We start from the raw sequence: 57,671 nt of genomic DNA on the forward strand, positions 1-57,671 counted from the left end.
ACAATTACCCAAAGGGGTCAATATGCTCCAGAATGAATCAAAAATAAATGTCTAGGGGGTCAATATACGCCAGAATGTCACTAGAAAACAAGCCAATAATGTGCTTTTAGCATTCATTATTACCCTGAGTACAAGGGGTCAACATGCTCCAGAATATCCAATAGGGTGGGAGGAAAAAGAAGCGAAGCCCAGGAATATCGCACTAGACCGAATAGCAAGTTTCAGGAAAACGGCCGTTGAGTTTGGGTATTCAAAGAGTTTTGATTTTAAGGGACACTTTAACGATTTTGTGGGGGTCACAAAGCACGATACCAACCCCAAAGTAATCGTGCAATTGAAGCTGACGAGCCTCAATAGGGCACAATATCTTATCACTAAGCCCATACATCCCACCCAGACGCACAGTAAAGACCCTCAAGGCAACTATATCTTTGAATTGCACGTAATACCGAATCGGGAGCTAGAAGCCAAAATATTAGAATTCGGCCCAGACATGGAAGTTCTGGAGCCGATTTGGTTACGGGAGCAGGTTGCCGATAAGGTGAGATGTATGTGGGCGTTATATTCCGACTGATTTAGAGTAGTTTTTCTATTTCTGCTTTTATGTCGTCGTAAATGCCGTATTCGGATTTTAGGTCGAATATTTGGTCCAGATCTGAGAAAAGGTTTTTGGCGGTATAGCCTTGTTCGTTTTCATTTAAGGTGGCATTTATTTGTGCAATGGTTGCTGAGCCTAAATTGTGAGCAATTTTATTTCTGAGCTTAGACAAGTACTCTAATTTGTCACCAACTTTTAAGTATATGTCAAGAATATTATCCTTTATGTACAAATGGTTTGTTTTGACTAATTCTGGTAGTAAAACCTTATATGCAAACCTATTTGGGTTTCTACTATCTATGGGTTCCCCATTAGACATTAGGGCCTTCCTAATTTTAGGAACAAACTCAAAATTAACGTCATTTAATTTTCTTTGGAATTTGGTTTCACCGATCTCGTTAGATCGACTTAATAGATAATCCATCTTACCAAAAACTTTTTCTATTTCTATTTTAAATAGACATTCGTTAAGTGTGTATAATCGCCATAAAAATTCTGTGTAGGCTTTTTGCTTAAAGTTGATTTTTGCAGCAAGGTACAGGTCCTGTAGCTTCAAGTTTGGAGTCGCAATAATTGGCTTGAATTGTGAGCTGGCAATAACATTAGTGTTAATAGCCAGTTCATCATATTGCAAATTTAATCGCTTATGACCATATTGAGCCAAATGATAAATCTCCTTTGGTCTCGATATCTCTTTATCAATCATTCCAAAATCGTAGTCATTCAGATGCTTCACGATTTTTTGCTTATTGAGATCATTTAAAAAATGCTTTGTGAATTTCAGTTCCCTAGGTGCTTGACCCTCCGATTTCTGGAATAGCTTAACTTTATTTTTGAAGGCTTGTAGCAATTGTAGCGTTACTGCATGGTTAATTTGGTCTATACCACCTTGCGGAAGTAAAAATATTTGGTTTACATTTTGAATGTCAGTCAGGAATAAGTTTTGCTTAATTTCTTTAAAATGAGAATATTGGAAATCAATATTTACTACTTCTGTTTGAATCGAATACTCGTCGAAATGTACTTTTGAGAAATCAGGATCTTCTGATAAATAATGATTAAGGATATCTTTAAAATACAGAGTATCGTCTAAATAATTCTTCGGATTTCTAATCCTTCCAGCGTCCCAATCGATCTGCTGATCTGTGTAAATCATAAGAAAGTAGTCAATCTGATGATCTCTGTTGGTTTGCTTAATAAAATCTTTCGTTAATGGGAAATCAATTACGGATTTAAATAAATGATAATTGTCCCGAATAGTTTGCCCACCTTCTCTCGGGGAAAATGTATAAAACTCTGGGAAGTTGAAATTCTCAACAACTTTTAATCTTATATTTCCCTTTTCTATAAACTGGTCTTTACCTTCTTTGTGTATCACAAATCCATTTTCAATAAGGTGCTCTTTTTTAATCTGAACATCTCTGGTACCGAGTGTAATTATTAGGTAGTTTTTCATAAAATGTATTTTTTGTATGGTTAGCTGATTTTGCCAACCAATTATTTTAAATCAATTGATCAATTTCATTCACGGCATACACCGTGGCATCTGTTTGGTTCTGAGATTCGGTCCCACCATACACCAGAATGCTTTGTGCATCGGGGACGATTTTTTCGAAGTATTTGAGACCTTTAAAAAATCGGAATTAATGGTTTTCCCAGCTTTTATTTCTACGGCTTTTAAGTTCATGCCATCCTGGATGAGCAGATCCACTTCATTTTGGTTGCTATCTCGCCAATAATAAATCTGTGGGCGTTTCCCTTGGTTGTAATGCATTTTCATTACCTCTAATATTACATTACCTAGAGCATATGAGTCGGTAAAGAAGGATCGGAGTTCGTTTTATTTGAATTTCTTGTATTTTACCTCCTTAATCTTTCCGTCTTTCCCCATCCGATGAACACTTACTATTGCTACTTTTCCAACAGGCTCTGGGGAGAGATACCCAATCATCGGAATTTGCTCTTCCAGCTGCCCATTAACAAATATTTTCATGATATTAGGCTTGCCTGAAACAACGATTTCGGCATCTATTTCCGCACCTACTTTAAGCTTGCCCTCGAATAGATTTGGTTTCTTTGCTTCGCTTTCAGCGAGGCGGAGGGCTTCTGCAGCGGCTTTCGCCTCTGCTTCCAGGCGTATCATTTCTTCTTTCTTGAATATTTCCTTGGCGAGGCGCTCATTTTCTGCTTTCAATAAGTCTTCAAGAGAAACCATAGTTAGTTTGACAAAGCCCATCGGTAGGAACTTCCACTGACCATTGCTGTCTTTTTCAAATGCCAATTTTCGTGATTTGTATTTTTGTTTACCAATGTCATTCCGTTTACATAGTTTACTTTTTAAATCACGATCTGTCCAAACTCCAATGTTCTGGAAGTAAGCGGTATCGCTTTTATCATACTGCCAATCACCAGTTATGCTATGAAACCCCGATCCAGCTGCCATTCGTAAAATACATTCTTTCGACGTATCCAGGTTTTTAATTTTCTGTCTCATCTCCTTAAGATCTTCTAAGAGTCGTGCTGTATTTTCATCAAAAGTGTATTTTTCGAAAAACTTGATTTCCTTTCCGAGAAAATCCAGTGTATGCTCATTGATCATTTTACAAAATTTTGTAAAGGAAAATGAGGTAAGCCAAGGCGCTGTGTGACTTGGAGGAGTTTTTATTTGCGTGTTTCTCCTAGATCCCAAGTAAAGTTGCTCAATGCTTTTTTTCTTAAATGAGACAGTTAGACCTCCTTTTGATCCAACTATTAAACTTTCATACATAGTGGTAAATCCGGAGGAATTAAATACCAAATTAGTTTTATTAATCCCATGTTTCCAGCCACCTTCCCATATTTGGTCATTGTTCTTATGAAGGTTAAATATCTTCGTCGAAGTCAGGAAGGTGTCTTCAAAATGGACATCCGTAAATTGGAAGAAACGCATAACGGAATTCTCGAAATCACCCAATGTATTTTTTACAATACTACTATTACCAGATATATGATTTAGCTTTGAAAAATATTTTAACAATATAGAACTTACCGACCCTTTTAGTGAACTCCCGGGTATGTAAGGCCTGCCATCGAACCCACCGCAGGTATGGCGCCTTATGTCATTGGAGGGACCTGCTGTAGATGGAAATGACTTGATCGTTAATGGTTCAAGTTTCTTACCATCCAACAAAGGGCTCATTGAATTGCCATTCACAAGTACTCTACTCAACTTTTCTGGGGTAACATCCTTACTTAATTTTACGAAATCTAGTATCCAGATTCTGCTATCTCTTATTACAAAATCTATATCCTTTCGCCAATGATTTTCGCCTGCCCCTCCAATATGTGTTGGGGTAATGATTTCCACCTGGAAATTCTGAGTTATCGTGCTGTCATCTGGTTTGATCATCGTTTTACAGGTAAGAATAAAGCCTTGCCCACCCGCCAAACGGGGTTGGTTACTTTATGGGGCAAAATAGCATTATCGGGTTTTAAATCTACTGTATTACCTTTGGAAATGAATTTGCTGATAGGTATTTTAAATACGGAACCTTCAAGAAACATGTAAACAGAACGTTTACGATACGTATTGTGAGGGTCACTCATCCATCCACCGCGCTTTATAATTTCGTAGCGGACAGCTTCATCAGAAATCATCTCCTTTAAGTCTTCTTTTGTTTCAGGGCAGAACAATGACATATTTATTGCGAAATCCGAAAAGTCCGGAAGCTCAAGATTCAATGAGCCAAATGACACATTGAATTGCCCGTTACCAACAGCGCGGTCGGTCCCAATTCCATTTTCAGCTAAAAGACGAAGCGCCGCTTTTACCTGCTTCTGAGCTTCTTCATTCTCATAATGAACCAAACAGAATAGCCCTGAACCTCTGGTAAAAAACAGTCTTTCCGTGTAAAAAGGAACGGTGTCTTCTGAGTCATTTCTCGGACGCTTGATTCTGTTTTGAACGTCGGTGGTCAAGAAATTTTTATTAATTGGCTCGTTTGTCTGATAACTTCCATGAACTGAATCAACCGTGCTCGTCAATGGTGTTTGATTGAGATAATGTTGAAAATGCCAAGCATCAACAAATTTGATTTTCTTGTAAATCTTAGCATCATCACTCTGATCTTTTTTGTTATCGGTGTTGGCAGGGAAAAAGGGTTTAGCAAAGAAATGCACTTTCTGTTTTGAACTGGTATTGAGCGTATACGGAAATAAGCTACTTAAAGTATAAGCCGGATTCTTTAAAATCCATTCTTCCTTGCCTAGGATTGCCCAGGATTGCATAATAGCAGCATACATAGTATCAGAATGCAAGGTTCTTTCGCTAATTCCGTAGTCAGATCGGGCATTGCTAACATGAAGTGGTGCGGTAAATTCGAAATAAATGACATCGAAGGTATGTTTCATATCAGGCAGTTTGATTCAAATATTCTGAAGCTGTTTTTACTATTTCTCCAGTCTGCCTCCATTCTACCTGTCCATAGCCACGTGTGCCACTTCCACCCAAATAATCATTTTGGAGCAAAGCCAAACCAGAATTGAGCAAAGCCAAAAACTTAGCAGTGTTGTCTTTGGAATCTTCCATAACATTGACAACAAATTCAATTTTAAATACAGCACCAGCAGGAACCCGTTCGATTTGACGGGGATGGTCTGCCGTGCCGGTTAACCGATTGATGACGTTTTCGAATTTTACTTCTGTATATGGCATATCGGTAAATTCAGAATTATATAACTTATCCGCCGATTCGATCGTTAGAGGTGCATCCCGAACTAAAATCCTAGCTGGATTATCTTTTGATCCAAAAAGGTAAGCCAGCAATTTTCCATTTTCTGATTTATAGTCTGTAAAGCTCGTATCTGCATTTTCACCCATTGCCACTTCAAGCAAACTCCGTAGCTTTCCCTTTAATGAGCTTCCGGGTATGTACGGCTGGTTGTTATCCTTTCTACGAATAATAGGACTGTCCACGCCACCGATTTCTACATTTTCCTTGCTGTCGCCAATGTGCATTCCGGAGAGTAACTTAAGTTCACCGGAAATAATTATTTTTTTGAATAACTTCATTTTTTGAAAATTAAGATTTGAAATTTATTGACCACCCGCTGCCTTATGATAAGCAACTATTGACTCGAGTACATTGACAAAATTCTGAAAGCGTGTCTTGTCCTCATTTATTTCTCTAATCAGTGGGCTCAATAACTCATAAAACTCTTTGATCTTAGTTTTGTTAGTATTGGATTTCTTATCGTAATCGCGCCCTACAGCATACGCAAGCTTAGGCTCTAATAAGATTATTTCGCCCTTGGATTTCTCGAACCCTGCTTGTATTTGTTTGATTGAACCAAATATTTTTCTGATTTGCGATGTGGAGACTTGATTTTTAATATCGTTTGTAGCGAGGTATGTGCCCCATTCCTTTACAAGTGTTAAATCCTTAATCCCATCTGTTAAGACTGAAATTGATATGTTTTTTGGCATAATTTAATATGGTTTAGAGTTAAATTCTGTTGTCTTTTAATTCCAACTCCGCCCATCGGCAGGCAACTATAAAAGTATCAAAGCGAATATTGGTATAAGTCTTGTCCTTATAGTCAAATTGATTGGTCATTAAAACACTCTCAATGACTTTCAGTGAATGGTTCTTTTTGGATGTTTCTTTAGTTTCATATCGTTTAAGCGAGTATGCGGCATTCCATCTCCATGATAAGTCAAGCAGTTTTTTGCCATCCCTATCTGTTCTATTTGATATTTCATACCAGTCAAAGACTTTATGTAGAATACCTTTTGACAGAATGGGCCGATTACCTTTTAAATTCTCTATCCAGAAATTTTTGATTGCTTCAATCGCTTTGAACTCCTCCCATCCAAATGGAATACCAAACAGGCAGAGTGCATTTTTCTTGGTTCCATCAGGTCTTGTAAAATCTTTTGCATTTTCCTCCGCAATACCGGCATCATGGGCTCCCTTGGCAATTGGGAACTTAGGTGTAACAATACTAATACCCGCCGAAATAGTAATATCACTCCGTCCTGTAAACTTTTTGAATTCTACTTGAACCTCATTTGCAAATGAGATTATTGAGTCCCATCGCCCCACCGCAAATATGTCATCACCCCCTGAATAAATAATATTTATCCAATCTTTGTATTGATCTTTGCCTCTTATGGTGTTTAGATATCCGCTGAAAAACCAATCAAGTTGGCCTGACAACGTAGCATAGGCAGAAAAACTGGCGCCTGCCGGATTAAATCCTTTTATAAAAAGCTGCCCCAATCCATCTACATCCATTCGAAGAATAGCAATTCTGTTAAAATTTCCATGACTTTTCCCTTTAACAATAGGAGAGTTGTCACGGACATGGTCTTCTCGCTCAATCCCGGCCAATTGCTCAAAAGTTTTTGTATTACCTTTTGAATCCAAAGCCATTTCGCTTCCTCCATAAAACCGATAGGAATAGGAAGTTCTCAGTGCGGAAACAGGTTTCAGAAAGTCGATCTCCCCTTTTACGGTGAGGCAAACCTCTGCATTTTCTGTTGAGACGATTTTATTATCACCGATGATCCAGTAATCACGTCCATTTAAGGATCCGAATTTATTCTTGGGCAGATTTGGTTGTTCTGAACTACTAAAAACTATAAAGTGATTTTTTGACAGCGCTTCGCCAATTTTCTTTTGTTCAAGAATTTGTGGGGAGATTTTTACCTCATCGTCGATCTGGGTAATTCCCTTTTCTACTTCGTCTCCGGTTACTGAACATATTTCGGTTAAACCGCCCATACCAACTCCCTTATCATGAAAAAAGCTCTCAAAATCATCCTTTAACAGTTCCTTAAATTTCTGGTACTTCGTTTCAGCCGTTTTTTCACTAACAGATCGCCATAAATCACCTAGAAACACAGGCTTTTCTGAGCCTTTTATCCAAATAGTTGGAAGGGAATTGCCGTTGGAATTCATTTTCTTCAAATCTTTATCATAGGCAAACGCATCATACCCCATGCAGATGTAAATGTTTCCTTTATACTTCTCCCAGATAGCTTTCTTGATTTTTGTCTCAATATTCAACAAATCAGTTCTGACCTTCTTTGTATTTGGAAGTAGCATGAAAAATTTTCCACCACTACTGTAAATGACATGGCTCAAGGAGGTTTCTGTTTGATTGACAATTGTATAAGCTATTTCATCCAGCATCAATTGCAACGAAAACGAACGACCTTTTAGGCTTTTTCCGGCATATTTGGAGGAGATGTCATATATGAACTTTTGAATACCCGAGGTATCCACACTAAGAAGTAAAAGCGGTAAATGTCCGGTTTTCAGACTCAAACGTCTGTTGTAGACGAAGCAATCTGGATTCTCTATCTCATAATCATATAGTGATTGTGTGATAGCTGCAGTAATTTTCAAATGGTCAAAAAGACTGTTATCAGAAAAGTCCACGGTTGATGCCGGAATACACCAGCAATATTTTTTTAGCAAATAATGAAGGGACCTATTAAAAGCAGATAATGAATCAGTAGGTAACTTTTTAAATTCTGAGGAAAAGAGTGACCATAATACAGTGTACTCCTCCTGAGACACACCGTTTTCATATCTTTCTTCAGAAGGAAAGAGGGTATTTTTCAACGATAATTTTTCTAGGCCAAAGGCGGAGGCTTTAACTGGTTTTTGGGAAAGTTTTCGGTTTTTATCGTATACATTCAAGTTTCCGAAAATATTGATAAGTGGCTCTTCTTTGAATTTAAGCTTCCCTCTTTTAACATCATTTTCGAAATCCTTATCATCGGATCTATCAATGCCACTAGCCCACCAGTCGGCAAACTGTATGAGAGCTTGTAACTTGGACTCAGGTTTGTGATGATGAATTGAGAGATTCACCAAATTATCAACTGACTCTTTATCATAAATTCCAATTTTTTCAAATGTCTCTAAGTTCTCTTCAAAAAAGAGCTGAGTCCAAATAACGTGTTGGTATTTGAAGTAGCCTTCCTGAGAGGTTGGACAAATGTTTCCTGCGTTACCGATGATATATGGATACTTTTCTAAATATTTTGACGTATTGTAGGACACATCCGCCCGTTGCCAAAACTTTCCAATATCATGCAGCAAAGCTGCCAAATAAACCATATCGCGTTCTGCTGCCATTATCTCTTCTCTTTAATAGTGGATACCGTACCAAAGCCCAGGCTTACCCCTTTGCCTAGCCCAATAAAGTCGGGGAGGAAGACGTTGGTACGAAAATTAATGTCGAATGCCATAAGCTTTTGCGACTTGTAGGGGACTATTTTGGATTTGATTACCTCGTCGATCCGTAAATGAACGGTATGCTCTATAGCCCATTTCAAGCCTTTGGCCAACGAGATAATATTCGCCTTCAAAATGTTTTCAAGGAAGTCCACTTTTTCAAATTCGCTTCTAATATTCTTGTATTTTTCGTAATTCTCTTGACTGAGTGCTAGCCAGTTGTACATCCTATAGTTAAAGGTCTTCTCCCAAACTTGCATGGTGTACTGGTTCATTTGTAGGTTTTTGACCGTTAAGGTTACCGGCCTATCACCAATATGAATGGTAAGGTCGGAGTTTTGAAATAGATGATGTATCTCGTCTACTCCATAGTCTATACAAATGATAGCGGGGTTGCGCCCGATCCGTTTATACTGGATGACGGGGTAGCCATATAACAGCTCCCTGTCGTTGAGGTGGTTGTGGAAGTGAATGTTCTCCAATCCAGCTTTAGAAGCGACTGCCCCGCGGAAGGCAGGTAGTTCGTAGGCTTCAATTTCAGTATCAAACTGTATGCGTAAGAATCTAATTTTTTTCAATATTGTAGGCTAAGGTCAATGGCAAAAACCTAAAAATAAAACTATTTAGAGATTTTTCACGAACCGTTTAATAAATAGTCCTGGTTTTTCATCCTTCTATATTAACTTAAGTTACATACTGGATGAGGCCAATTAGGGGATTTTGATTCGAAACAATACGGCCTCTGCAATTATAAGTTGTTCATTTTCAATCCTATGGAATAGCCCAGTCGTACCCCGCCCGACCACCTGGCCCTCTGAGGAATTTTTATTACAATTCGGAAACTTTTTTTGTTTTCTGGATGGGAGAGGGGGGGCGCCCCTGTTTGGGTTTGGGATGATGGCATCAGGTTGGGCTTGTTGGTTGCCTTCCTGTCCTGGTAGGATGGGGGGGGCACCGCCGACCCCTGGGGAGGTCCTAGGCCCGTGTGGCGGCTCCTTTTATTCTGGATAGTCCCGCTGTTGGGTGGGCAGTTTACCTACAGCTTAATTCTATAATTTTCTTTGCCATTATTTAAGTATATTTTTTGCTTTATTTTTGAGAATAACCCCTTGTTTTTAAGCTGAAATGTTAAATTATGACCTGAGCATCATGTCGTGATGAATGCATCCAAAACGGCCGCAATCTTAAAGGAGGCTTTGCATAATTATATGGGTTGGGAGGTTTATACGCATCATGAACAGCTAATAAAATGAAAGAAGATACTTTAAACATGGTCTCCCTACAGGAGAAGTCATTGCGGTATAGAAGAAATATACTTAAGTATATCTACCATGCTAAAGCGGGGCATACGGGAGGGAGTTTGTCGATCGTCGATATCCTGAATGTGCTCTATAACGAGGGGATGAATATTACTCCTGAGAACTTTGACTCTAGGCTGCGCGGAAGGGGCATTGCGTGGAAGCGCTGAATGTAGGGCTGGCCGATAAGGGTTTTTTCCCAGAAGAGGACCTGCTCACCCTTTGTAAGTATGACTCCCCTTATATCGGTCACCCCACCAAATATGTGCATGGTATCGAACAAAACACCGGTGGCTTGGGGCATGGACTTTTGATGTGTGCGGGTATGGCTTTAGCCGCCAAAAAAGACCATTCTAATGTAAAGGTATATACCATCCTGGGAGATGGTGAGATGGCCGAAGGGTCTAACTGGGAAGCGTTGATGTTTGCCGCTCACTTTAAGTTGGATAACCTTTGCGCAGTATTGGATGATAACAAACTTCAAATTACTAGCTCCAATGCTGAAGTGATGGGCTTGGAGCCTATCGATAAAAAACTAGAGGCTTTTGGCTGGGCGGTCAAGCATGTAGATGGTCATAACCTGGAAGAGCTAACCGAAACCTTTAAAAGTATGCCTTTTGAAGTGGGAAAGCCCTCCTTTGTAATCGCACACACGACCAAAGGACAGGGGATTAGCTATATGGAAAATGTGCTCAAATGGCACCATGGAGTGCCCACAGCCGAGCAATACGACCTGGCTATGGCCGAACTGGTCTAGCACGTCACTTAATACAATTAATTCGAGGGCGTGCCAAAGGCTATAAAATCTTAAGGTGCCAGATGACGATAGGGGTAAAAGCTGCTAATTTTTGAATTGTATTATAATTATAATTAATTATAAAATCCTTTTTCAGTGCGCCTTTATGTTGGGCCTATCGAGCGAGCAGATAGCTTAATGCCTAGTGGCCTACATCCAGGAAAGGTTTATAGTTGGAGAGCCGTATCATTCGCTTTAACTACAACAAACGCGAGTAAGTCAAATTTAGAAATATTTTCAGAGACCTTGCAAAGTTGGCTGAAACAGATCCTGAAATAACCGTCGTTACCAGCGATTCGTGTGGGTCGGGAAAACTGGTGCCCTTGGGAGAGAATTTTCCCGATCAGATTGTTGAAATGGGTATTGCCGAACAAAACCTGGTGGCAGATGGAGCGTAGGGCTTCTATTGAAGGCATGATCTTTGGTACCACGCAAAATCATATTGTATGGGCTGCCCTTGAAAGTATTCCCTACCAAATCAAGGAGGTGATAGAGGCCATGTGCCAGGATATTGATGCTGACCTAAAGGGGATATCCGTGAATGGAGGCCTCACCAAAAATGGATTCGTCATCCGATTCTTAGTCGATTTACTAGGTTTAACCCTTAAAAAGCTAGAAAACCCAGACATTTCGGCCTTAGGAGCCGCTTATCTCTCCGGTTTAGAAAGCGGAGTCCTTAGAAGTATTGACCAAATAAAGCAGCTAAATGCTCAGAAAACGAGTGTCATTGTTCCTGATATGGCTAATGACGTGGTTGCTAAAAGATATGCGGGGTGGTTGGAGCGGATTTGCTGGTTTACCAAAATATCCCTGAAGTAGCTCTTACAGGAAACCACCATTCGGAGTTTTCGTTTTTCACCGTTCGAAAATGTTTCCGAATGTATACCCCGTTTTATGGCATTAATATTTAAGACCCCCAAAGTCCTTGTAAAATAGGATACCGAATGATATCAATTTCTTTGTAAAAATTTAGCGAGGAAGCTCCTTAACGGAACTTCCTCGTTCAATAGGGGAGGCCGCGACCCTTAGGGCTGCACCTCCACGATCACCCGTTTATAACGGGTGAGTGCCGGTTGGCCGCTATCGGTTACGGCGACTATAAAATGCATGGTTCCTTGTTGTCCCTTTTTTGGGGCCAGGAACGAAGCCTTGGCTTGGTCGGCATTTTCTATTTCTAAGGGGTTGCCGGTAAGGGTGGTAGAAAGGGTGAGGGTGCCTACCTCTCCATAATACATCCATTGGTAACTCAGAGCGTCTCCGTCCGGATCGGTGGAACCTTCGGCATTGAGGGTGATTTTGTCCCCCGCTTTGGCCTTGATATAGGCCGGCGACACGAGGCTGACCACGGGTGGGTGGTTGGCGGCTTCATAGGGCTTGATAGTCCAGTCCATACGGGCTTCAAAGTCATTTTGGTAGGCCTCTCTCCAGCGCCAAATCGTTTCCTGGTTTCCGGTATGCCAGCTGCTGTCCATCCCAAATACTTCGTCCTGGGCATTAGTCCATAATGGACGTGTTTCTGGTTCTAAAAACCATTTTTCGGTACGGGGTTGGTACAGTTCATAGCGCCCTCCCCAGCTGCCCCAGTTGGGGTGCTCGGAATTGCCCAGTCCATTATTGATCAAATACATAAAGCTGGGCGAGTCGCCTTCCATCAAGAACTTCATCCAGGGATACTGCGCCCCGAGTGGGCCTTTGTTGCGGATATGGGAATCCAGCCATGGGTTGTCGACAATGGGGAAGTTGCCACCAGCAAATCGCCCATGAAAGCGGTCGCCACTAATACCCGTCCAAGTGGCATGGTGGTAGCCATCCAAAGTGTGAAATCCCGGACTGGCGATATAAAACAGATCCTTAAAGGTCTTACGAATCCACGGGCCGGAGTCGTCTTGATCGGAGATGGTATAGACCCGTAGTTTGGAAACGAACTTTTGTAATTCATTACTGCTGCGGGTGGCCTTTACCTTCCATAGCGCCTGTGCCAGACAGTTGGGGCCTCCCCAGGCCAACACCCATACCGGGCGGTTGTCGGAACGGTCTACCGATTTGATGATCTGTTCGGAACCCTCAGAGTCCATGCCTTTCCCTACGGCATGCATGCCGTAGTCGGCCTTTCCTTCTTTGATCAGCGGTATTAGTTTGTCGACGGTGGGATAGCCTATTTCGTGTTTTTCAAGATTGGGTTGCACCTGTCCATAAGTCTCCACGATTTCTTTAATTCGCCAGGTTGCTAATTCTTTTTTTTGATGCACGGAGGTCGTGGCTATCAATCCTTCTATGTCGAAATGGTTGGCATAGGTCAAGAAACGGACCAAAGACATGGCGTCGTCGGGTTCGTTTTCAATGTCGGTCAATACGATCACCCTTGGCTTGGTATCGGTATGTTGAGCGTTCAAAAATGCCCCTTGCAGGACCAGGAAAAGGATGCAAATGTTCTGTTTAATTTTCATTGATTTACATTTTTAAGTATCATGTTACTATGTTATTTAGCCCCTAGTTGGTCAACGTCATGAATGCCGATTTAAATGGACAGGATACATGAATTCTTATTTGAAAATTACGGCGGTCACGCTAACTTCCTTGCCAATTTCTGTTTGTATTTTCAGGCCAGCATCAATTTTAATTTTACCGGATTCACTACCCCCTACGGCGATGGTCCCTAAGGTGGTGGAGTCGATGGTGACGTCCTTTATTTTAAGTTTTTTGCCGTTATAAATATCCATGGCTGGTGCCTTTTTGGTGGCCATCTTAACATCTTTGATACTTACCCCCGTGGCATCTATGATCGTAAAGCCCTGGTCTGCTTCGATCAGTAGGTTGTCCAATTCAATATTTTTAAGGTTCATTTCCGGCAAACCCTGGAGAAAAACCGCTTCATGCGCCCCTTTAATCTCGATGGGCTTGATAGATATATTCTTGAATTGTGGGGTTTCTTCAGTCACCGGCTCAAGCTTCGATACCGCTGTAGTATTTCCCTTGGCCAAGGTTTCGGCGGCAGACTTTCCTCCGTAATACAAAATGAAGGAGATGGCTTGTGAAGGGATATTGACCATTTAAATATTGGATATATATATATTCTCTACCATACCGCCGCGTCCACGGGTGCTTTTGAATCGTAGACCTACATCGGTGCCCATAAAGGTATTACTAGAGACGTGCATATTCCCGACTCCCCCTGACATTTCACTTCCCATCGTAACGCCACCATGGCCATGGTATACGATGTTATTTCTAATGATTAGGTTTTCGCAAGGTACTCCCCGGTCTCTTCTGCCCTGGTCTTTGCCCGATTTTATACAAATGGCATCGTCGCCCACATCGAAGCTCGAGTTTTCAATGATCACATTCTTACAGGACTCCACATCCAGCCCATCGCCATTTAGCGAATACCAGGGGTTTCTAACGATGATGTTCCTGACGATAAGCTCTTCGACCATTAATGGATGTAGACACCAAGCTGGGGAATTTTGGAAAACGGGGCCACCAAACTTCACTCTTTTGGAGTTTTGGATGCTCACCATCGCGGGCCGAAGGAAATCTCGTATCGCTAAGAACTCCGCTTTGGTTTTTAATTCCAGTCGCACATTTTGGTCAGCGACATTCGCTCCATCCTTATACTGTTGAGAGGGGAACCAGTTTCCGTTTTTCTCATCTACAACGCCGCCCGAGGCCACGAGTTTTTTCCATTCATGATCCGTAAGCTTGCTCTTTTTTACCATTCTCCACGCGTCGCCAGAGCCATCCCATAGACCCGAAGCCGTAAAGGCGATATTTTCGAGGTCTTTACCATAAATCGGAGAAATACAGCGCCAAATATTAAGTCCTTCAAAGCTCGTCTCAATAATAGGGTAAAGGTCTTTATCGGCAGAAAAACGGATCAGGTTACCTGCTGAGGCATACATTTCGATATTGCTTTTTAGTATAATAGGGCCCCTGAGCCAAATGCCGGCAGGGATAATGACCTTTCCCCCGCCTTTTTTAGATACCGCATCTATGGCATCGGCTATGGCCTTGGTGTTCAAAAAATCTCCGCCACTTTTCGCTCCAAAATCTTTAATATTCACCGTGTTGTTAGGGATGATGGGTTCTTTGACCCGGTCCATTTGAAATTCTATTCCCGGGTACAGCTTGGACTTAGCGTTGGGCTGGGCCACAAGCACGTTGGCGAACAGGATAGCGAGTACGGTGTTGGTAAAGGTGAATGGTTTCTTTCTCATTTTAAAGGATATTTTAACTAGATATATAATCAAAGGTGTTTCTTTTGCCATTCAGGAAAGGCTTGCAATGCCCCGGCAGGCCGGGAAGTATACCAGCTATATCCATAAAATCCTACGAACGAATACCCACGACCTAATGCCAATATTTCGGGAGCATCCACGCTGTATTGGAGCACCTTGGGTTATGTGGACGGCTCTTATCTGCGCGTTAGGAACCTTTCCCTGGGTTATACTTTCCCGAACATGAAGAAGTCTTATTTTAGCAATATTCGGTTTTACGCGACAGGGTCTAATCTTTGGACCTGGACCAAAAGTTCTAAGTTGAAGGAATAGGACCCCGAAAGAGGGGGAGGAGAGAGTAGCCCCATGCTGAAAAATGTAGTGGTCGGTCTTAACCTTGGATTTTAATCATATTAAAGATTAGTAAGATGAAAAAGATAGCATTATTTATCATATTTCTGGCCGTGGTCGTTACGTCCTGTAAGGATTCGATTACCGAGTACAATCCGAGTTGGTTGACGGCCCTATATGGCGGCGTCAATTTATGCAACGCGGGTATCAATCAAATAGCCAGTGTAAACTTTACTCCGGCCCTGAGGGCACAAAGGGAAGCAGAGCTTCGTTTCTTACGTGCGTTTTATTATTGGCATATTGTTGAAACCTGGGGTGGGGTACATTTTACTCTGGAAGAGACCAAGGGGATTTCAACAACGGCCAACAAGACTCCGGTGGAGACCTTTTATAAGCAGATATTCGCAGATTTGCAATTTGCAACCAAGAACCTCGCAAATACGACCACCAATTATGAGCGGGTAACGCGGCCGGCTGCTATGGCGTTTTTGGCCAGGAAGTACCTGACCAGAGGGATGTATGCAGAAGCGAACAATATGGCTAACGCGGTATTGAATGGCAACTTTGGCTACCAACTTGAAGCCAATTATGCAGATCTTTGGAAAATGAGTAATAACCAAAACAAGGAGATACTGTATGCGGTTAACTATTCGGCAAATCTTACTTTAAACGATCTATACAATTCCACCACCAACGTAACGGGCCATGGTAGAGGGAGTAATAATGGTCATTTACACTTCTTGATGAAGTATGATAACCTACCCGGGATGCTAAGAGATACGGCCCTTTAATCGCTATATGCCCACTCGTTTCCTGCTAGACCTTTATAGTGAGACGGATGCACGCTACGAAGGGTCGTTTATGGAGGTATGGTTGGCTAACTCAGGCACCAGACCTACAGGAATGAAACTCGGGGACACGGCCGTGATTGCGACCAGAAAGACAGTGGCAAAGCCCGCAGGAGCACTATATACGCTGGTCGATCGGAAAGCCATTTATAATGAGGACGGGACTACCAAGAATACCTTGGTGTACCCCACCTTAACCAAACATATGGACAATACCCGGTCGAGTGCCAACGAAGCCCAGAGCGCTAGGGATGCCTATGTGATTCGATTGGCAGAAGTTTATCTGATAGCAGCGGAAGCACAATTGAAACTCGGGAAACTCGACTCGGCCGCTGTCAATATCAATATAGTTCGGAATGGAGCGGCAAAACCTGGTAAAGTGGCCAATATGCTTATAACGCCAAGTCAGGTGACGGTGGACTTTATCTTGGACGAACGAGCCAGGGAATTTGCTGGTGAGCAAATGCGTTGGTTCGATTTGAAACGAACAGGAAAACTCGTGGAAAGAGTAAAGGCGCATAACCCCAATGCCACAGATATTCAGCCCTTCCATGTGCTACGACCCATTCCGAGGGCCCAGCTCGATGCCGTGACAAATCGGGTGGAATTTGCCCAAAATGAAGGATATCAATAGTTAATCGAAAATATATTGTAAAAAATGGCCGTTTCAGGGATATGGAACGGCCATTTTTTTAATTCAAAAATATTTTCGGGCTCTCCAGCTTAAATTTATAACCGTGAATTGGGCGCGTGCTCCTAGGATTCGAAATAATTTTCTGGGTATAGTTTATTTCCATATTTTTCAGCAATTGCACCTAAAGTAGCCTTTTTGGTCACTGCGGAATCATCGATGTTTTTGGTTAAATAATCGGATGCTTCCAAAAAGCAATCGTCTAAACCAGCGGGCATCACCGTACATAATAGTTTAGCCGGTACATCGGTTTTGTTTTTAAAACAATGCACTAGCCCCCCTTTTGGAATATTAACCAGAGCGCCCTTTTGGGCAATATAACTCCCTGCATCGGATTGAAATGTAATTTCGCCTTCTAAAACATAAAAGGATTCGACGATGTTTTCGTGTGCATGCGGATTTGCCCCTGCACCTGAAGGGACCGTCATTTCTATAACGGCAAATTCTCCGGAAGTTTGTTTTCCTGAAACTACAATTCGGTAATTGCCGCCTGCCATAGAAAGTTTCTGTCCGTCATTGGGGCCTAGGGTTACTATCGATTTCATATATTGCGATATGTTTTATGAATGGTGGGAGGGCACTAAAATTCAAATACGATCTTAGATTTTGCTTTCCTAGATTCGACCATCGACAAGGCTTCCTGGGCCCGTGATAGATCATATATCCATGGTTTTTTGACCTTTATCTTGCCTTGTTCCAGCCATCCGATTACCTCACTGAATTTATTAGGCTCCATTCTGGTGAGGGTCATTTTTCCAGTAAGACCATATTTTTCTAAAGCCGAAGGATTAGGTGGTTGGGTCGTGGAGACGATTACTCCCCCTTTTTTGACGATGGAATACGATTTGGCAAGGGTTTCACCTCCTACCAAATCCAAAACGACATCTAAATCGTGTAGAACCGAAGAGAAGTCGGCTTTGGTATAGTCTATTACTTGGTCTATTCCCAAGGCTAATAGTTCCTGGAGGTTTTCTCCAGTAGCAGTTCCTATTACGGAAAGCCCCGAGTTCTTGGCGATTTGAACGGCCATCTGGCCCACCGCTCCACCAGCGCCATGAATCAATATTTTCTGACCGTTTTTGATAGCAGCGTCTTCGACCAGCGCCGTATAGGCCGTGCCCAGAGAAAAGGGGATAATGGAAGCGTCTGTAAAGCTGATCGACTTGGGTTTGGGCGTTACTTCATTTTCATTTACCGCCACATAGGCCGCATAGGTTCCGCCTTGCATAAAATTGGGCATGAGCATTACTTCATCTCCGGGTTTATAAAGGGTTACCGCCTCGCCTACCTCCGTGACAATACCGGCGCCCTCCCAGCCAAGGGTAAAAGGGAAGGTCTTGGTCAGTTGTCCGGCCAAAAAGCCGGAGCGGATTTTGTAGTCTACAGGATTGACCGACGAGGCCTTTATTTGTACCACAACTTGATGGGGTTGAGCCTTTGGAATGGCTATGTCGACCTGCTCTAATACGGAATTGTCGCCGTACTGTTTAATCTGGATTGCTTTCATATTTTGATCAATTTCGTTTAACGAATTTATTTATATTTGCCTTGATAATAGGGTAATCTTAAATTTTGGGCATAGGCAAATTATTTAGACTTATGGGAAATAAAGGAATGAGGAAACTTAAAGACTACAACCCTGGAAACTGTCCGGTCGTTTACTCCCTCAATAAAATTGGCAATAGGTGGAAGCTGTTGGTCATACATTATATCAAACAAGGTCATAACCGGTACAGCACGCTTCAAAAGGTAATCCCTGATATTAGCCGGCAGACGTTGACCAACCAGCTTAGGGAATTGGAGGCCGATGGGATTCTGGAGCGCAAGGTCTTTCCGCAAATCCCTCCGAAGGTAGAATATCAGCTCACCGAACTTGGGTTCAGCCTACAACCCATTATTAACGAAATGAGCAAATGGGGCTTGCGGCATGTTCGACCAGATTCGGATATGCCAAAAGGGTAAGTCGTAAAAGGCTTGAGGTGTGCTTGGCCAAAAAAATACTTTTTTCATCTCTTTCAATCGTATAATCGTAGCTTTGCGGTTTCAAAAAATGAGAAGATGATTACAATTGAAAATTTGGCCGTTGAATTTAGCGGTTCTGTCCTGTTTAGCGACGTATCCTTTGTTATTAATCCGACCGACAAAATTGCCCTGATGGGTAAAAACGGAGCGGGGAAGTCCACCATGATGAAAATCATCGCTGGTGAACAGAAAGCCAATCGTGGCCATGTAAGAGCGCCGAAGGACGCCGTTATTGCCTATTTGCCGCAACACTTACTCACTGAGGATAACTGTACCGTTTTTGAAGAGGCGGCCAAAGCTTTCAAGCAGGTTTTTGAAATGCGTTCCGAAATGGAGAAGCTAAACCTAGCCCTCGAAACCCGTACCGATTACGATAGTGATGAATACATGGCCATCATCGAAACGGTTACCGAGCTAGGAGAAAAATATTATCAACTCGAAGAGGTCAATTATGACGCGGAGGTAGAGAAAGCCCTCAAGGGATTGGGTTTTAGGCCCGAAGATTTTCAGAGGCAAACCAAGGAGTTCAGTGGTGGCTGGCGTATGCGTATTGAGCTTGCCAAGATATTATTGCAAAAGCCTGACCTAATTTTGCTCGATGAGCCTACCAACCATATAGATATTGAATCGGTGATGTGGTTGGAGGACTTTTTGGTGAATAAAGCCAATGCGGTGATGGTGATTTCCCACGACCGGGCCTTCATCGATAATATTACCAACCGGACGATAGAAGTAACCATGGGACGGATTTATGACTATAAAGCCAACTATTCCCATTATCTGCAATTGCGAGAGGAACGCCGGGCCCATCAGGTGAAGGCCTATCAGGAGCAGCAGAAATTGATTGCCGATAATATGCAATTTATTGAGCGCTTCCGCGGTACCTATTCCAAGACCAATCAGGTTTCTTCCCGTGAGCGAATGTTGGAGAAACTGGAGATTATCGAAATTGATGAAATTGATAACTCTTCCCTAAAACTTCGGTTCCCTCCTTCACCTCGGTCTGGCGACTATCCCGTTACGGTGAAAGATGTGTCGAAATCCTATGGAGATCAGGTGGTGTTTAAAAATGCCAGTATGTCCATTTCTAGAGGAGAAAAGGTGTCTTTTGTAGGTCGAAATGGGGAGGGGAAATCTACGATGATCAAGGCGATCATGGGCCAAATAGACGTGGAAGGTACCTGCCAATTAGGGCATAATAGCAAGGTGGGGTATTTTGCCCAAAACCAAGCATCACTATTGGATCCCAATCTGACGATTTTCCAGACCGTCGACGAGGTGGCTGAGGGGGATGTAAGGACCCAAATAAAAAATATATTGGGAGCCTTTATGTTTCAAGGGGAAGACATCGACAAAAAAGTAAGTGTATTGTCGGGTGGTGAAAAAACGCGCCTTGCCATGGTGAAGTTGCTCCTGGAACCTGTCAACCTATTAATTCTTGATGAACCTACCAACCACCTAGATTTGAGGTCCAAGGACGTGTTGAAAGAGGCGCTTAAGAATTTTGACGGTACCTTGGTGCTGGTATCTCATGATCGCGATTTTTTACAAGGACTTTCGCAAAAAGTCTTTGAATTCAAAGACAAACGCGTCATCGAGCATTTTGAAACTATTGATGCCTTTTTGGAGCGTAATCGAATTAAGAGTATAGCAGACCTCCAATTGGCGAAGTAAATGTGGTCCCGAACTATTCGGCAGCTATCGGTAGATAAGGGGGGAGAGGAGCCACGATGGACAGTCGGTGGCCCCTCTTACCAAGGCCTAGGGCATTTAACCTGCAAAAACTGCATGAGCGCCCAGAAAGGTAGTAGACCAGAAATTGTTTAATATGCCGGGATCTACAATTATCAAACAGTTTTTTCTATTTTTACGGACGTACGATTTAATTGATATATGGCATCCGGTATTTTTGCAATTTTAGATGATATAGCCGCTTTGATGGACGACGTCGCGGTGGCGAGTAAGATTGCTACTCAAAAAACAGCAGGTATCCTGGGCGACGACCTGGCTGTTAATGCAGAGAAAGCGACAGGTTTTCTTTCCTCTCGGGAGATTCCCGTGTTATGGTCTATCACCAAGGGATCGCTGATCAACAAGCTGATCATCCTGCCCGTAGCCCTGGCTCTGAACACCTTTTTTCCGGTGGCTATCAAATTTATTCTGATCCTGGGTGGGTTTTATCTGGCCTACGAGGGGGTTGAGAAAATCATAGAGTATTTGTTTCACCGGAACAAAAAGGGGCATGAGGTAATCGAGGAGACGATTCAGGATCAGGGTGAGGCCGAAAGAGTAAAAATCAAATCGGCTATTACCACCGATTTTATATTGTCCGTAGAGATCGTCATTATTGCTTTGGGAACTGTGCTGGACCAAAGTCTGCAGATTCAGATTGCCACGGTGTCGGTTGTGGCTCTATTGGCTACGATTGGGGTCTACGGAATAGTCGCCCTTATCGTCCGAATGGATGATACAGGCTTCAAGCTCATCAAACGGTATGGGGACACCGGATTCATGGGGGGCATCGGGAATGTACTCGTGAAGGCTTTGCCCATCATTATTAAGGTGCTAGGATTCGTGGGTACTATTGCCCTGGTTTTGGTTTCGGGCGGTATATTTGCACATAATATCGATTATTTCCATCATATTTTACCAGAGGTCCCTTCTGTGTTAAAAGAGTCGGCGATTGGTCTGGTTGCTGGATTGATCGTGGTTGGGGTGATCACTTTATACAAAAAGGTTTTCGTAAAAGTTAAAGAGGAAAAAGCCTAATTTCCCGGTTTGTGCTTTTTTGCACCCTCCATAAGGGGCTAGTGATATCGATAAGCGTGTTTGGCGATTAACGGTAAGTAGAGTCGATTTCTAACCTCCCATTTCCTTTCTGTCAAACTTATCAGACTCATGAAATGGGAGGTTAAATGATACAGGGAGTGCTGTCGTTTTTACGCTCAGGCAGCCAGCTTGTTTTAGGTTTTATTGGAAAGTGGCCGTATATCCGCCTGTCTTGCCTTTGAATCCATTTATAAATTTATTTCCTCCAGCCGGGCCTACATGATAGTGATAACCGCGGACTTTATCATAATGTCCTCTTAGCTCATCTAAGCCAACCGGTTCTTGGTCCTTCTCGTCTAGTAGTTCAAATAGACCATACCCGTCCATGGCATACCCGATCATGGCAGCGTGTACATCCTTTTGTTTTATTTTTTTGGTGTTACCCGTTGCGGCATGATAGTGATAGCCGGCATGCGGGTTGATATGACCGCCGCTGTCGTCGAGAGGAGCAAGGGTATAATGTTTCAATATGTCGGCTGTAGGCGCGGGCGGGTCAAAATTGACACCGTTGAAAGCGATTCCTATGATGGAGGCTCCGCCTCCGCCTCCAGGAGGTCCTCCCTGGCCCCGCCTCGGCCGATCGCCTCTTACTGCGTGAGCAGCTGAAGGCCGATGATTATTTTGGTCGGTTGGAGGGGGAGCCGCCATGGGGGTGATGGGTATATAAAAAACTTGTTTGATGCTTTCGGTATAGGAAGGCAGACACTGCACGCAATAATTATAGTAAGCCGGATCCACATCAGGGCGAGCTGCGGCCTCACAGGCCTCTTTGCTATCCGTAATATTAATGGTACCGTCTTCCTGATATAACTTCCATTTGGCATCTTTATAAAATGTAGAAAGGTTTTTAATGAAGGCCCCATCGACATCGTAAATTTTACCACCTTCCATCCATATCCCACCCTTGTCAGCACCATCGTCTAGGTGTGTGGGGCACCATGGGCCCATTTGATGGTCGGTAGGGGTGGAGTTAGTCACTATTTTGTAACACAGGGCCGTAGTCCCGTCAGAAAGTTGATACTCCACTTTAGTGATCGGTTCCAGAAGGCCTTCTTCTATAAAGTACTCTGGATTGACAGGTATAATCTGGTCCTCCGAATCTGAGTTATAGTTGTTGGTACTGCTGCACATCAGCGTAGATACCATCATCAAGGCAGATAAATAGGTTAAAGCACTTTTTGCATGTTTCTCATTCATAGGTCTTTGTGGCTAGTTTTAGATCGGTTTGGCGAGGTAGGAGCTTTCGAAATATTTAATAATATAAGAAGAAATGTGAAAATACACTATTAATTTTCTTATTCAGATTGAAGGACTCCGAGTTGATGAGCAGGCTTTATTCTATCGGCGTGTCTATCGCTGCTGGAGTTGGTAGGCGCAGGGGTTAGGTTATCCTGGAAGAAAAGTTAAAAAATCAATCGAAAATTCGAATAGTCCCCTAAGGAGATTGTTGCCATGGCGGTCTTTCTAGCATCAGGGCGTAGCTCCCTCACCATATGCCAAGGGCTATATCGATGGTGGATATGAACATTTAGACCGATCACTTACATTAAAATTACCCAGAAATGAACTCAGTACCAGTCATTCCAAAGTCCCTCACCCTCGCTTTTATCCTGACTACCTCCCTTTTTTTTCTATGGGGTTTCCCCAATGACCTTACCAATCCGATGGTGGAGGTCTTCAAGAATGTACTCGATATTTCTAATGTAAAAGCCTCCTATGTACAGTTGGCTTTTTATGGTGGGTATGGGACGATGGCTATCCCAGCCGCCTTGTATATCCGAAAATACAGTTATAAGTCGGGAATTGTGCTCGGGCTTTTCCTTTTCGCTATTGGCTCCTTTATGATGTTTCCTGCGGCCCAATTGATCAGCTACGACCTATTTTTGATCTCTTTTTATGTCCTAACCTTCGGGTTGGCATTTTTGGAGACGACCGCCAATCCTATGATCCTGGCGATGGGCGATCCATCTACGGCCACTCAGCGGCTCAATCTCGCCCAAGCATTTAACCCTATCGGAGCCTTGGCGGGACAAGTAGTGGCACGTGTGTTTGTAGTGGACCGTCTCGAAACGGAGATAGGGGCTGGGGCTACTACGGCCATGGATATGGTAGACAAGCAGGCGATCATTGCCCATGATTTAAATGTAGTGAGTGCGCCCTATCTTATTCTAGGGGGTGTCGTTTTGGTCGTTTTAGTGACGTTTTTAATGACAGATATTAAGATTAAAAAATCGACCGACGTTAGCCTCGATCTAAAGACTACGATGAACTATCTGTTCAATAACAAAAATTACTATGAAGGGGTCATCGCGCAGTTCTTTTATGTGGCTTGCCAAATCATGGTTTGGACATTTATTTACCAGTATGTTACGGCGATCAATGCCGATAGACCGGCCGACGACCAATTGAATGCCATGGCCTATGTAGTGGCCTCGACGGTCTGCTTTTTGCTCGCACGGTGGGTATGTACCTTTATGATTCGCTATATCTCGTCCTCAAAGCTAATGTACTACTTTGCCTTGCTGGGTATATTATTTTTGATTGGGGCCATAGTAATAGATGGAATGGTTGGATTATATTGCTTGGTAGGCGTTTCTTTCGCCATGTCCCTGATGTTTCCTACCATTTATGGTATTGCCCTGTCGGGTATGGGCGATGAGGCCAAAATTGGTTCAGCAGGACTTATATTGGCTATCGTTGGGGGGGCGCTGATGCCTCCCTTGCAGGCAAGAATTATTGACCTGGGAGGAACGGGTCTTAACGATATTAGCTATTTTGGTTTTATTCCAGAGATTCGGTTTTCTTTTGTCTTGCCCCTGCTATGTATGCTGGTAGTAGCAATATATGCTAAGCGCTCAGAAAATAGAAAAGCACTTTAAGAATTGCTGGTCTAAGCGTCTATCTAATGAAGCGAGGCCCCATTTGTGAGTATCTTCGTAGTTCGAAGACACCCTCATGATTGGGGCCTTTCTCATGCTACCTTCTTACACATGTTTAGGCCAGAATATGCACCACCCATTTGCCAGCCATCAATACTTCCATACAGCAAATCCTTCTTGCTAACAACAAGCAAGTAGGTTGCGATGATAAAAAGGAATAAGCAGTTTAAATTCGATTGTATACGTCCAGATTTTTTAAAATGCGCTTCGCCGAATCTGATGCAACAAGCAACCCGCCGGTAAGCATAATAATATCTTTGAGGACCAATCTTCCTGCACCCGACAAATAAGGAAATCCGTGTTCCATACCTCCCAAATCAGGTACATACGCTTCTGGTGTTGTAATGAGAAAAGAAAGTGTGACGAGAGACATCCCAAAAGTGAGAATACCGCCTGCCAAACCTATTTTTGGGACCCAGATTCCGAGTAATGTCAGTAAACCGATGGCAACAATTGCGATGCCCAATCCGTAGGCAAAAGTGTATGTTCCATTTTCTTTATGCCATCTGATATTTCCGGGAACCACATCGCCTTCTTTATTTATATGCCCTTTGTATTCTTCAGGATGGCTATAGAAAAAACGCATTACAGGGCTATTTGCCACAAACGGAACGATTCCGTCCGCTTCGTATTGAAAGGCTTTTAAGCCACCAATCCAAGTCATCACGATGAAGATGGCAATTCTAACGAGGTTGATAAATACTCTTTGGCTGTCGGCTAGAATTTGGATAAGATTATTCATTGTTTAAATTTTAATTCTTAATATCTTAAACGGCTTTCTAAACTTTTCTTTACCCTCGTGAAACCAAGGCATTAACTGAATTTGTGAATTTGAAATATATAGATATCCATCTTCAGAAATACTGTAACTGTCTGGCCATATCAGTTGTTCATCGTCCTTTACAATCGTTTGCATTTTCAAATCCGGAGTGATTTTCACAATTGAATTGTGCTCTAAATCGCCCAAATAGAGGTTTCCTTTGTTATCGAAAATCATTCCATCTGTAGTGATGAATTTTCCTAAATCTTCTACACTTTTGTTTAAAATAGTTTCAGTTGTCTTAAAATCTCGCAACAAATCGGTTTTAATTCTGTACAAACGGTTATCTGTAAGTGGTTTGTAATATAGATATTGATTATCCGGCGTCAGTGCAATACCATCTGAATTTACTTTCAGCAATGAACCATCGCCTTTTTTAAGTTCCGTTCCCAAAGGAGAAAAGTGATAATTTGGGTCAGCTTTTACGGAAGTAGCATTACCTAAAACCAATCGTGAAGTTCCTGAATTGATATTCAAAACCACGATACCACCGGTATTGGAATTAGTGAGGTAAGCAAAGCCATTATCATTGTCAACCCGGATATCGTTGATATAAACATCTTCATTTACCACATTTTCAGGAAATCGGTAAACTTTTTCAATTTCATTATTGGATAAATTGATTTTCAGCACTTTACTGCTGTTTTGATACACTTTCCCAAGTCCGATTCCAGCGGCATCCACCACCCAAAGAAATCCTTTTTCATCGGTCACCACGGCTTGAACGCATACAAATTTATTTTGTCCGTCTTCACCTTTTTTAAAGCTGTTCCACTTTGCATCGGGATAAGGAACCGATTTTCCGTTTTTCACTTCAACCACAGAATAAGAATGTGTGTCCAGCCAATAAGGATAATTAACAAATATTCGGTTGCCTTCTGCCACAGCAACACCCGTTAATTGATAAGTGCTGTCTGCAAAAACTTCTTCTAACTGTGGTGTTTGGCCAGCAGCAATCTCTACTGCCCTCACTGTCTCCTTGAGTTTGGTTGACGAACCATTGTTACAGGCTGATAACATTGCGCTGGAAATTGCAATAGCCATTAAATAAGTTGATTTCATAATTTTTTATTTTGATTTAAAGCGTTATTACTATTTTACCCACCGTTCTACCTGTTTCTTGTTCCAGGTGTGCTTCCCTCATTTGTCCGAAGGGAAATGTTTTTGAAACGTGAGGCTTTACAGCACCACTTTGCAATAAAGAAGCAATCTGTTTCATGTCTTCACCACTGGATTGTACCAGAATGAAATAAGCTTTCATACCTTTAGATTTTGCCTTTGATGTCACTACTTCATTTAAACCTGTCGGAATACTGATGATGCAACCGCCTTCTTTTGTCACTTCTAGGGAATGATCGATATTGTCTCCACCAATCGTATCCAAAACAAAATCGAATTTTTGTCGGGCATTTGTCCAGTCGACACCTTGATAGTCAATATGTGCGTCGGCACCCAATCCCAATACAAAATCTTTATTTTTCAGAGAAGATGTTCCCGTCACCTTCGCTCCCAAGTATTTGGCAATCTGTACCGCAATATGTCCTACACCACCTGAGGCGGCGTGAACCAAAACATTTTGCCCGGCTTGAATATTCGCATTGTGAACCAAAGCCTGATAGGCTACAAGTGCAACCAGAGTGGTGGCAGCAGCATCTATAAAAGAAATATTTTTCGGTTTTAATGTTAGTTGATCGGCCGGAGCTGCGATATATTCTGCGTATGCTTTTCCGTGCCCGGGAAAATTCACCATTCCGAAAACCTCATCTCCCACTTTAAAATCTGAGCATTTTGTTTCTTCCACAATTCCTGAAATATCCCATCCCAAAATCAGTGGATTCTCAGTTTTGATTCTTCCGTAAACGCCTTTTCCAGAGCGGCTTTTAGTATCTACAGGATTGATACTGATGGCTTTTACTTTTATTAAAACTTCCCCTTCCTCAATAGTTGATTTTGCCAATTCTACGTATTCCAAATTTTCTACGTTTCCGGCTTCTTTTAATATGATCACTTTCATAATCTTATTTTTACATGTCATTTATTTGTTTAAATTTTTCCTTAGTTATTTGCCGCTATAGCGGTGATTTTCATTTTGTAAACCGCTACTGGCAACTTTACTTTTTCCCTTCTGAAATGCGACCATACGATTTGATTGACCTGTCGGTGTCCACAGATGTCCACTGTCGTCAATCTATAAAGCGTCAGCCCACAGCAATCTTTTGTCTTTAATGACCAGGCTTTCCTTATCTGTTGGTGATATTTTGATGATTTTACTATTATTGACATCGCTTACATAGGTATTTCCGTCAGTGTCAATTGCCGTTGCTCCTGTTAATGGGGTTTTGTAGAATAACTCCACTTTCGATGTCAAATCTTTTCAGTTACATTTTCGTCAGTCTGGTATTTTGTTTCTACTCTCCAAGTCGGTCCACTTTCAGACTGGAAATACAGCCATTTTCCATCGGGAGAAATCTCCAATTGGCCTGTGTGGATTCTCACTTTATTCTCTTTTTTATCTTTCCTAATTTTACCTAGTGGTTTTATAGGTCGTTGAAGGATCAATTTCTAAAAACTTTCCTCCTTTTGTCTGTAGTTTTATCCAGAATAATTAATGCTGGTTCATGCGCATCAGTCAGATAAATGGTATTTCCCGAAATTCTTAATTCATCCATAAAAATGGAAGGTTGTGTAATTCCCGAAATTGGAATTTTATGTTGAATGGTATTGGTTTTAATATCAATGGAAACCAGTTTTAATATATTTCCTGATATTGGGTTTTGCCCCATCGCAGGAGTTCTAGTATCCCCATTACAAAGCAGACCATTTACGATGCTTTTGGAATTCGTCCGAACAATTTTTTTCGTTTATCGCTACACTAGGTTGCCAATTGTTCCAATCTTCAGTCGGGTAGGGAATAATACTTCGGTCTTTTAAAACTTGGCTCACACTTATTCCTTTACGAACTTTTATTTTTGGGAAGATGACGAATATTCTACCGTCAGTACTTGTGGTTACACCATTCCAAACCAAATTTGAAGTTGCTATCTGCTGCAATTGTGCCTTGATAAAACCGCCGATAAGGAGCAGTGATAATAGGCTTAATGTAATTTTTAACTTTATTTGATTCCACAAAATTACCTTCAAGCATACCCTGATAAATAGTACATATCACGAAATAAATAGAACATATTTACAGAGATGAAAAAAATCCTCCACTTGGGAGGATTTAGCTTTAAACGGTATAGAAAGCTTTCGGGATATAACGATAACCTTTTTCATCCTTTTCGATGAAACCTAAACCGGGAAAGGGTAAATGGTTTCCAAAAAGAAGTTGCTTCGTCGATGCTAATTTTTCAAGAAGATCTTTACGGGTTTTAATACCTAATTCTAAATCAGAATCGATTTGATTACCCCATTCAGGATGCTCGACCAATAATATATGCTGAAACGTATCCGCTATATGTACTAACTCTTCTCCCTCTGATGAAATGGTAATAATTGAATGACCTGGCGTGTGTCCTGGCGCATTTTCCAATTTCAAAAACCCAAATAATTCCGCGTCATCACCGTAAAACTGAATATCAGAATCAATTAATGAAAGATGGTGTTTGGCAAACTGAATTTCAAAATCGGCTGTTGCATCTTGTGTCCCCTTGGAAAAATCAGGCTTTTCCGTTGTCCAGAAATCATTTTCTTTTTTTGAAAGAAAAATTTTTGCATTGGAAAATGCTAATGAATCATCTTCGTTTACAATTCCGCCAATGTGATCGGGATGAGCGTGAGTAAGTACAATGTCTGTAATGTCTTCAGGTTGAATTCCGGCCGAAATCAGATTTTCTACTAATTTTCCACTGTTGGGGCCGAGTTTTTGTCCGCATCCGGTATCAACTAAAATAGTTTTATCTTCTGTTATTATAACAAGAACATTTCCTGCTAAAGTCAGTTTGTCGGGAGCAAGAAAATGTTGGCTCAGAAAATTTTCAATGTCTGATGAGTTGATATTCGGAGCAAACATCGGCTGGATATTTTCTATCACAGACTCTCCATCTGTAAAAACAAAAACCTGTAATCTCCCTAGTGGAAACGTAAAGTATCCTGAATTTTTAATGTTGTTAATTGTATTCATTTTTTGATAATTTTGTTAGAACAAAATTAAAGTAAGTAACTATCCAAAATATATTACTATCTTTTTTGATAGCGCTATTATTTAGGATATTAAATAAAATAATATGGCTAAGGTTTCTGGAAATATTGAGAAAAAAGACTGTCAGGAAATTATGCTTCCGATCCAGGATGCACTGGAAATTCTGAAAGGGAAATGGAAACTTCCGATTATCGTTTCTTTATCTTTTGGAAGTAAAAGATTTAAAGAAATTTCGAGAGAAATCTCTGGAATTACCGACCGTGTTTTATCCAAGGAATTAAAAGAACTGGAAATCAATTTTCTGATTACCAGAACCGTGCATGACACATTTCCACCAACAGTAGAATACGAAATTACAGAACACGGCTTGTCTCTGGAAAAAGTCATTATGGCGATGAAGGATTGGGGGCTGGAACACAGGAAAAAAGTCATAGCAAGTTAATCCTTAGTATGATTTTGAAAATTGTCCTGCTGTTTTAATTTCAATTCATAGGCAATTTCCTGAATTCCATAGGTTTCATTCCTGTTTGTTTCTTAAATAATCTTGTGAAGTAAGATGCGTTTTCAAATCCTAATTCGTACGCGATTTCAGCAACTCCTTTTTGACCCAATCTTAACAGATTTTTCGCTTCAGAAATCATAAAAATATGAATGAGTTCCATTGCGGTTTTTCCTGTTTCCTGTTTTAATAAGTCACTTAGGTATCTTGGGGAAACAAAAAGTTGATCGGCTAAAAAAGCAACATTCGGGAGTCCATTTTTCTCCAAAAAGCCCTCATCCAAATATTTTTTCAACGCGTCATTGAATTTTGAAGCTGTCTTTCCGGTCACTTGCGCTCTTTCGATAAACTGTCTTCTGTAATATCGCTGTGCATATTTTAAAATCGATGAAATATGGCTTAAGATAATCTCACGACTGTATTCATCAGGATTATTAAAATATTCTTCCTGAATTTTCGAGTGAAGTTCTAGGATAATCTGTTCTTCTTTTGGAGAAAGATGCAAAGCTTCCGTCACGTCATAATCGAAGAAACTGTATTTTTCAATATCCTTGAAAAGCCCGTGACCGTTCAAGTAATCTTCGTGGATCAACAGCATATACCCTTTTTCTTCGAACTGAAGGTCTTTCAGTTCTATAATTTGACGTGGTTTTGCAAAAAACAAACAACCATTGTCGTGGTCGTATTGCGTACGACCATACATAAAAACACCCGATTTTATTTTTTTGAAAGCTATTACATAACAATCTGTTGTGAACTCACGGTTACCCAAAGTACAGGCCGACTGGCATCCTATCATACTGAAAAGCGGATGTTCAGGAGCATTCCAATGATTCCCTAAATGCAGTTCGGTAAGGGTTTTATAATGTATCATCACTATTAAATTTGAATTACTAATTTACTGGTTTTTAATGACCATGAGCCGAAATACTCACTTCTTTCCACTCTTGAATATCAGTTAATCTTTTGAGGTAAGCCTCATTGATGGTGTGATAGGCTATCTTTCCCAACAATAACCTTTGCGGAGGATTTTGATTATCGATTAATTCCAAAATAGGTTTTACAGTTGCTTCCGGTTTTCCCCAAGTGTCTGGATTTTCTCCACTTTCATTAAAGGCAGCACGAACAGGGTTGTAGTCTTCAATATCAGATGTTGTCTGCACGGCTGAAGCTCCTGCCCAGTCGGTTGCAAATCCATTAGGCTCGATTAAAGAAGTTTTAATTCCTAAATGCGCTGTTTCAGAACCGATGGTTTCAATTAAACCTTCCACCGCAAATTTTGAAGCGTTATACAATCCTAAAAGTGGTAGGGTTGTTAATCCCAAAAAGCTCGAAATTTGAATAATATGTCCACTTCCTTGTTTTCTCATCACAGGTAAAACGGCCTGTGCCACCCAAAGCGAACCGAAGAAATTGGTTTCCATCTGTTCCCTTGCCTGTTGCTCGGTTGTTTCTTCGGTTGTTCCGAATAAACCATAACCTGCATTATTAATCAAGACATCAATTCTTCCGAAATGCTTTACTATTTGTTGGGTTACTTCAAAAACTTCTGCACGGTTGTTGACATCTAATATTATGGGAAGAATTTGGTCACCGTATTTATCTTTCAAATTCTCCAAAGCAGCAATATTTCGTGCTGTTGCCGCTACTTTGTCTCCTCTTTTCAAAAGTGCTTCAGCCCATAATCTTCCAAATCCTTTTGATGCTCCTGTGATAAAAACTATTTTGTTCATTGTTTTAATCTTTTTTGTGTGATTTATTGAAGCAAAGTTATTATCAAACCCCATGGAACAGGTAGCTCATTTTAGCTAAAAAATAGCACATAAATACGTTTCGGAAAAAGTTCTAATAAAAAACCTCCCAAAAATACATCCGAGAGGCTTTCACTTTACCTACATACTCGTAATTAAAAATCTTCCTAAATAGCCTGGGCCAAAGGGAAATCAATTGGAATCTGAGTGTTGGCAAATACATAGTTGGTAAAGCTCCTTAACGCCACCAAAGCCGTCAACTCAATCAAAGCCTTTTCGTCATATCCAGCCTTATAGAAATTAGCTAAAGCTACGTTTCCTGCATTTCCTTTATGGTCTGCGATAGAATGAGCTAATTTAATCGCAGCGTCTAATTTTACCTCCGAAAAACTTCCTTTTCTGATTTCCAGCGTTTCTTCTTCTGTAAAACCTCTCATTTGTGCTAAAGTTGTATGCGCTGCCAAACAGTAATCACATTCATTGACTTGCGAAACGATAAGATTGATGGCTTCTCTTTCTTTTGCCGTGAAGGATGAGTCGCGCCCCAAAGTTGCCTCGGTTTCCAACATCGATTGTAAGGCGGATGATGAATAGCCTATGGTTGCATACAAGTTGGGGATTTTTCCCATTTTTTTCTCTACGGCCTGTAAGATGTTCTGTGTAGCAACACTTAATTTTCCTTTTTCAGGTACTATAATTGTTTTCATTTTATAGGATGTAAGATTGTTTCATTCTGTTGATACAAAGTTAAATGGGCTTTTGGCTTAAAGTATAGCTCATTTCAGCGTAAGAATAGCACAGAAATACGTAGGTCTTTATATGTTTTCCTTTCTGTAGGAAGAAGGAGTTTTGCCTTTATATTTTTTAAAAATGTGGTTTAGATGGCTTTGGTCCGTAAAACCCAAATTCCAAAGCAGTTTTATTAATACCATATCAGTGAGCATTAATCGGCTTTCAATGAGTTTTAACTTGTAAAGTATTATGTATTATTGCAGGCTTTCTCCAGAGTGTTTTTTAAAATATGCTCTCCTATATTTAGAAGAAAGTTGAAACTGCTCCGATAATTGATTGACTTTTAATTTTGTGTCCAGCTATTTGTCAAGCTAGTACCACACCCGAAATTTACCATTGAAAACGTCCATTTCCTGCAAGGTAAGGTTGCGGGCAGCGTAACTAATTATGGTGTTGATTAACTATTGGATAATTTGTTCATTGTGGGGTGAAATACCTGCCTTTTCATGACTCGAAAGTAGCTTTCTGCCATTTGGCGCTTACCCGAATATTCTTGATCAATTCAATTAATATCATTTTGTGCTTGTTAAAACTACAAACAGCTCCAAGCAGTTAAGAACAATAGTATATGCTCCATAAAAGATGTTTACTTATATGAAGAAGCATGACAGCGTAAGTTTTAAGCGTAGAGACGAGATTACAAGAAGGGCTTTGGAAGATAAAACGACCATAAGGGCGTAAACAATACAACCGCCAGTAATTCACATAATCAGAGAAATGTATAAGACATTCCCTAAAATCGAAAACTAGGTTCTCTTAGCTTATCGGATTTTTGCATTAGAAATTTTAAATATGTTTATTATGAAAAATACAGTATTCATCACCGGTGCTTCATCCGGATTGGGAAAAGCAACCGCAAAATTATTTCAGCAAAACGGATGGAATATAATCGCTGCAATGCGTGCACCGGAAAACGAAACAGAACTCTATCTTCTTGAAAATGTGCTATTGGTTCAACTTGATGTGACTAATCCATTGCAAATTAAGGAGGCGATTGCGAAAGGGACAGAAAAATTCGGTTCGCTTGATGTTCTAATTAATAGCGCAGGCTACGGATTGATGGGTGTTTTTGAATCTTCAAGCCCAGAACAGATTCAGAAACAGTTTGACGTTAATGTTTTTGGTTTGATGAATGTGACAAAAGCTGTTTTACCGATAATGAGAGCTCAGAAAAAAGGAACAATCATTAATATCTCTTCGTTTGGAGGAGTTACAGCAGGTCCATTTGCTAGTTTATACAACAGCTCGAAATTTGCGGTAGAAGGATTTTCAGAAGCTTTACATTTTGAAGTTTCTGTGTTTGGTATTAATGTGAAAATTGTTGAACCCGGAAGTATTGCAACCAATTTCAGGAATAGCCTTGAAATGATAAAAAATGAGATTGAAGATTATAACGTAGCGCTATCGGCTTTCATTCCAAAATTTACCAAACGTACAGAGCATCTGCCAAAAGCGAACGCGGAACAAGTTGCAGAAACCATTTTGGTCGCTGCAACGGATCAATTTTCCAAATTAAGATATGTGATTGGCGAAGACGCTCATTTATATATCGATTTGAAAAACAAAAATTCTGAAGAAGATTTTCTAAGACTAATGCTAGAATAATTAGCAGAAACTTATAATTCTAAAAATCCGAAAAATGCCAGAAACTTTTATTTCTATCAGATCTGTTGCAGACCTTCATCGATTTTACAATTACGGAAGTCCGAAACACCCTTTGATTACGGTGATTGATTTGAAAAATGTTAGCCGTTGCGAAGTAAATTTTGCAGACTATCTCTACAGTCTTGATTTGTACACCATTGTTTACAAAAAATTTAAAGGAAGTTTAAAATATGGACGTTCAGGTTATGATTTTCAGGAAGGAACTCTGATGTTTACGGCTCCGAACCAGGTTATGAGTCCGAGCGCAGATACAGTGATTGAGGAAGGTTGGTTTCTGGCATTTCAACCCGATTTTATTTTCGGTTCAGATTTAGGTAAAAAAATTCATAATTACAACTTCTTTCTATATGAAAGCAATGAGGCGCTTCACATTTCTGAAGATGAAAAAGAAATGCTTGATGAGGTCATAGTAAGAATTAAAAAAGAATATTCTCAGAATATCGACCGCCACACCCAAGGCTTGATTTTAAACCAGATTGAAATGCTACTAAACTATGCTGACCGATTTTATGATCGGCAATTTTTTACCCGAAACAAACCTGGAAATGACATTACGCATCGATTTGAAACGCTATTGAATGATTACTTCAACGATGAAGAGTTAATAGAAAAGGGAATTCCCGAAGTAAAATATTTTGCATTAAAACTTAATCTATCCTCAAACTATTTATCGGATCTGCTTGCTAAATTCACCGGTAAATCAACTATAGAACACATTCATCTGAAATTGATCGACAAAGCAAAAAATATCCTTTTGGGAACCACAAAATCGGTGAGTGAAATTGCTTACGATCTCGGTTTTGAACATCCTTCTCATTTTACAAAAGTTTTCAAGACCAAGACCGGAGTTTCTCCTTTACATTTTCGCAGACAAAGAGATTTACGAAAATGATGCCTGCTGATTTAATGCATGATCTGTAATCCTGGATAATTTAATAACTGCTTTCCTAAAAAACAAGATAGCAATGAAGAGTAGCGATATTATTAAAGCATTTACTGAAGTCAATGTCTGAATATCTTTAATTTCAAAAAGATTAATTAATCCATAACCAACAATTGAGCTGACCACATACACGCCACCGCCCGTCAAACCACTTGCGACACCTGCATTCGTCGTAAATCGTTGTAAATTGTAGACGTAAACATTGTTGAAAATGAATCCTGAAATGAGATGTAATGTTAATGTAAAGCCTAATAGATACAATACTCCATCAAATTTAGAAGTTATAGCCAACATTATTAAAACAATAATCAACATTAAAATAATCGTAGTTACTATTTTAGTAAAAAGCCCTTTTCTAATTAATAATTTCGAAATAATTCCTCCACTCATTAAAGCGATTCCCGAACCTAGTGAACTGTATCCTGTTACAACTGGTGAAAACCCATACACTTTTTCAATGATGAATGGACTTATCATTCCATAGATTACCAAAAGTGAATAGCTTAAACCGATGATGATTAAGCCCAAATAAAAATCAGGGGTACCCAGCATCTTTCTGTAAATTGCTAGAATTTCATTTCTTTTAAATACCTGAAAATTGCGTAGAGATTCTCCAGTAAACTGGAGTTCGAAAATCAAAATAATGATGGCTAGTATCCCTAACAGATAAAAATTGGACTGCCATCCTAATATTACCTGTAAATAGCCGCCGATAAGCGGTGCAACAATGGGTGCAGTCGCCCAAACAATCGAAAAAAGGCTGGTATAATGTTTCAGCTTTTCGCCTTTAAACATATCGACGAAAAAAGCTCTTTTCCCGACGATAATTAGTGAAACAGAGATTCCCTGGACAATTCTCATCAAATAGATTACATCAATCTGTGGAGCTAGGGCAATAGTGAAACTTGCCAAAGAAAAGGTAATTAATGCAAAAATACTGATTCTGTATCTGCCAAAACTATCGAGTATAATTCCGATAAAAAGTTGGCTGAATCCAGAACTTACCATAAATAAAAGCAGTGAAATCTGTACTTTTTCAACTGGAACACTTAAATCTTCTGCCATTGCCGGAAGTGAGGGAATGTAAATATCCGTAGTTAAGCCTCCCAGCGGGATGAGTATAAAAGCCAGTAATGTACTGATATATAAATATTTTTCGTCTTGGAATTTCATATTGAAAGGATTTTAAAAAAGAATGCCTTGCTCTTTTTTATAAGCAAGGCTTGAAAAAATTAATGACCGTGTGCTGCTTCAGAAACTTCTTTCCAGTCGTTCCAGGTTTTTATTTTTTCGGCATAAATTCGTTCGGTTTTTTTCAATCCAACTTTTCCTAAGAATAGGCGAAGTGGAGGATTTTCGCTGTCGATTAACTTTATAATCGCAGGAACTGTGGCTTCAGGTTTTCCGTAGTCTTCCGGAAGTAAACCTTCTGCTTGTCCTAAGCTCGATTTTAAACCATCATAAGCGGCGATTGGATCTCCGTGAACTGCAGAACTACCTCCAAAATCTGTAGTGTAGCCATTGGGCTCAATCAATGTAACATTAATTCCAAACTCTTTTACTTCCATGGCCAAAGCTTCACTGAAACCTTCCACAGCAAATTTAGTAGCATTGTAAATTCCTAAAGTTGGCAAACTCCAAACCCCTAAAACACTTGATAACTGAATTATGTGACCGCTTTGCTGCGCTCTAAATATTGGCAAAGCTGCCTGAGTTACCCAAAGCGTTCCGTAAACATTGGCTTCAAAAACATCTTTAGTTACTTTTTCACCCACTTCTTCTACCGCTCCGAAAACGCCATAACCCGCATTATTAATCACTACATCCAGACTTCCGAATTGGTTATTAGCTTTATTTACCGCTTCAAAAACTGCCGTTCTATCAGTAATATCTAAAGAGATTGGAAGAAAAGTTTCGGGATATTGAGTTGCCAAGTCTTTATAAGCTTCAATATTTCTTGATGTAGCGGCTACTCTGTCGCCTCTTTTAAGGAATGCTTCTGTCCAAAGTTTTCCAAATCCTCTTGATGCACCTGTGATAAAAATTGTCTTATTCATTTTCTTGATATTTAAATGTAATGTTTTTAAATTTTAATAAGACAAAGGTATTTGACAGCAGTGCCAAGCTTGTAATCCATTTCAGAGGAAGAATAGCACAGAATTACGTATTGGAATTTAATTTTAAATTTGTAGCCATAAAAGGTAAAGAATGAGCATTATTTCCGTTTTCGAATCGCATCACAAAAAATTAGGGTTACAATCTTTCAATTCCGGCACGCTAGATGTTGTGAATGGGGAGGCCTATCGTCATTATATCAAAGTTTTATTTGTGCCAGCTCGTTATATTTTGACGGTAGATTTCAATGTTTATGAAACTGAAAAGCCGACTCTGTTCTTCATTAATACCAATCAACATCTTGATATTCAGTCTGGAAGTAATGATGATGCTTTTTTGATTTACTATAATAGGGATTTTTACTGCATTCAGATTCACGATGAAGAAGTGGCCTGTGACGGACTTTTATTCAATAATATATTTGAAATTCCAAAGGTAGATCTGTTAGAAGACGAACCGAAAACGATATCACAATTATTTAATCAAATTAATGATGAGCTTAATTTTCAAGACCGTTCGTCTGAGGAAATGATTAGAACGTATCTAAAGCAAATCATTATTCGTGCTACAAGACAGTGGAAAAGGCAAAATCTGCAAACTGAAAGGCTCAATCTCATCAGTGCTGAACAGGATTTTTTCCGAAATTTCAGCCGTTTGGTAGATATTCATTACAAGGAAAAACACAGCGTCGCCGATTATGCAGACCTTCTGAATCTGGCTCCCAAAACGCTTTCCAATAAATTTCATAAACTCAATCTTGAAAATCCGAATGAGATGATTAAGAACAGAATCATTCTGGAAGCCAAACGATTATTGCTCTACACCGAATTGAGTATTAAAGAAATTTCATACCAATTGGGTTATGAAGACCCAGCTTATTTTAATCGAATGTTTGCCCAAAAAACGGGAAAAACGCCAGCGGTTTTCAGGAAAGAAATTAAGGCTTGATTTAGCTCTCATAGCTATCTTATTGACATTCTCATATTTTCTTAAAATTGAATTCCTACGGAGTCCGATTTGCTTTTTACTACACAGATGTTGCTCCTAACGGAGCATTTTTTTAATTCAGCAGATCCATTTTATACCTCTCAAAATTAAGCTTTTTAAGAAGGCTGATTTTTGTTAAAAATTAAGCTTGAACTTAACAAAAGAACACATCAAGGGGAAAAAAGTACAATTGTTATCGACTTTTTAGTCTTTCTTCACAATACTCAGGCGCCATACCTTTGTCCCATCAAAAAACAACAAACAAAATATATACTATGAAACGTAATGCAACTGCCGTTTGGAACGGCACCATCAAAGAAGGAAATGGTCACTTAACTACTCAAAGTTCTGTTTTAAATCAAACACCATATTCATTCAACAGTCGTTTTGCAAACGGAATTGGGACTAACCCAGAAGAACTTCTGGCAGCCGCTCACGCAGGATGTTTTACAATGAAACTGAGTCTAGATTTGACACAAGCCGGTTACCAACCAGAAAATCTGGAAACAAAATCTGTCATTACCCTTGACAACGGAAAAATCACAAAATCGGAATTGACCTTGAACGCAAAAGTGGACGAAATCTCAACGGAAGAATTTGAAAAATTCGCTAGAGAAGCAGAAAAAAACTGTCCTGTAAGTTCAGGTTTCAACTTCGAAATCATCTTAAATATCAATCTTCAAAAATAACTACCATGAAAAATATCTTTTTAAAAGCAGTAACATTAGTTTTATTCGTTAACTTCAATTCTAACATGATGGCGCAGTCTAATCCAGCATCTCAAGACCCAAATATCGGCAGAGAAACAAGAGAATTCTTAAAAGTATTAAATAGTGGCGACGGAAAACCATTGGAAACCTTAGCTCCAAAAGACGCAAGATTGGTTTTGATAAATGCTCAAAAATCCGTACACTTCGACTATACCAATATCGAAGAATCTGAAAAAACTATTATCCAAGACGGACAAACCGTAAAAATCCATATTATTAAACCAAAAGGGGCAAAAGAGGCACTTCCTGTGTTCATGTTCTTTCACGGAGGTGGTTGGGTTTTAGGAGACTATCCTACTCATAAAAGACTGGTCCGTGATTTGGTTGTAAACAGTGGAGCTGTAGCAGTTTTCCCGGATTACACACCATCTCCAGAAGCGAGATTTCCGGTTGCCATCTATCAAGCGTATGCAGCTACAAAATGGGTTTCAGAACACGGAAAAGAAATTGGTGTTGACAGCAGCAGACTTGCCGTTGCAGGAAACAGTGTAGGTGGAAATATGGCAGCCGTTGTAGCATTGATGGCGAAAGACCAAAACGGACCTAAACTAAAACAACAAGTGCTTTTGTGGCCGGTTACAGACTCAGACTTCAGCAGAGGTTCTTACACTAAATATGCTCAGGAAAGATTCTTAACAACACCATTAATGAAATGGATGTGGGATAATTATCTTCCTGATTTACAAGAAAGAAACAATAAATACGCTTCTCCGTTAAAAGCATCTTTGGAAGAATTGAAAGGTTTACCGCCGGCATTGGTTCAGGTTGCAGAGAATGATATTTTACACGATGAAGGCCTAGCTTACGGAAGAAAATTAGACGATGCAGGCGTTCCGACTACTATCACGGAATACAAAGGTTTCATACACGATTATGGAATGCTAAATCCGCTAGCTCATATCCCTGCCGTGCAAAAGTCTGTTTTGGATGCGGCGGCTGCATTGAGAGGATCGTTATTTGGAAAATAATTCTATATTCAGTTTTACAATAAATCCTACCAATTATTTTGGTCAGGATTTATTGTATTTTGTGCATTCTTTAAATTGTGACGATCCGTTAAATGCTTGCAATAATATTATTTGGATTGTATCCATAATGCCTTTTAAAAGCATAAGAGAAATGAGATAAATCCTCAAAGCCTAAATCAATATAAATTTCCGAAGGCGACTTCTTTTGTTCCCTTAGCAGATAATGAGCTTCTTCCAGACGTTTTTGCAAAATCCATTTATGGGGCGACGTATGAAAAACCTTCTCAAAATCACGTTTAAATGTCGTTAAACTTCTCCCGGTGAGATATGCAAAACGCTCTAGATTGACGTTGTGCATATAATTTTTAATCATAAAAGATTCCAAATCAATTTTAAACGGCTCAAAAAAATCGAAGAGAATATTTTTGAGTCTAGGCTGCATATTTATTAAGATAAATAGCAGCTCCTTAATTTTTAGGGCAATGAAATCTTGGGTCAATAGTTTCTGATTTTCAAGAATGGTCTTTAATGATGTGATATAATTTTGAAGCACGTCGTTGACTTCAATGGCGATTATTGGCAAAGAGATTTCGGATCGAACGGATGATAAATGATATTCCTTCGCCATCGTTCTCAGAATGTCATCCCGTAGAAAAATATTCAGGCTTTCGTATATCTTATTTTCAGCAGGTCGTTTTGTGAATTTTACCAACTGATTTTTTCGCAGTAAATGAAAATCACCTTCTTTGGCAATCCATTTTCTATGCCCGTCAGATAGGTCAAAACTTCCTGAAATCTGAAAAGTCAAGACGTGTTGAGGTACGAAATTTTCACCTTTTCGACTCAGCTCTTGATAGCAAGAATAGACAATGTCTGATTTTTCCATTTCAATGTATTGTTAACAGATAAAGCGTCATTATTGAACAACGCTTTAAAAAAATGTAAGTATTATTGCAGAACAGCTTTCGGTTCCAAGTAAGCTTCCAATCCATACACGCCATATTCACGGCCAATGCCAGACTGTTTAAATCCTCCAAACGGAACCATTGGATCGTGGCTAAATCCATTGATACAAACTCTTCCAGCATCAATCTGTGAAGCTACTTTTTGAGCTCTTTTCACATCAGAAGAACTGACATATGCCGCCAACCCATAAGGTGTATCGTTGGCAATTTCTATTGCTTCCTCTTCTGTTTTGTAAGGAATAATGGATAAAACCGGGCCAAAAATTTCTTCCTGCGCAATCGTCATATCATTTTTTACATTGGTAAAAATAGTCGCTTTTACAAAGTTTCCATCTTCTAGTCTATCAGGTTTTCCTGCTCCGCCAACCAGTAAAGTGGCGCCTTCTTCCAATCCAATTTTGATATAGTTTTGAACCTTTTCAAATTGTTTTACACTTACCATTGGGCCAACATTGGTGTATTCATTTTGAGGAAACCCCACTACGACCTGTTCTGCAGTTGCTCTGGCAATTTCATTTATTTTTTCCAATTGGCTTTCAGGAACCAAAAGCCTTGTTGGCGCAATACAGGCTTGTCCGCTATTCATATAGGCACCGAACACCGCTATCGGGATAACTTCTTCTAGATTGGCATCGTCTAAAATGATATTTGGGGATTTTCCGCCGAGTTCCAGCGTTACACGTTTCATGGTATCCACCGCTGTTTTAGCAATTAATTTTCCCACCACTGTCGACCCTGTGAAGGAAATTTTGGCTACACTAGGATTAATGGTCAATTCGGTACCAACGACGTTCCCCAATCCGGTTACAAAATTAATGACTCCTTTTGGTAACTTGGCTTCGTGAAAAGCTTCCATCAGCATCTGAGTTTGAAGTGCGCTCATTTCACTTGGTTTGATGACCACTGTACAACCTGCCGAAATTGCTGTAGCCACCTTACTGCAAACCGATGCGTTGCTGGCGTTCCAAGGTGTGATAATCCCCACAACACCAACGGGTTGTAAAAACACTTTTGATGAATTGATAGTCTCTTCGAAACTAAAATCTTTAATGGAGTCAATCATCGAATCAAACCACTGACCTGTAAATTCGTTGCTCATCGAAGAGAATTTAAAAGTACCACCATATTCTTCCACCATCAGATCAGTAAACTCTTTTTTTCTTTTTTCGACTTCCAATTTTAGTTTTTCTAGGTGGGAAATTCGTTCCTCAACCGTAGTTTTCGAAAAAGTTTTAAAAGCCGCTCTTGCTGCTGCGATGGCATTTCGGGTATCAACTTCGTCGGCAAGAGTTATTTCTCCTATTTTTTGGTTATTAGACGGATTAATGATGTCTAATGTTTCCTTTCCGTGTGGCGTTACAAATTCGCCATTGATGTAAATTTTGTCTACTGTTCTCATTTCTAAAAATTTATATTACAAAATTAGAACAGAAAACAACGATTAGCTTTGTTAAAAAGCTCATTTTTACTTTGTAAAAAAGTCCATTTTAATAATAGCGGACTTTTATTTTAGGATTATACTTAAACAACAAAATGAAATAGGGGAATTTTATTTAAAATTATTGCATTTTGCTGTATCAATACATTAACACGCTCAATCATTTAAATTCTTATCAGTTAGATATTAAATGCGATAGGTTCGGGTCATTCTTAAGATGCTCCATTTCCGTTTTCATAACCTGAATTATATTCAGTTTAATCTGACGATAAGTGCTTTCAATTTGCTGCTTCCTTTTATCCTCGCCCGGTTCATTTACAAAAGATAAAATATGAGGTATTTGTAGATAGGCTTTGCTTTTTACTGCTACCTTTTGATTATCCACCACAATTTCAACGTGAAAGATTAGCTAATCGATACGCTCATCAAAGTTGTCCGATAAAGAACCGACAAATATACCCTGTGTAAGCGCTGAAATTTACGAAGCCGGAATTAGGCTATAGAGCTGTGTATTTAAAAGTAGATTTAACATTGCGAATAAGCGTCAAACTTTGGCATTTCTGCACTACTTTCCCAAAACGTTCCGAAAGGCTTTTTGCAGTTTCTCCAGCCACTTGCCCACTGATAATATTACGCACCTTATACGGAATTACCTTACTCTCTTTGTCGCCCTAGGCCCTCGTTAATAGCCAAGAATTCCTGAAAGCCTAAACAAACTGCTGCCTTATGACTTTTCGCTGTTGCAATCAAATTATCTAATTTTCTGAAATAGATTGTCGGCAACTTATCTATTATCGAATTCTTTAATTTTTCCTAATGAGCTTTAGAGCCTGTTTCTAGGTTAAAATGCCAGCAAAGCGTGTTTTTTATGAACATCGATCCCAACATAAAGTCGATCACCGGTAAAATCCGCCAGATCGGTCTGATTTTTGGTCACTTGACTTTCCAAAAGTCGCGAGGTTGTGTGGCCATAAGACCGTGACATAATATCTTTCAGAAATCAAATTTAAAAAACCTCGGGGCGTATTCTTATTATAAACATACAGGCTTAAATTTTAAAGATAGAAATTGTTTGTGGCCTATTTTTTGTGCGCAACAGGGCAAATTTTGCAGGGATATCTTAAGTTATCGAGCGACGAATCGTTACAAAAAATTTAACGCAGCGGCCGGCGCTCGTTTGTAGCCAAAAAATAGCATAAATAATCGATTGGTTAATTTTTAAATAGGGTCTAAGCGTCTATCTAATGAAGCGAGGCCCCATTTGTGAGTACCTTCGTAGTTCGAAGACACCCTCATGATTGGGGCCTTTCTCATGCTACCTTCTTACACATGTTTAGGCCGATGTAGGGTATCCTTCCTTTCGTTTTAAAGTAATGTCAATTAGTATGATTCGACGATAGGAGAAGCACTAAGGGATTTTCTTGCTTTTTAGGTCTATGGTAAGGGGGACATTCATTAGTGTGAAGCTTTAGTCGAATCGAAGGATGTTTGTATTTTATAAAAATATAGTATAATTGATATTTAAAGTAGTGTGTGGTATTGATCGTACAGAACGTGATGGGACTTTTCAAAACGTTGGCAAAGCAATGTCATGCAGAGCCCGTCGAAGCATAGTCCATACAAGCTAATGTTAAGCAATGTTAAGCCCTTCGACGGGCCCTGGGTGACAGTTATGATTTTCAAAGCATTGCCAAAACAATGTCATGCAGAGCCCGTCGAAGCATAGTCCATACAAGCTAATGTTAAGCAATGTTAAGCCCTTCGACGGGCCCTGGGTGACAGTTGTGATTTTTAAAGCGTTGCCACAACAATGTCATGCAGAGCCTGTCGAAGCATAGTCCATACAAGCTAATGTTAAGCAAGGTTTGGCCCTTCGACGGGCCCTTCGACGGGCCCTGGGTGACAGTGGTGAATTTTTGAAACAACGCCAAAGCAATGTCATGCAGAGTCCGTCGAAGCATAGTCCATACAGTACAATGTTAAGCAAGGTTTGGCCCTTCGACGGGCCCTTCGACGGGCTCAGGGTGACAGTGGTGAATTTTTGAAACAACGCCAAAACAATGTCATGCAGAGCCCGTCGAAGCATAGTCCATACAGTGCAATGTTAAACAATGTTAAGCCGTTCGACGGGGGTTTTAAATAGTTAAAGGTTTAAAAGACCAGTACTGCCTTCTGAGGGTTGATTTTATTTCACAAATAAACAGTATAATTGAGGTTTAAAATAGCGTGTAACATTGTGAATCTTATATGATAAAAACTCAAAAATATAATTCGACTGGCATCCTTTCCTTAATGGTGGGGGTGGTGTTGTGTTTGACACAGGGTGCCGTTATAGCACAGACACTCGAAAGACCCAATATCGTGATGGTGCTGGCCGATGATATGCGCTGGGATTACCTGGCCGCAATGAAGGCCAACAACCTCGTAAAAACGCCGAATCTGGATGCACTAGCCGCCGAGGGGACGCTTTTTAGCAATGCCTTTGTCACTTCGGCCATTTGCACGCCCAGTAGAACTTCCATATTAACGGGCATGTACGAACGAAAGCATGGGGTTACTTTTGGCTCCAAATCGGTAATGACCGAGGAAGCCTTCGCCAATACTTATCCGATGCTCCTTCGAAAGAACGGTTATTACACGGGATGGGTAGGGAAAAACCATACGCCCATAGGTAAAACTGAAAAAGGAGTAGGGTACAAAAGTGGGGTGATGGATGCCTCTTTCGACTACTGGCAGGCAGGGCATGGCCATCTTACTTTTTATCCTAAGAAAAACCATTCGATATTTAAAAATGCCGAAGCCAATAATCAAATAGACATCATTCAAGAAACGATAGATGGATTTATGAATGCCGATGTAGCGGAGCAAACGGCACATCGGTTCCTTCATACCCGTCCCAAAGACCAACCCTTTTGCTTGATGGTCAACTTCAACGTTCCGCATAGCAGCAGTACCAACAGTATGAAACAGCTTTCGGATGACCCCGAGCTCTATCGGTCTGCTTATCGGGATCAGATGGCCCAGCTCGAGCCGCCTGCGGATTATATCCCTTACGAGGGTATAAAAACCCCCAAGCTCCCCAAGCGGGTTTATAATGGGGAGTATTTGAATAGCTATGCATGGGTGAAAACGGAAGAAGCACTGAAAGAGAATCAGATTAGGACCTTACAAACCGTAACCGGTATGGACCTGGTGGTAGGAAACTTGGTAGAGGAGCTTAAGAAACAGGGAGTTTTCGATAATACGATTATTGTATTTACCTCCGACCATGGCCTGTTTCATGGAGAGTATGGGCTCGGTGGTAAGACCTTCCTTTATGATATCGATTTAAAAGTACCATTGATCATTTATGCTCCGGGTATCAGTAAGCGGAAGGTCGTGGAGGAACTTTGCCTGAATATCGATATAGCACCCACCTTGCTCGATTTTGCTGGAATAGCTATTCCAGAAGGGATGCAAGGCCGTAGCTTGAAGCCACTTCTTCAAAAGACCGATAAGAAATGGAGAAAGGACTTTTTTAGTGAAAATATGTTTATGCAACAAAATTACCCACGAACAGAGGCCGTCCGGACCAAGGATTGGAAGTATATCCGCTATTTCGACAAGGCGAAGGACCAACATCATGTCCTCTCACTCATTGCACCCATATTGGGTGAAGAGCCCATCTATGAGGAGTTGTACCATTTGAAAACGGATCCTTATGAGCGGAATAATGTTGCAGGGCAGCCAGCCAACCAGACTATCTTAGAAAGTCTTCGAAAGCGTTGTGCATTATTATTAACAGAGGCGAAGGGCGATGCTGAATTACCCCCCACCTATATCGAAGATATGGATAACGAAAAATTAAGAGACAGCGTGGAGGTGGCCTATAAGCGGCTCAAGACTTTAATGAGTCAGTCAAAAAAGGATAAGTAAAAACGAGATTCAAATAATGAAAAGTAAGGTACAAAACATAATGAAAAGCAGCCTGACCGTATTAGGTATTCTGTTGACTTTAAGTGTGTCGGCACAGGATAAGGAGTCCAAAGGAATGGATGAGATGTGGGGGGATCAGAAAATGATGAGCCGAGTGGACGTAGGCGCCAAAGCGGCCCTGTTCGATGATGGGAATTATGCGATGTTTATTCACTGGGGCCTCTATTCCAATATTGCCAATCAATGGAAAGACAGTACCTATTATGGCATCAGTGAGTGGATTATGCACCCCAGAAGGGCGGGTATTCCGGCAGAGGAATATAGGGCAGAGGCAAAAAACTTCAACCCAGTCAATTTTGACGCCAAGGCCATCGCCAGACTGGCCAAAGATGCTGGCATGAAATACATCGTCGTTACCAGCAAGCATCACGATGGGTTTGCAATGTACGATTCCAAAAGCAACGATTTCAATATTGTAAAAGCCACGCCTTTTGCCCGGGATCCCATGAAAGAACTGGCACGAGCCTGTAAGGAACTAGGCCTGGGCTTTGGCTTTTATTATTCCCATAACCAGGACTGGACCTTTCCAGGGGGGAATGGCGGACCTGGTACTACAGCCGATGGTAAAAAGGTAGGTTTCGATTATTATTTCAAAGAAAAATGCCTTCCACAGGTCAAGGAGATTACCACACAATATGGAGATATAGCCATGGTGTGGTTCGATACCCCTGGGGAGATGGAGAAAAAGTATGTGGAGGAGTTGGTGGCCGTGGTACGTAAAAACCAACCCAATGCCATGATCTCGGGCCGTGCAGGTCATAATCTGGGCGACTATCTGTCCCTTGGCGATATGAATATCCCGGTGCGCAATGTGGAAGGACTTTGGGAGACAGTCGACGTTACCAACGACTCCTGGGGCTATGCCTGGTACGACCAGAACTGGAAGAGTCCCAAAAGGATCTTGAAGTCGGTGATCTCTACCGTGGCCAGGGGAGGTACGTACATGCTTAATGTTGGCCCCAAACCCGACGGGAGCATACCAGAGGAGGCCCAATATGCCTTAAGAGAGGCCGGAGCATGGATCGACAAGTATCCGCAGTTGGTTTATAGTGCCGATCCGTCGCCTTGGGGGCGTGAGCTCCCTTGGGGAGATGCGACAGTACAGGGGGACAAGCTGAGTCTGGCTATTTATGACTGGCCTCACGATGGAGCCATAGTTTTACCGGGACTAAAAAAGAATATAAAGTCGGCCCATCTGTGGGTAGATGGTAAAGCTAAGTCCCTAAAAGTGACCAAAAAGGAAAACTGGACCACCATTATGTTGCCCGCCAACCGACCCGAGAAGCTTATTTCGGTGGTGGAGCTGGCAGTAGACGGTCCCTTGGCTATCGATAAATCATTGAGCATCGACCCGATTTATCCCACCAAACTTCCTGTAGCCTTTGCCAAAGCCGCCGGAGCTTCCATATTGGATAAAAAATGGATGGAAAAATTTGGTGAATGGAAACATATTTCTCAAGCCCAAGACTGGGGAGTGGGTGGAAAAGTATACTGGGAGGTAGATATTATGGAGCCTGGGCATTATCAGGTCGACTTGAATTATGCGGGTTCAAGCCGGCTAGTATGGAGGGTGAGCCTAGCAGATGGGACGTTCGTTCAAAATGAGCAGAATGCTTCTTCGGTTTATAACTACTATGAAATGGGCCTCCTCAATTTTAAGACTGCCGGTAAGCATACCATCTCAGTAGAAGTGAAGGATGGAGCTATTGAAAATGCCAGTCTAAAGGAGATCAAGCTTACCCCGCTCTCGAGTTTAGAATAAGGGGGGCTGGGAGCCGATTGAAAACTTTACTTAAAGGATATTTTGGAGTAGAGTGAAGAAGAGCAGAATGAAATTCTTGAAAATGCATCAATAAGCAAAAAAATTTCATTGATAAGCAATTGGCTGCGATACGAGATAATACTTATAATAAGAAACCTAAGGGAGAAATATATTTTCCACGGAGCGAAACGGCCATCGAAAGGGCCAGGGGCCTGGACAAGGACGGAGAGCCCGATCCGAAAAAACTGGGCTCTCCTCTATATCCATTAATAGTTAAGCTGCTTAAAGAGTAATGATCCTAAATGGGGCCTTGCTGGCCGAACTAGGCAAGAATATGGTGGTGGTTGGAATGGTGTTTGCCTCTCCCTGAATGGAGGGTTTCCCCTCCCGGAGTCCTATCGTTTGAGGAGTAAAATGCCTATTGGAATATGTATAGTACTTCTTCTAATGATCTTATTGATATAGATTTTTACTATTGAAATAAATAGAACAGAAACATCCAAATTTGTCTATTATTCGGATCAGTACTACTTTTGTTTCACCTGTAAAGGTTGCCTTGGTCATGATGATGCCAACGACGTTGCGATGGAAGTGCCGTAGAGGTTCTGATCTATTTTAAAATTCATGGATCATTTTGGCGGACTCGGTGCTGAACTAGGCTTTCGTCAGGGTACTCCTTCACAGGAAAAATCTATAATCTCCTCGATACGCAGTTTATGAAAATTTTATTGGTAGAAGACGAACCGAATGTGATTTCAGTAATACAGCGTAGCCTTTCTGCCACGGGACATGAAGTTACCATAGCCATGGACGGCAAATCGGGCTTGCAAATTGCCCTAGATCACCAGTTCGATCTGATGATATTGGACCTGATGCTCCCGGTGATGAATGGCATGGAGGTATGCAGGAATATTCGTCAAAGCCTTAACAAGGTCCCTATTATCATGCTAACGGCCTTAGGTACCACTGAAAATATCGTGTCGGGGCTCGACGCTGGGGCCGATGATTATCTGACAAAACCTTTTAAATTAGCCGAACTTGAAGCCCGTATTCGGACTTTGGTGCGAAGGAATAAGGAGTCCGAGACCAAACCCAGCGAAGATTCTTGGGCCATTGACGATTTAGTTTTGTATAAATCGTCGAAGTTGGTGTATAGAAGTGGGAAGGCCGTTGAGCTCACCGCTACGGAGTTTCGATTGCTCGAGTTCCTACTCCAGAATCAAGGAAGAGTACTCAATCGGGTCGAGATTCTGGAGCATGTTTGGGATATCAATTTCAACTTAGGTACCAATGTGGTAGATGTATATATCAATTACCTTCGGAAAAAACTCGATAAAAACCATGGTAAACGGCTTATACATACCGTATTTGGGATGGGGTATGTAATGCGACTCGCCGATGAAGATCCAAAGTAGAATCACCCTCATATTTACCGTGCTTACCGCCGGAATCATCATTGCGCTTAGTGTGTTTATCTACATCTTTGCCGTAGAGAATACCCATAGTAGCTTTTTTCATCGCCTGGAGGTGCGTGCCGATATTGTAGGACATGCAGCTCTCCATGAGAATAAACTTCAGACTTCCATTTACCATGACATTAAAGAGCGGCACCTGGGCGATTTGCCAGAGGAGCAGCATCGATTTTTAAAGAATCAAGATGCGGATAGTGTCATGAAAATGAAGAATTCCCTTCCCTTGCCGCCTACCTTCTACGACCAGATTATTAGGAAGGAGCCCGCTCGATTTATGCACAAGGACACCTCCTATGTAGGCTTGCGAATACACCAGCCCGGGGAGGACATTATCGTCATTTCTTCGGCAGTGGACTTATATGGGCTAGAAGAGCTCGATAATTTGAAGAGACTGCTCTTTATAGGATTTATGATATCGCTCTTTTTTGTTTTTACAACCGGTATCCTATTCTCTAAACAGATCTTTCTGCCGATTCGTAAAATCATCACAAATGTTCAGGGGATCAGTGCGCTTAACCTCGACCAGCGCCTCAGCGAAGCGGATAGCAAGGATGAAATATCGGACTTGTCCAGGACTTTTAACGATATGTTAAATCGGCTTGAAATCACTTTCGACATGCAAAATAACTTCGTTAGTAATGCCTCCCACGAGTTTAGAACCCCACTTACGGTGATTAGTGGGGAGGCCGAACTCGCCTTGGCCAATCCCGAAACCCCGGCCCAGTTTCAAGATTCTTTTCGAACGATCCTACACGAATCGGAGAAGCTGGAGTTATTAACTAAAAGTATGCTTAGCTTGGCGCAAACAGGCTTCGATGGGAAAAGGGACCAAAAAGGGCTGATCAGAATCGATGAACTCATGTTGATGGTAAAAGCCACTATCGACCAGATCATTCCGGATAATAAGATTCATATCAATTTCGATTATTTGCCCGACGAGGCCAGCAAGCTTGTCATTCTGGGGAATGAGACGCTGCTAAAGGCCGCATTTTCAAATATTGTATTGAATGGATGTAAATATTCCGATAATAAGCCCGTGCAGGTCATCATCAAAACCAGCGAAAAGCAGGTGTTTATTACCATTATAGACGAGGGGATTGGTATACCCGATGAGGAACTTGGTCAGATTTACGTTCCCTTCTTTCGTGCCTCCAACACCCGTCGGTTCAAAGGCTATGGCATTGGCTTACCCCTGTCCAATAACATCATCAAAATGCATGAAGGCACCATCGTCGTCGATACAAAGGTAGGTAGAGGAACCACCTTTATGGTCTCCTTGCCCTTGTCTTCCTAGGGCGTTCTAATCTCAATCTAATAATCTTATCATATTCTAATAAGCCGTTTATTGAATGTTAATTCCATTCTTAAATCGGTCTAAGCTCTCTACAGTATTCTTGCATTATAAATTTTAATGCAAACGAAAACTCCTATAGCGCAAATGAAGACGATTGTTATCCCCAGCGATTTTAGCCAAAACTCTGTAGACGTAGCCGAGACGGTAATCCGCAATTCCGACGAATCGGTAAAAATCATATTTACTCATTTATTCCGTACTGGTGATGGAATTCAGGAAATGCTATTTTCTACGTACAGAAAAAAAGAATATGAATATGTTTCCGAAGCATTTCGCCAACAATGCGACATCCTTCAGGATCTTTTTGGTCGTAGGTTTCATAGCTATGAAATAGACTTTTTTTACGGTAATCGACTCGCTCCTTTTAAAAACTTTCTGGATTATCATGGAGCCGATGGGATCGCCTATTCTGTCGACTACGGGGTGCCGGCCTTGTGTAAAAGCAGTTTGGATGCCATCAAAGTGGTTCAAAAGGCGGGGCTTCCGTTATACGAGGTGGTAGGCGCCGAGAAGAATGTATTAGTAGATAAGTTTTGATTAGTGGCGTCCATAATTAACTAAATATTAGGCTTATGCTATTGAAGAAAAATATTCCCATCAAATATGTTTTCGGGAAAATAAAATATGAAATCATGTTTGTAGCCCTCTATGGGATTGCTATAGAGGTGTTGTATCAAAACTACCATATCACCAGCATTAGCATCCCTATGACCGTGTCGACGGTATTGGGAACGATCATCTCGTTATTATTAGCCTTTCGTTCCAACCAAGCCTACGACCGCTGGTGGGAGGCACGCATTATCTGGGGAGCCATTGTCAACGATTCGCGTACATTTGCCCGTCAGGTACTGAACCTTATGGAAGGCCCTTTTGGGGAGGACGATCTGCTACCGTTCAAAAACAGGATGATCACCCGGCAGATCGCCTGGTGCTATGCCTTGGGGCATGGTCTGCGGAACATCGACCCTATGCCAAATATTCAAAATATGATTAGCGAAGAAGAGGCGCATTTGGTAGGGGAATATTCTAATAAACATGTAGGGCTATTGCAGTTGCATGCCAGAGACCTCAATAACGCGTTGAAGCAAGGTTGGGTGAACCCCTATCAGCAAATCGAGATAGACAAAACATTGACCAGGCTTTGCGACTCCATGGGGAAATGTGAGCGAATCAAAAACACCGTCTTCCCGTCGACCTACAGCCTTTATATCCATTTGGCGCTAATGTTTTTTATACTTTTGTTGCCTTTTGGCCTCTTAGATCTTTTCGGCTTTTTGATGGTCCCGGTATTGGTCATTTTATCCGCATGCTTTTTATTGATCGAAAAAATGGCCATTCATTTGCAAGACCCCTTCGAGAATAAGCCTACCGATACACCCGTATTGGCCATATCCCGAAACATTGAAAGGGATTTGAAACAAATGATGAACGAGACCTATATCCCTATGGCCGTTGAGCCCAAGCGGTTTTATATTTTATAGATCTAGAATCAATTCAACATCATCCGTGAGGTGAATGATCGCCTAGTCCAGAAGTTTCTATTCTTATAGTCCATGAAAAGAAAAAAAATGAGATGAATTTAGCAATTCATAAACAATTGATTAATAGTGTTTGAAGTAGTAATATCTAAAAGGAGCAACAATTTTTGTTGCTCCTTTTTTGTATTGATTCGCTGGTTAGGTCCACCGTTCTTTTTATTATTAAGCTCATAAGCTTACCAGGATGGTACATCGATAGCAGGATGTTAACAAGGCTCATGCGTAGAATAGGTAGGATACTACAGGATAGATAGTAATATTTTACGAATTAATATTGACCGTAGAACAGGGACTCCTATCCGTGTTAACAAAAGAGCTTGTTTAATGTGGATGATGGGCAGCGAATAGTGGTAATAGCGGTGCCTGAATAGCCTAAAAACGGTTTTGATCATCCTGCCTAGGCAATTGGTCTAGGGTGATTATCGTTGGAGGTCGATAGGATAGTGCCTGTAGAAAATTATATTTGTGCCTATATCGTGATTAATTGAAAATGAATAAAAACGTACTTAAAATTTTACTTACTGGAGCAGTAGTGTGTTCAATGGTCTTGCTGGAGGCGGCGGCCATGCCTACTCACAAGCACCTGCGGCCTGTTGGTACTTCAGTGGTTTCTCAAGGGACACCCACCGGTCTTACCGTCGAGTTTATACGGCATCCCGAGCATACCGCGGTGATAGACCCCCACCCAGAATTCGGGTGGTTACTGCCCCCAGACATGCCTTATCAAACCGGATATCAGATTTTGGTGGCGAGTAGTAGGTCATCGCTAGACGACGGAATGGGTGATGTATGGGATAGCGGCTTTGTCGAAAGTGCATCATCAATCAATGTGGCCTTTCAAGGGAATGCCCTTCAGGAACGTAGGGCCTATTACTGGAAGGTGCGTTGTTATGGTTCCGATGGCCAAGCCTCTCCATGGTCCGATACGCAACTTTTCAGGACAGGGGTCTATACCGACCATATTACGACCTCCAATATCGCACAAATAGAAAACATCAAACCCAGTAGTCACCATAAAATGGCGGGGGGAGGATTTTTTCTAGACTTTGGCAAGGCCGCCTTTGCTACTTTGAAGCTTCATTATAAGCCCAAAAAGAAGGAAACCTTGACCATTAGAGTAGGAGAGAAGTTGCTAGATGGACAAATCGACAGAAAGCCCGGTGGGACCATCCGTTACCAAGAACTGCAAATGGTGGTAACTCCCAGTCAAGACAGCTATACCATTAGTTTGGTCCCCGACAAACGGAATACCAACCATATGGCCGTGGCCATGCCCGATTCCTTCCCCGTTATCTTACCATTTCGATATGCAGAAATTGAAGGAGTAGGCACCACTTTCGATCCCTCCAGACAAGAGCAGATCGCTTATTTCAATTATTTCGATTATACGACCAGTGCATTTTCTAGTTCCGATACGGTACTGAATCGGGTTTGGGACCTATGTAAGTACACCATGAAGGCCACCACCTTCGCTGGGTATTATGTGGATGGCGATCGGGAACGCATTCCCTACGAGGCAGACTCTTACCTCAATCAGCTGACTCATTATGCCATGGACAATGAGTACGCCATAGCCCGGAAAACCATTGAATATTTCTTTGTAAGCAAACCTACCTGGCCCACCGAATGGCAGCTGCATGTGGCCATGATGATGTACCAGGATTATCTGTTTACCGGTAATACCGAAATCATAGAAAAATACTATGAGCGGCTTAAGGCCAAAACATTGATGGCCTTGGAAGTAGAAGATGGTTTTATTAGCATCCAATCGCCCAATCATGATGGAGCCTTTATGGCTAGCTTGGGTTTTCCCGACTCCACACAAAGGCTCAAGGATATCGTTGACTGGCCACCGCCATCCAAAAATTTTGGGGGCTTCAATAAGCCTCAACAAGGAGAACAAGATGGGTTTGTCTTTAAGCGCATCAACACGGTGGTGAATGGATTTTACTACCATAATATGATGATCATGGCCCAGTTCGCCTCGATACTGAATAAACCTGACGAAGCCTTAGATTTCTCCCTTAGGGCCACGAAAGTCAAGAAGTCTATCAACGAAAAACTTTTTAATAAGGAAAAGGGCTATTATATGGATGGAATAGGGACGGGCCATGCCTCCATTCATTCCAATATGATATTACTAGCCTTCGACCTAGTGCCTCAGGACCGAGTACAGTCGGTAGTCGATTTTGTAAAATCGCGAGGCATGGCTTGCAGTGTCTATGCCTCACAATACCTAATGGAGGCTCTTTACAAGGCGGGAGAGGCCGATTATGCCTTGGAGCTGATGGCGGCTACCCACGATAGAAGCTGGTACAATATGATCAAAATAGGCTCTACCATGACCTTGGAAGCTTGGGATATGAAGTATAAGGTGAATGCCGATTGGAACCACGCCTGGGGGGCCACACCGGGTAATATCATCCCCCGGGGCATGTGGGGGATCAATCCTAAAACACCGGGCTTCGGGGAAGTGGTCGTAAAACCACAGATGAGCCGGTTGGCCAATAGTAGTCTTACCTTTCCGACGATAAGGGGCCCTATTCAGGCCGACTATAAAAGGCATAATAGCCAGCTGAGCGAATACCATATCCACCTGCCCGCCAACATGGTCGGGGAATTTATGATGGATCGTGCTCATGCTTCCGAACTGGTACATAATGATACGCCAATTAATCCCTTATTTGGGTCAATACGTTTAGTGCCAGGTGATAACCATATCATTATCAAGGCCATCACTGTCAAATAAGTAGTTTTTCTCAGATACACCCTCCACCAGAGCCCAAACAGGCCAGGGTGGAGGGTGTTTTTTTATAGGCTTACCTTGCCCGACCTCCTAGAAATGGGCAGTAAGAACCTTGAGCTTCGGGAGATCCTGACCTTTTATTGGAGAAGGAGTGGGGGGCGTTGAGGTATTGGTAGTGTTAGGCGTGTTTATTTTCGAACGGAAATGTATCAGTGAACTTATTTTTTGATCTGGCCACTTTTGGTTGTGTACGGTCAGCTACCCATTATAATTGCCAGGGTATCGATATTTAATACCTTAGAGTCAGCTACTCAAAATGCTAGTCGTGATCTTGACCTGACAAAAATTACCACAGGTCTACTTCGTGATAGGTCATAAAGAATATTCAATTGGATGTGTTTCCTTAGTTTTTTTAATACCTAGATCACCCATGCCTTTCCTATATGTTTCGCTGAGTAATTCAACTGTTTGAATAATAAATATTTGATCGAATTGATGTACCATAAATCAAGTGAAAACAATACTAAATAACCTAGCTTATTTTGAAATATATTCGTAACTTTTATATAAGAATTCAATTACACCATTAAAGCTATATCGCCTATGAAAACACCTAAAAATAGATAGCACCTAGGTCGGCTCCTGTTTCGGATGTTTATTTTAAAAATCTAGACACAGCAAAACGATGAGAAATCTAAAAAACACATCCCTATATGCCTTTACTTTAGCGATATGGCTAACGACTATTAGCTGCGACAAAGGCCCTCACCTTACGCCCATCACCCAAGAAGGAAAGAATACCTTTTCCTGTAAAGTGAATGGGAAGGTGTGGGTGCCTACCGGAAAAATTGATTTCTTCGCCACATTAAAACCGATAAATGGCGGGTTCTTTCAAAATGCCATTACGGACTCTATTGGGATTTATATAAGGGCGTATTCAGATAGCAGAAAAGAAGTGCACCTATTTTTAAGTTCAAGAGATATTGGAATAAAAGACTTGAATTTAAAAACAGCACCAAGTGGACCATCATTAGAACCCGACAACTACGGACTGTATCGAAAATCGGCGTTTGAGGAGTATATAACTTCAAGCATAAATACTGGCCATGTGAATCTAACTGTGGCAGACATTAAGTCAGGTATTATTGCAGGTACTTTTGAATTTACGGCAGCCGATCCAAAAGGTAACCTTGTAAAAATAACGGAAGGGCGTTTTGATATCAAATCGCCTCTATAACTTCCTAATCAGCATTTAAATAAATAAAAATATGAGAAAATTTTTAAGTATAATAATAGGTATAGGATTGTAATTCCCTAATCCCTGCACAGAATTCGGTGACAGGTACAGCTAATACTCCGACCTTTGATTCGTATCATGAAGCGACCAATTATGGATGTAGCAACCTTGACTATCCGAAAATAACTACCGGTATCTGGTATGATCGGGAATGCAAGAATGAGCATTTGGGGGTCTTTCCTTCTTTATTTTTAATCTTTAATGCCTTGATCACTGGAATCCGCCCATATATTTTACTGGATTGTGCAACTACTTGAAAAATAAGTACATAATCGGTTTTATTTGCCATGAATCAAGTAAAAATAATACTAAATAACCTAGCTATTATTGAATTATATTCGTAACTTTTATATAAGAATTCAATTCCACCATTAAAGCTATATCGCCTATGAAAACACCTAAAAATAGATAGTACCTAGGTCGGTTCCTGTTTCGGATGTTTTTTTCAAAAATCTAGACTCAGCTAAAATGATGAAAAATCAAAAAAACACATCCCTATATGCCTTTACGTTAGTGATATGGCTAACGATGATAGGCTGCGACAAGGGCCCTTACCTTACGCCCATCACCCAAGAAGGAAAGAATACCTTTTCTTGTAAAGTGAATGGGAAGGTGTGGGTGCCGAAGGGAAGGGGAGATATATTTGTAATAATAAAACCGATTTATGCCGGATTTCCTCGTAATCATGTAACTGATTCTCTGGGCGTATCAATCGACACGTACGCTGCTAATGGAGAAGAAATTCATATTTTCTTAAGAACTTTAGAAATTGGCAAGCATAAATTATTTAAGGATACTTACCCTCAGTATATTTCATTTAATCCAGAGAATTATGGTTTGTATAGAGGTGCTGAAAATG

General features: G+C 41.0%; 54 protein-coding genes (1 of these 54 running past the window's edge). 26 read left to right on the forward strand and 28 right to left on the reverse strand.

Annotated features, from left to right (window positions below; translation table 11 throughout):
- Positions 1 to 100 precede the first annotated feature (100 nt).
- Positions 101 to 574, forward strand: a complete 474-nt coding sequence (locus CLV98_RS11310; RefSeq protein WP_158281235.1) for a helix-turn-helix transcriptional regulator — start codon at positions 101 to 103, stop codon at positions 572 to 574.
- A 1-nt stretch (position 575) separates the two neighbouring features.
- Here the strand turns inward: CLV98_RS11310 and CLV98_RS11315 are convergent, their stop codons facing one another.
- The 8 genes from CLV98_RS11315 to CLV98_RS11350 form a co-directional block, all read right to left on the reverse strand.
- A complete protein-coding gene (locus CLV98_RS11315; protein WP_109674460.1) occupies positions 576 to 2,054 on the reverse strand; it encodes a hypothetical protein in 1,479 nt (492 codons plus the stop codon).
- 69 nt (positions 2,055 to 2,123) lie between these two features.
- On the reverse strand, positions 2,124 to 2,390 hold the full coding sequence (locus CLV98_RS24175) for a DUF4143 domain-containing protein (RefSeq protein ID WP_374755186.1): 267 nt from the start codon (positions 2,388 to 2,390) through the stop codon (positions 2,124 to 2,126).
- Positions 2,391 to 2,438: 48 nt separating this feature from the next.
- Positions 2,439 to 3,986: a type III-A CRISPR-associated RAMP protein Csm5 gene (gene csm5 / locus CLV98_RS11325; RefSeq protein ID WP_109674462.1), complete on the reverse strand. Its 1,548-nt coding sequence runs from the start codon at positions 3,984 to 3,986 to the stop codon at positions 2,439 to 2,441.
- The gene (csm4, locus tag CLV98_RS11330) at positions 3,983 to 4,987 is read right to left on the reverse strand and encodes a type III-A CRISPR-associated RAMP protein Csm4 (RefSeq protein WP_109674463.1); all 1,005 of its coding nucleotides are present in this window, start codon (positions 4,985 to 4,987) and stop codon (positions 3,983 to 3,985) included. Before csm4 ends, csm5 begins: the two co-directional genes overlap by 4 nt.
- 1 nt (position 4,988) lies before the next feature.
- Positions 4,989 to 5,648, reverse strand: a complete 660-nt coding sequence (gene csm3, locus CLV98_RS11335) for a type III-A CRISPR-associated RAMP protein Csm3 (RefSeq protein ID WP_109674464.1) — start codon at positions 5,646 to 5,648, stop codon at positions 4,989 to 4,991.
- Between the two features lie 24 nt (positions 5,649 to 5,672).
- Entirely contained in the window at positions 5,673 to 6,062 is a 390-nt protein-coding gene (gene csm2, locus CLV98_RS11340) for a type III-A CRISPR-associated protein Csm2 (RefSeq protein WP_109674465.1), read from the reverse strand.
- Positions 6,063 to 6,081: 19 nt separating this feature from the next.
- The gene (cas10, locus tag CLV98_RS11345; protein WP_109674466.1) at positions 6,082 to 8,727 is read right to left on the reverse strand and encodes a type III-A CRISPR-associated protein Cas10/Csm1; all 2,646 of its coding nucleotides are present in this window, start codon (positions 8,725 to 8,727) and stop codon (positions 6,082 to 6,084) included.
- The gene (locus CLV98_RS11350; protein ID WP_229203323.1) at positions 8,727 to 9,404 is read right to left on the reverse strand and encodes a CRISPR-associated endonuclease Cas6; all 678 of its coding nucleotides are present in this window, start codon (positions 9,402 to 9,404) and stop codon (positions 8,727 to 8,729) included. Before CLV98_RS11350 ends, cas10 begins: the two co-directional genes overlap by 1 nt.
- Before the next feature lie 671 nt (positions 9,405 to 10,075).
- Here CLV98_RS11350 and CLV98_RS24060 point away from each other — a divergent pair.
- The 4 genes from CLV98_RS24060 (at position 10,076) to CLV98_RS11365 (ending at position 11,739) form a co-directional block, all read left to right on the forward strand.
- Positions 10,076 to 10,294 (forward strand): hypothetical protein, encoded by a 219-nt coding sequence (locus CLV98_RS24060; RefSeq protein WP_310588713.1) that lies wholly within the window; start codon positions 10,076 to 10,078, stop codon positions 10,292 to 10,294.
- On the forward strand, positions 10,282 to 10,881 hold the full coding sequence (locus CLV98_RS11355; protein ID WP_310588714.1) for a transketolase: 600 nt from the start codon (positions 10,282 to 10,284) through the stop codon (positions 10,879 to 10,881). Before CLV98_RS24060 ends, CLV98_RS11355 begins: the two co-directional genes overlap by 13 nt.
- A 293-nt stretch (positions 10,882 to 11,174) precedes the next feature.
- Positions 11,175 to 11,318, forward strand: a complete 144-nt coding sequence (locus tag CLV98_RS11360; protein ID WP_310588715.1) for a hypothetical protein — start codon at positions 11,175 to 11,177, stop codon at positions 11,316 to 11,318.
- Positions 11,308 to 11,739 (forward strand): FGGY-family carbohydrate kinase, encoded by a 432-nt coding sequence (locus CLV98_RS11365; protein WP_109674468.1) that lies wholly within the window; start codon positions 11,308 to 11,310, stop codon positions 11,737 to 11,739. The genes CLV98_RS11360 and CLV98_RS11365 overlap by 11 nt, the downstream gene beginning before the upstream one ends.
- A gap of 206 nt (positions 11,740 to 11,945) precedes the next feature.
- Here CLV98_RS11365 and CLV98_RS11370 read toward each other — a convergent pair whose 3' ends face one another.
- From CLV98_RS11370 to CLV98_RS11375, 3 genes are all read right to left on the reverse strand, one after another.
- Positions 11,946 to 13,367: a DUF1593 domain-containing protein gene (locus CLV98_RS11370; RefSeq protein ID WP_109674469.1), complete on the reverse strand. Its 1,422-nt coding sequence runs from the start codon at positions 13,365 to 13,367 to the stop codon at positions 11,946 to 11,948.
- Between the two features lie 96 nt (positions 13,368 to 13,463).
- Positions 13,464 to 13,970 (reverse strand): hypothetical protein, encoded by a 507-nt coding sequence (locus CLV98_RS23740; RefSeq protein ID WP_211320010.1) that lies wholly within the window; start codon positions 13,968 to 13,970, stop codon positions 13,464 to 13,466.
- Complete coding sequence (locus CLV98_RS11375; RefSeq protein WP_211320011.1) at positions 13,971 to 15,134, reverse strand: glycoside hydrolase family 28 protein; 1,164 nt, start codon at positions 15,132 to 15,134, stop codon at positions 13,971 to 13,973.
- A gap of 428 nt (positions 15,135 to 15,562) precedes the next feature.
- On the opposite strand from CLV98_RS11375, the gene CLV98_RS23890 reads away from it, so the two are divergent.
- Together CLV98_RS23890 and CLV98_RS23895 are read left to right on the forward strand one after the other, a co-directional pair.
- Positions 15,563 to 16,276 carry a RagB/SusD family nutrient uptake outer membrane protein gene (locus tag CLV98_RS23890; protein ID WP_229203324.1) on the forward strand — a complete coding sequence of 238 codons (714 nt, stop codon included), beginning with the start codon at positions 15,563 to 15,565 and terminating at the stop codon, positions 16,274 to 16,276.
- A 7-nt stretch (positions 16,277 to 16,283) separates the two neighbouring features.
- Positions 16,284 to 16,967: a RagB/SusD family nutrient uptake outer membrane protein gene (locus CLV98_RS23895; protein WP_229203325.1), complete on the forward strand. Its 684-nt coding sequence runs from the start codon at positions 16,284 to 16,286 to the stop codon at positions 16,965 to 16,967.
- Positions 16,968 to 17,089: 122 nt separating this feature from the next.
- Here the strand turns inward: CLV98_RS23895 and CLV98_RS11390 are convergent, their stop codons facing one another.
- Positions 17,090 to 17,569 (reverse strand): cupin domain-containing protein, encoded by a 480-nt coding sequence (locus CLV98_RS11390; RefSeq protein WP_109674470.1) that lies wholly within the window; start codon positions 17,567 to 17,569, stop codon positions 17,090 to 17,092.
- A gap of 35 nt (positions 17,570 to 17,604) precedes the next feature.
- Entirely contained in the window at positions 17,605 to 18,531 is a 927-nt protein-coding gene (locus tag CLV98_RS11395; RefSeq protein ID WP_109674471.1) for an NADP-dependent oxidoreductase, read from the reverse strand.
- A 107-nt stretch (positions 18,532 to 18,638) separates the two neighbouring features.
- On the opposite strand from CLV98_RS11395, the gene CLV98_RS11400 reads away from it, so the two are divergent.
- The 3 genes from CLV98_RS11400 to CLV98_RS11410 all read left to right on the forward strand — a co-directional run bounded on the left by CLV98_RS11400 (position 18,639) and on the right by CLV98_RS11410 (position 21,815).
- A complete protein-coding gene (locus tag CLV98_RS11400; protein WP_229203326.1) occupies positions 18,639 to 18,986 on the forward strand; it encodes a winged helix-turn-helix transcriptional regulator in 348 nt (115 codons plus the stop codon).
- 96 nt (positions 18,987 to 19,082) lie between these two features.
- Positions 19,083 to 20,720, forward strand: a complete 1,638-nt coding sequence (locus tag CLV98_RS11405; protein ID WP_109674473.1) for an ABC-F family ATP-binding cassette domain-containing protein — start codon at positions 19,083 to 19,085, stop codon at positions 20,718 to 20,720.
- A gap of 219 nt (positions 20,721 to 20,939) precedes the next feature.
- Positions 20,940 to 21,815: a DUF808 domain-containing protein gene (locus CLV98_RS11410; protein WP_109674474.1), complete on the forward strand. Its 876-nt coding sequence runs from the start codon at positions 20,940 to 20,942 to the stop codon at positions 21,813 to 21,815.
- Between the two features lie 201 nt (positions 21,816 to 22,016).
- Here CLV98_RS11410 and CLV98_RS11415 read toward each other — a convergent pair whose 3' ends face one another.
- Positions 22,017 to 23,072, reverse strand: coding sequence for a YHYH protein (locus tag CLV98_RS11415; RefSeq protein WP_109674475.1), 1,056 nt, complete (start codon positions 23,070 to 23,072; stop codon positions 22,017 to 22,019).
- 365 nt (positions 23,073 to 23,437) lie between these two features.
- Here CLV98_RS11415 and fucP point away from each other — a divergent pair, with 365 nt between their 5' ends.
- The gene (gene fucP / locus CLV98_RS11420; RefSeq protein WP_109674476.1) at positions 23,438 to 24,754 is read left to right on the forward strand and encodes an L-fucose:H+ symporter permease; all 1,317 of its coding nucleotides are present in this window, start codon (positions 23,438 to 23,440) and stop codon (positions 24,752 to 24,754) included.
- Between the two features lie 226 nt (positions 24,755 to 24,980).
- On the opposite strand, the gene rclC is transcribed toward fucP, so the two are convergent.
- From rclC to CLV98_RS11450, 6 genes are all read right to left on the reverse strand, one after another.
- Positions 24,981 to 25,556 (reverse strand): reactive chlorine resistance membrane protein RclC, encoded by a 576-nt coding sequence (rclC, locus tag CLV98_RS23745; RefSeq protein ID WP_211320012.1) that lies wholly within the window; start codon positions 25,554 to 25,556, stop codon positions 24,981 to 24,983.
- 3 nt (positions 25,557 to 25,559) lie between these two features.
- A complete protein-coding gene (locus CLV98_RS23750) occupies positions 25,560 to 26,696 on the reverse strand; it encodes an L-dopachrome tautomerase-related protein (RefSeq protein ID WP_229203327.1) in 1,137 nt (378 codons plus the stop codon).
- Between the two features lie 16 nt (positions 26,697 to 26,712).
- On the reverse strand, positions 26,713 to 27,648 hold the full coding sequence (locus tag CLV98_RS11430; RefSeq protein WP_109674668.1) for an NADP-dependent oxidoreductase: 936 nt from the start codon (positions 27,646 to 27,648) through the stop codon (positions 26,713 to 26,715).
- 541 nt (positions 27,649 to 28,189) lie between these two features.
- Positions 28,190 to 28,417 carry a hypothetical protein gene (locus CLV98_RS11440; protein WP_109674478.1) on the reverse strand — a complete coding sequence of 76 codons (228 nt, stop codon included), beginning with the start codon at positions 28,415 to 28,417 and terminating at the stop codon, positions 28,190 to 28,192.
- Positions 28,418 to 28,439: 22 nt separating this feature from the next.
- A complete protein-coding gene (locus CLV98_RS11445) occupies positions 28,440 to 28,775 on the reverse strand; it encodes a hypothetical protein (RefSeq protein WP_109674479.1) in 336 nt (111 codons plus the stop codon).
- A gap of 88 nt (positions 28,776 to 28,863) precedes the next feature.
- Positions 28,864 to 29,757, reverse strand: a complete 894-nt coding sequence (locus tag CLV98_RS11450) for an MBL fold metallo-hydrolase (protein WP_109674480.1) — start codon at positions 29,755 to 29,757, stop codon at positions 28,864 to 28,866.
- A 103-nt stretch (positions 29,758 to 29,860) separates the two neighbouring features.
- Between CLV98_RS11450 and CLV98_RS11455 the strand changes: the two genes are divergently transcribed.
- Positions 29,861 to 30,217 (forward strand): winged helix-turn-helix transcriptional regulator, encoded by a 357-nt coding sequence (locus tag CLV98_RS11455; protein ID WP_109674481.1) that lies wholly within the window; start codon positions 29,861 to 29,863, stop codon positions 30,215 to 30,217.
- A 40-nt stretch (positions 30,218 to 30,257) separates the two neighbouring features.
- Here CLV98_RS11455 and CLV98_RS11460 read toward each other — a convergent pair whose 3' ends face one another.
- From CLV98_RS11460 to CLV98_RS24180, 4 genes are all read right to left on the reverse strand, one after another.
- Positions 30,258 to 31,148 (reverse strand): helix-turn-helix domain-containing protein, encoded by an 891-nt coding sequence (locus CLV98_RS11460; RefSeq protein ID WP_109674482.1) that lies wholly within the window; start codon positions 31,146 to 31,148, stop codon positions 30,258 to 30,260.
- Positions 31,149 to 31,182: 34 nt separating this feature from the next.
- Positions 31,183 to 32,007, reverse strand: coding sequence for an SDR family NAD(P)-dependent oxidoreductase (locus CLV98_RS11465; protein WP_109674669.1), 825 nt, complete (start codon positions 32,005 to 32,007; stop codon positions 31,183 to 31,185).
- Between the two features lie 185 nt (positions 32,008 to 32,192).
- On the reverse strand, positions 32,193 to 32,732 hold the full coding sequence (locus tag CLV98_RS11470; protein ID WP_109674483.1) for a carboxymuconolactone decarboxylase family protein: 540 nt from the start codon (positions 32,730 to 32,732) through the stop codon (positions 32,193 to 32,195).
- A 108-nt stretch (positions 32,733 to 32,840) separates the two neighbouring features.
- The gene (locus tag CLV98_RS24180) at positions 32,841 to 33,008 is read right to left on the reverse strand and encodes a helix-turn-helix domain-containing protein (protein WP_374755187.1); all 168 of its coding nucleotides are present in this window, start codon (positions 33,006 to 33,008) and stop codon (positions 32,841 to 32,843) included.
- 610 nt (positions 33,009 to 33,618) lie between these two features.
- On the opposite strand from CLV98_RS24180, the gene CLV98_RS11480 reads away from it, so the two are divergent.
- Entirely contained in the window at positions 33,619 to 34,422 is an 804-nt protein-coding gene (locus tag CLV98_RS11480) for an SDR family oxidoreductase (protein ID WP_109674670.1), read from the forward strand.
- Between the two features lie 34 nt (positions 34,423 to 34,456).
- Positions 34,457 to 35,374 carry a helix-turn-helix domain-containing protein gene (locus CLV98_RS11485; protein ID WP_109674485.1) on the forward strand — a complete coding sequence of 306 codons (918 nt, stop codon included), beginning with the start codon at positions 34,457 to 34,459 and terminating at the stop codon, positions 35,372 to 35,374.
- Here CLV98_RS11485 and CLV98_RS11490 read toward each other — a convergent pair.
- Together CLV98_RS11490 and CLV98_RS11495 are read right to left on the reverse strand one after the other, a co-directional pair.
- Positions 35,363 to 36,598: an MFS transporter gene (locus tag CLV98_RS11490; protein WP_109674486.1), complete on the reverse strand. Its 1,236-nt coding sequence runs from the start codon at positions 36,596 to 36,598 to the stop codon at positions 35,363 to 35,365. The two genes, CLV98_RS11485 and CLV98_RS11490, sit on opposite strands and share 12 nt — an antisense overlap.
- 59 nt (positions 36,599 to 36,657) lie before the next feature.
- Positions 36,658 to 37,482 (reverse strand): SDR family NAD(P)-dependent oxidoreductase, encoded by an 825-nt coding sequence (locus tag CLV98_RS11495; protein WP_109674487.1) that lies wholly within the window; start codon positions 37,480 to 37,482, stop codon positions 36,658 to 36,660.
- A gap of 151 nt (positions 37,483 to 37,633) precedes the next feature.
- Between CLV98_RS11495 and CLV98_RS11500 the strand changes: the two genes are divergently transcribed.
- The 3 genes from CLV98_RS11500 to CLV98_RS11510 all read left to right on the forward strand — a co-directional run bounded on the left by CLV98_RS11500 (position 37,634) and on the right by CLV98_RS11510 (position 40,265).
- Positions 37,634 to 38,488, forward strand: a complete 855-nt coding sequence (locus CLV98_RS11500; protein ID WP_109674488.1) for a helix-turn-helix domain-containing protein — start codon at positions 37,634 to 37,636, stop codon at positions 38,486 to 38,488.
- 314 nt (positions 38,489 to 38,802) lie between these two features.
- The gene (locus tag CLV98_RS11505; RefSeq protein ID WP_109674489.1) at positions 38,803 to 39,216 is read left to right on the forward strand and encodes an OsmC family protein; all 414 of its coding nucleotides are present in this window, start codon (positions 38,803 to 38,805) and stop codon (positions 39,214 to 39,216) included.
- A gap of 5 nt (positions 39,217 to 39,221) precedes the next feature.
- Positions 39,222 to 40,265, forward strand: a complete 1,044-nt coding sequence (locus CLV98_RS11510; RefSeq protein WP_310588716.1) for an alpha/beta hydrolase — start codon at positions 39,222 to 39,224, stop codon at positions 40,263 to 40,265.
- Positions 40,266 to 40,353: 88 nt separating this feature from the next.
- Here the strand turns inward: CLV98_RS11510 and CLV98_RS11515 are convergent, their stop codons facing one another.
- Both CLV98_RS11515 and CLV98_RS11520 read right to left on the reverse strand, forming a co-directional pair.
- Positions 40,354 to 41,151, reverse strand: a complete 798-nt coding sequence (locus CLV98_RS11515; RefSeq protein ID WP_109674490.1) for a helix-turn-helix domain-containing protein — start codon at positions 41,149 to 41,151, stop codon at positions 40,354 to 40,356.
- Between the two features lie 62 nt (positions 41,152 to 41,213).
- Complete coding sequence (locus CLV98_RS11520) at positions 41,214 to 42,629, reverse strand: aldehyde dehydrogenase family protein (RefSeq protein ID WP_109674491.1); 1,416 nt, start codon at positions 42,627 to 42,629, stop codon at positions 41,214 to 41,216.
- Positions 42,630 to 44,915: 2,286 nt separating this feature from the next.
- Between CLV98_RS11520 and CLV98_RS11530 the strand changes: the two genes are divergently transcribed.
- The 9 genes from CLV98_RS11530 to CLV98_RS11570 form a co-directional block, all read left to right on the forward strand.
- Positions 44,916 to 46,583 (forward strand): sulfatase-like hydrolase/transferase, encoded by a 1,668-nt coding sequence (locus CLV98_RS11530; RefSeq protein ID WP_229203328.1) that lies wholly within the window; start codon positions 44,916 to 44,918, stop codon positions 46,581 to 46,583.
- A gap of 16 nt (positions 46,584 to 46,599) precedes the next feature.
- Positions 46,600 to 48,405, forward strand: a complete 1,806-nt coding sequence (locus tag CLV98_RS11535; RefSeq protein ID WP_109674492.1) for an alpha-L-fucosidase — start codon at positions 46,600 to 46,602, stop codon at positions 48,403 to 48,405.
- Positions 48,406 to 49,121: 716 nt separating this feature from the next.
- Positions 49,122 to 49,820: a response regulator transcription factor gene (locus tag CLV98_RS11540; protein ID WP_109674493.1), complete on the forward strand. Its 699-nt coding sequence runs from the start codon at positions 49,122 to 49,124 to the stop codon at positions 49,818 to 49,820.
- Positions 49,804 to 51,171, forward strand: coding sequence for a sensor histidine kinase (locus CLV98_RS11545; protein ID WP_109674494.1), 1,368 nt, complete (start codon positions 49,804 to 49,806; stop codon positions 51,169 to 51,171). Before CLV98_RS11540 ends, CLV98_RS11545 begins: the two co-directional genes overlap by 17 nt.
- A 117-nt stretch (positions 51,172 to 51,288) precedes the next feature.
- Positions 51,289 to 51,768, forward strand: coding sequence for a hypothetical protein (locus CLV98_RS11550; RefSeq protein ID WP_229203329.1), 480 nt, complete (start codon positions 51,289 to 51,291; stop codon positions 51,766 to 51,768).
- A gap of 35 nt (positions 51,769 to 51,803) precedes the next feature.
- The gene (locus tag CLV98_RS11555; protein WP_109674495.1) at positions 51,804 to 52,712 is read left to right on the forward strand and encodes a bestrophin family protein; all 909 of its coding nucleotides are present in this window, start codon (positions 51,804 to 51,806) and stop codon (positions 52,710 to 52,712) included.
- A 547-nt stretch (positions 52,713 to 53,259) separates the two neighbouring features.
- Positions 53,260 to 55,518 (forward strand): alpha-L-rhamnosidase-related protein, encoded by a 2,259-nt coding sequence (locus CLV98_RS11560; RefSeq protein ID WP_109674496.1) that lies wholly within the window; start codon positions 53,260 to 53,262, stop codon positions 55,516 to 55,518.
- A gap of 682 nt (positions 55,519 to 56,200) precedes the next feature.
- On the forward strand, positions 56,201 to 56,752 hold the full coding sequence (locus CLV98_RS11565; RefSeq protein ID WP_109674497.1) for a Riean_0653 family protein: 552 nt from the start codon (positions 56,201 to 56,203) through the stop codon (positions 56,750 to 56,752).
- A gap of 528 nt (positions 56,753 to 57,280) precedes the next feature.
- A protein-coding gene (locus CLV98_RS11570) for a Riean_0653 family protein (protein WP_146202263.1) crosses the window boundary here: on the forward strand, positions 57,281 to 57,671 show its 5' portion. The gene runs 167 nt beyond the window's last position; only the first 391 of its 558 coding nucleotides appear in the window; the start codon lies at positions 57,281 to 57,283; the stop codon falls past the right edge of the window.

The sequence above is a fragment of the Dyadobacter jejuensis genome, from assembly GCF_003149085.1.
In the GTDB taxonomy this organism is placed as follows: domain Bacteria; phylum Bacteroidota; class Bacteroidia; order Cytophagales; family Spirosomataceae; genus Dyadobacter; species Dyadobacter jejuensis.

What these genes read in the sequence shown, in the direction of transcription:
- CLV98_RS11315 (WP_109674460.1), bottom strand. Translation starts at nt 2,054, where the DNA reads ATGAAAAACTACCTAATAATTACACTCGGTACCAGAGATGTTCAGATT.
- csm5 (WP_109674462.1), bottom strand. Translation starts at nt 3,986, where the DNA reads ATGATCAAACCAGATGACAGCACGATAACTCAGAATTTCCAGGTGGAA.
- csm4 (WP_109674463.1), bottom strand. Translation starts at nt 4,987, where the DNA reads ATGAAACATACCTTCGATGTCATTTATTTCGAATTTACCGCACCACTT.
- csm3 (WP_109674464.1), bottom strand. Translation starts at nt 5,648, where the DNA reads ATGAAGTTATTCAAAAAAATAATTATTTCCGGTGAACTTAAGTTACTC.
- csm2 (WP_109674465.1), bottom strand. Translation starts at nt 6,062, where the DNA reads ATGCCAAAAAACATATCAATTTCAGTCTTAACAGATGGGATTAAGGAT.
- cas10 (WP_109674466.1), bottom strand. Translation starts at nt 8,727, where the DNA reads ATGGCAGCAGAACGCGATATGGTTTATTTGGCAGCTTTGCTGCATGAT.
- CLV98_RS24060 (WP_310588713.1), top strand. Translation starts at nt 10,076, where the DNA reads ATGAAAGAAGATACTTTAAACATGGTCTCCCTACAGGAGAAGTCATTG.
- CLV98_RS11365 (WP_109674468.1), top strand. Translation starts at nt 11,308, where the DNA reads ATGGAGCGTAGGGCTTCTATTGAAGGCATGATCTTTGGTACCACGCAA.
- CLV98_RS11370 (WP_109674469.1), bottom strand. Translation starts at nt 13,367, where the DNA reads ATGAAAATTAAACAGAACATTTGCATCCTTTTCCTGGTCCTGCAAGGG.
- CLV98_RS23740 (WP_211320010.1), bottom strand. Translation starts at nt 13,970, where the DNA reads ATGGTCAATATCCCTTCACAAGCCATCTCCTTCATTTTGTATTACGGA.
- CLV98_RS11375 (WP_211320011.1), bottom strand. Translation starts at nt 15,134, where the DNA reads ATGAGAAAGAAACCATTCACCTTTACCAACACCGTACTCGCTATCCTG.
- CLV98_RS23890 (WP_229203324.1), top strand. Translation starts at nt 15,563, where the DNA reads ATGAAAAAGATAGCATTATTTATCATATTTCTGGCCGTGGTCGTTACG.
- CLV98_RS23895 (WP_229203325.1), top strand. Translation starts at nt 16,284, where the DNA reads ATGCCCACTCGTTTCCTGCTAGACCTTTATAGTGAGACGGATGCACGC.
- CLV98_RS11390 (WP_109674470.1), bottom strand. Translation starts at nt 17,569, where the DNA reads ATGAAATCGATAGTAACCCTAGGCCCCAATGACGGACAGAAACTTTCT.
- CLV98_RS11395 (WP_109674471.1), bottom strand. Translation starts at nt 18,531, where the DNA reads ATGAAAGCAATCCAGATTAAACAGTACGGCGACAATTCCGTATTAGAG.
- CLV98_RS11400 (WP_229203326.1), top strand. Translation starts at nt 18,639, where the DNA reads ATGAGGAAACTTAAAGACTACAACCCTGGAAACTGTCCGGTCGTTTAC.
- CLV98_RS11405 (WP_109674473.1), top strand. Translation starts at nt 19,083, where the DNA reads ATGATTACAATTGAAAATTTGGCCGTTGAATTTAGCGGTTCTGTCCTG.
- CLV98_RS11410 (WP_109674474.1), top strand. Translation starts at nt 20,940, where the DNA reads ATGGCATCCGGTATTTTTGCAATTTTAGATGATATAGCCGCTTTGATG.
- CLV98_RS11415 (WP_109674475.1), bottom strand. Translation starts at nt 23,072, where the DNA reads ATGAATGAGAAACATGCAAAAAGTGCTTTAACCTATTTATCTGCCTTG.
- fucP (WP_109674476.1), top strand. Translation starts at nt 23,438, where the DNA reads ATGAACTCAGTACCAGTCATTCCAAAGTCCCTCACCCTCGCTTTTATC.
- rclC (WP_211320012.1), bottom strand. Translation starts at nt 25,556, where the DNA reads ATGAATAATCTTATCCAAATTCTAGCCGACAGCCAAAGAGTATTTATC.
- CLV98_RS23750 (WP_229203327.1), bottom strand. Translation starts at nt 26,696, where the DNA reads ATGAAATCAACTTATTTAATGGCTATTGCAATTTCCAGCGCAATGTTA.
- CLV98_RS11430 (WP_109674668.1), bottom strand. Translation starts at nt 27,648, where the DNA reads ATGAAAGTGATCATATTAAAAGAAGCCGGAAACGTAGAAAATTTGGAA.
- CLV98_RS11440 (WP_109674478.1), bottom strand. Translation starts at nt 28,417, where the DNA reads ATGGGGCAAAACCCAATATCAGGAAATATATTAAAACTGGTTTCCATT.
- CLV98_RS11450 (WP_109674480.1), bottom strand. Translation starts at nt 29,757, where the DNA reads ATGAATACAATTAACAACATTAAAAATTCAGGATACTTTACGTTTCCA.
- CLV98_RS11455 (WP_109674481.1), top strand. Translation starts at nt 29,861, where the DNA reads ATGGCTAAGGTTTCTGGAAATATTGAGAAAAAAGACTGTCAGGAAATT.
- CLV98_RS11460 (WP_109674482.1), bottom strand. Translation starts at nt 31,148, where the DNA reads ATGATACATTATAAAACCCTTACCGAACTGCATTTAGGGAATCATTGG.
- CLV98_RS11465 (WP_109674669.1), bottom strand. Translation starts at nt 32,007, where the DNA reads ATGAACAAAATAGTTTTTATCACAGGAGCATCAAAAGGATTTGGAAGA.
- CLV98_RS11470 (WP_109674483.1), bottom strand. Translation starts at nt 32,732, where the DNA reads ATGAAAACAATTATAGTACCTGAAAAAGGAAAATTAAGTGTTGCTACA.
- CLV98_RS11480 (WP_109674670.1), top strand. Translation starts at nt 33,619, where the DNA reads ATGAAAAATACAGTATTCATCACCGGTGCTTCATCCGGATTGGGAAAA.
- CLV98_RS11485 (WP_109674485.1), top strand. Translation starts at nt 34,457, where the DNA reads ATGCCAGAAACTTTTATTTCTATCAGATCTGTTGCAGACCTTCATCGA.
- CLV98_RS11490 (WP_109674486.1), bottom strand. Translation starts at nt 36,598, where the DNA reads ATGAAATTCCAAGACGAAAAATATTTATATATCAGTACATTACTGGCT.
- CLV98_RS11495 (WP_109674487.1), bottom strand. Translation starts at nt 37,482, where the DNA reads ATGAATAAGACAATTTTTATCACAGGTGCATCAAGAGGATTTGGAAAA.
- CLV98_RS11500 (WP_109674488.1), top strand. Translation starts at nt 37,634, where the DNA reads ATGAGCATTATTTCCGTTTTCGAATCGCATCACAAAAAATTAGGGTTA.
- CLV98_RS11505 (WP_109674489.1), top strand. Translation starts at nt 38,803, where the DNA reads ATGAAACGTAATGCAACTGCCGTTTGGAACGGCACCATCAAAGAAGGA.
- CLV98_RS11510 (WP_310588716.1), top strand. Translation starts at nt 39,222, where the DNA reads ATGAAAAATATCTTTTTAAAAGCAGTAACATTAGTTTTATTCGTTAAC.
- CLV98_RS11515 (WP_109674490.1), bottom strand. Translation starts at nt 41,151, where the DNA reads ATGGAAAAATCAGACATTGTCTATTCTTGCTATCAAGAGCTGAGTCGA.
- CLV98_RS11520 (WP_109674491.1), bottom strand. Translation starts at nt 42,629, where the DNA reads ATGAGAACAGTAGACAAAATTTACATCAATGGCGAATTTGTAACGCCA.
- CLV98_RS11530 (WP_229203328.1), top strand. Translation starts at nt 44,916, where the DNA reads ATGATAAAAACTCAAAAATATAATTCGACTGGCATCCTTTCCTTAATG.
- CLV98_RS11535 (WP_109674492.1), top strand. Translation starts at nt 46,600, where the DNA reads ATGAAAAGTAAGGTACAAAACATAATGAAAAGCAGCCTGACCGTATTA.
- CLV98_RS11540 (WP_109674493.1), top strand. Translation starts at nt 49,122, where the DNA reads ATGAAAATTTTATTGGTAGAAGACGAACCGAATGTGATTTCAGTAATA.
- CLV98_RS11545 (WP_109674494.1), top strand. Translation starts at nt 49,804, where the DNA reads ATGAAGATCCAAAGTAGAATCACCCTCATATTTACCGTGCTTACCGCC.
- CLV98_RS11550 (WP_229203329.1), top strand. Translation starts at nt 51,289, where the DNA reads ATGCAAACGAAAACTCCTATAGCGCAAATGAAGACGATTGTTATCCCC.
- CLV98_RS11555 (WP_109674495.1), top strand. Translation starts at nt 51,804, where the DNA reads ATGCTATTGAAGAAAAATATTCCCATCAAATATGTTTTCGGGAAAATA.
- CLV98_RS11560 (WP_109674496.1), top strand. Translation starts at nt 53,260, where the DNA reads ATGAATAAAAACGTACTTAAAATTTTACTTACTGGAGCAGTAGTGTGT.
- CLV98_RS11565 (WP_109674497.1), top strand. Translation starts at nt 56,201, where the DNA reads ATGAGAAATCTAAAAAACACATCCCTATATGCCTTTACTTTAGCGATA.